The organism is Neorhizobium galegae bv. orientalis str. HAMBI 540 (genome assembly GCF_000731315.1).
GTDB lineage: Bacteria > Pseudomonadota > Alphaproteobacteria > Rhizobiales > Rhizobiaceae > Neorhizobium > Neorhizobium galegae.
The window spans coordinates 2,641,328-2,698,998 of record NZ_HG938353.1 but is presented as its reverse complement, the minus strand read 5'-3'; the positions used below and the strand labels follow the sequence as shown (position 1 = coordinate 2,698,998).

Sequence of the window (57,671 nt, the reverse complement as noted above, 5' to 3'; positions counted from 1 at the left end):
GCTGGGCGTTCGGCTGACGGTGACTGCCATTCCGTTCGGGAAGCAGGTTTCGCTGGTGGAAGAATGCCGGATGGCCGTCGAAAGGGCACTGGACGACAGCTTTCAGCCGCATCGAAGCATCCGTGACGACCTGGCCCTCAATCTCACGCTCGGCGCAACCTTGTTGCACACCCGCGGCCCTTTGCTTCAGGTGAAATCGTCCCTGACCAAGGCGCTGGCGATCGCGGCGCAATTGGGCGACACGGATATGCAATTGGCGTGCTTGCGCGGACTATCGGAATACGAATTGTGGACCGGTGACTCCCACTCCGCGATAGCCGTCGCCAGGAAGATCCGTGCGCTAGAGACCAACGGGCAGGATGCGCACCCAAGCGACGCCAATGCACAGGCCGGATCGGCATTGTCCTGGCTGGGTGCGCTCGCGGCGTCGCGGCAGCAACTCGAGAACATCGTCCAACGACCGATAAGCCACACGGCACAATTGGATGTTGCCCGCTTCGAATTCGATCAACGATTGACGGCGCAAGGCTCGCTGGCAACAGTGCTTTGGCTGCAGGGCTTTCCAGATCAGGCAATTGCGGTCGCGCGACGACAGCTAGAGGAGGCCGAAGCTTCCAATTACGCGGTCTCCCTCTGCTCCGCCCTGCTGCACGGCTCGTTGATCATCGCCATGTATATCCGCGACTACGAGGCAGCCTGGAGCTATCTCAACAGTGGACTGGAGCACGCCACCAAGCATGGGCTCTCGATCTGGCGGAACATGGGTATGTGTACGCGTGGCCGACTTTGCCTTTATACCGACCGTCCCGTTGACCTCGCCGCCTATCGCGTCCTGCTTGCCGAGGTCCGCGATGGCGGCTTCCGGATGCGCTATCCCAACTATCTCACCAACTACGCTGAGGCGGTTGCACGCCAGGGCGACCTACCCGGTGGGCTGGCTGCCATCAACGAGGCGATCGCCTTGTGCGAAAGCCGCGGACAGGTGGTCGGCATACCGGAGATTTTGCGTATCAAGGGCAACATGATCCGCTTCCACGAACCGGCCAACCCGGACAAGGCGGTGGAGTGCTATCAAAGATCGATCGAACTCGCTCGCCAAGGTGAGGCGCTGTCCTGGGAACTGCGCTCCGCAACAAGCCTCGTCAAGCTCATGCGGAGGCATGGAGGAGATAATGAAGCCGAGGATATGCTCGCCTCGGCTTATAACCGTTTTCAGGAGGGCTTTTCTACGGGCGATCTCCTGCGAGCACGGACACTGATCGCCACGCGGCCGGGCGCCCCGGGCGAGAGATAACCGCCTCTGGTTAGCCCTCCTGGCCCATTGCATTCGGCCGCGTTCTCAAGACCGTGAGGCCGACCCTGATCGGCGGCCAGATGACGACGAAGGCAAGGAGGGCCGCAACCAGGCTGACTGTGCCCATGGCCGGCTGAAGCGCTGCTTCACCGCCAAACCCGTGCAATGCCACCAGCGGCACCAGCGTCGGCCCAAGACCGATCCCGATCAGCCCGATGAAGGTCAGGGACAGCGCGATCGTCGTTGCCCTCATCTCGCTCGGAACGCTCTCCTGCATCACGACATGGCCGATGACGTATCCGCCGATCGACCCGAAGGCCCATACCCCCAATGCAAGCGCGGCCTGATGGCCCGTTTCCGCGAAAAAAACCATCGTGGCGCCCACGATGGTCATCAGGTAGCATCCCAGCAATAGGACCACTCGGGTGGGCACGCCCCAGCGCCGTGCAAACCAGTCGGACAGCGCGCCTCCCAGCACCGATGCGCTCGCCCCGCTGACCGACACGGCAAGGACGAGAAGGCCGCCGACCTCCATGGCACTCATGCCGTATACGCGCTGCAACAGCGTCGGCATCCAGGCGAACAGGCCGTGGTCGCCGATGGCCAGCACACCCTTCACCATGCATACGCGCAACACCGTTCCATTGTTCGCCATCAGCCGCCGAAAAACCTCGGAAAGCGGGAGGAGGCCGGACCTGTTTTGCCGGACCGGTTCCGGGATCGACAAAAGCAGCGGCAGCAACGCGAAGCCGGGAAGCGCAACGAGAATCATGACCTGCCGCCACGGTGCCAGATCTGACATCAGCGGTAGCGAGGCAAAGCGTCCGGCCTCGATCCCCCGCAGAAGCATTCCGCCGATCAGAAGTGCACCGCCGGCGCCGAAGGTCGCGCCAAGGGAGAAAACACCCAGCGCCGCTCCTCTCCGACGCGGCGAGAAGAAATCGATGATCAGCGAAGAAGCAGCCGGCACCAGGGCCGCTTCACCCATTCCCACCGCAAGCCGGGCGCCAAAGAAACTCCAGAAATCGCCGGCGAGTCCGCAGGCGACCGTCGCGATAGACCACAACAGCACGCCGGCGACAATCAGGTTGCGGCGACTGACGGCATCTGCCAGCCGCCCGCTGGGAAGACCGGCAAGGGCAAATATGATGGCGAAGCCCGCGCCCTGGAGCAAGCTGACTTCCACGTCCGTCAAACTGAGATCGGCCCTGATCGGATCGACGACGAGATTGATGATCAGCCGGTCGGTATAGGAAACCAAAAGAGCGATGCAGAGCACCGTCACCGCGTACCACCCCGTCATGGTGGAAGGCGGGAGTTCGGAGCGAATGCCGCTCGGGGACGTCGGTGAGTTTACCAAACCATTGGTCCTACCTACCAGGAACCGATACAACCTGCCTCGAGATTTGCATTCTTGCTTGCGGCAAGCAAGATCGCGATCGGCAATGGAACGACGCGCGGCCCGCAAACAGCAAGCCCGGTCAAAAAAACAGCAATACATGCAACGGGCGAACGCGATATCTTAGCCCGGCGGCCTTGGAGGTCAGAACCAAGGTAAACGATCTTGAGCGGCCGAGCCGGCGTTTTGCCACGGCATGGTCCCACCCTGCCTTTCTGAACGACGGAGGCCTCACCGATGTCCCGACACATTCTGCTTGCCGGCAGCACCGGGCTGATTGGCAGGGTCGTTCGCCTGCAACTCGTCGACCGGTCCGACATTGATCTTGTTAGCCTCGTTCGCGCCGGATCGGCCGCGTCGGGCCACCCCATCGATTTCGAACAGTTGTGTGGCGCGCCGGAGGCTACCTTGATGCCGATTGCGCCCGAGGGCATCGATGTCGCCATCTCCTGCCTTGGCACCACCATCCGCACGGCTGGATCGCAAACTGCCATGTTCCGCGTCGATCATGACTACGTGCTGGCTCTCGGCAAGGGTGCACGGGCGCTGGGCGCCCGCCAGTTTATCCTTGTGAGTTCCATCGGCGCGGGTGGGCCTGGCTTCTACCTTGAGACCAAGGGCGCCATTGAACAGGCGGTCACCGATCTTGGCTTCGAGCGGGTGGACCTTATCCGTCCGGGCTTTCTGGTCGGCCACCGCGACGACACGCGGATTTGGGAAGCGGTCGCGCAGCGCGCGCTCACCGCGCTCTCGCCCATCCTGCCCCGCCGCTTCTCCCGATATGGCGTCATACCCGCCATGCTCGTTTCCGACGCCATCGTCAAGCTTGTCGGAAGACGGGAGCCAGGCCGCTATGTGCACGAGAACGCCGATTTGCAGCGGCTTTCAGGACATGCCGATTGAAATGTTGCCGATCTGTTGTCCTTCTTCCGAAACACCAATAAGGAGTGGGAACGGAGATTGGACCCAGGCCCCTTGCGGCTCTTGGGCACGCGGAAGGACTGCTTTGAAGAGATAGAGCCGGTGGCTCAAATGGCCGAACTGGGGCGCGCGTGGCAGCCGTTCCCTAACGCGAATTTTGATATCCGCTTAGGGTCGAGTGTTGTGTGCTCAGCGCAGCAGCCCGTCAATGTCAAACTCCTCCCAGCCGCTTAGCGTTGACGTGGTATCGTCGAGGCCACGCTCTGCTTTCTTCGATCGCTTGTTGGCCTTCTTCGACCGCGTCAGCTTCGCCTGATACGCGGCCTTCCTTCGCTTCTCCGCTTTGGCCTCTGCGTCCTCCACCCGCCACTCTTCGACGGCTCCTTCATGATCGGCGTCCCGTTCACGGCGGTGGCCTCGTGCATCACTCCGACAGAGGCGTTCAATACGTGTCCATTCGCTATTCCGAACGATTGGCTGAGGCAGGCATCGAGCCGTCCGTCGGGAGTGTTGGCGACAGCTATGACAATGCTCTCGCCGAAACGATCAACGGTCTCTACAAAACAGAGGTCATCCATCGACAAGGGCCGTGGCGCAACGCCGAGGCGGTCGAATTCGCTACCCTGGAATGGGTCGATTGGTTCAACCACCGGCGAATTCTGGAGCCCATCGGAAACATTCCCCCAGCCGAAGCCGAGGAGCAGTATTACGCCATACTGGACGCACCAGCCATGGCCGCATAACTTAAACCAAATGGCCTCCGGCAAACCCGGTGCGGTTCACCCCTCACGTCCCCATCTGTCCTCTCAAGGGTTTCCCGCCCGATCGCCTGCAAGATCCCAGATTCTCTATCTCGGCCGGACTATCCAATGTCGCGCATGATATCACGTGGACCATACTCCTCATGTGTGACGCTCGGCAGGTTCCGTAGAGCGCTCTGCAGCAGTGCCGCTGCGGATTCATGCAGGCACGCGCCGTTCGTGCAGAACACGAGACGGTAGCGACAGATCACACCCCGGCGAAGCAGGTCATCATGACCGCCTACGCTCTGGGAAGGGGAACCGTTCGGGGATCGATCCTGGGAAGGGCGAGTGCTGCCCTGCTACGATGATCAGGTTCAACTAAACTTATCGCCCAGCAAGGGTTCCTGGCACACCGTCGAGGAAAATCCGCAGCTCCAGGTCGACAATGGAGTTTATGTTCTCGACTGGCATGTTGTAAATGAATTTTCGCACGCCCAGGTAGAAAATCGCTGCGTGTAGGCCCCAGACGGCCTCGATCTCCATCGTAGTGATCGGGACCTCGTCCGGGGGCTTCCGGGAATGCGCGAGCCTCAACTCATTGATGATCAGATCGAAGACTCGTTGACGCAGCAGGTCCAAATAACGGGTGTTAAAGTCCAGACCCTTCAAGCCCGAGAACATGAACAACCGGACCCATTCGTATGTGAGGATGACCTGCGAGTAATCCCGATAGAATTCAGTAAGCCGCCCCCCAAGCGGCTTGCTGCGGTCCTGGAGAAGCTCTTCCCAAAATGGGTTCCATCGTCTCAAGAAAACCTCCTGGTAGACGCGCTCGACCAGTGCGTCTTTTGTGGGGAAGTAGCGATAGAGCAGCGGTTGTGTGATCCCGAGACGCTTGGCGAGTTCGCGGGTCTGCCCTTCAAAACCGAACTCTGCAAAGAACTTGACGGCTTCTCGGACGATCTCCTGTTCGCGGAGATCCGGTGACAATCGCCTTCTGGCTTCTGGCGTTTTCATGTGCTCTCCCGCTTATTCATTTCCATTAATTTATCAACTGCATACGCTAAGCGCAAACTCAACCTGCGGCATCTACTGCAAAAAATCAAATGATGCACACTTGACCACACGAAAAATATCGATCAGTTTATCAATCGATAAATAACGGATCTGGGAGGATCAAATGCTTAATCGACGTCAGGTTTTGGCAGGTACAGCGGCTCTTGCTGGGTCTCAGCTCGCATTGCCCGCCCTCGCACAGAGTACGCCCATCCGTATCGGCATGCTCAGCGTGAAGTCGGGAGCGCTTGCGACAGGTGGGCGGCAAATGGAGGACGGCTTCCAGCTCTTTCTCAAGCAGCGCAACAATACGATTGCCGGCCGCGCCGTGGAATTCATCGTCGCCGACACCGGTGGTCAGCCTGCGCTTGCCAAAACCCGAGCCCAGGAACTGGTGCAGCGCTCGAACGTGCACATGGTCGTTGGCCCGGTCGCGGCCTTCGAGGCGCTCGCCATAAACGACTACCTTGCCGAAGCGCAGATACCATTCATCTGCTCGTCGGCTGCAGCCGAAGACCTTACTCAGCGCAAGCTCAATCCATGGTTCGTGCGGACGTCTTCGACATCCGCGCAACCCTGCCATCCGCTCGCAGACTATGCAGCCAAGGAACTCGGCTACAAGAAGATCATCACGATCGCCGACGATTTTGCCTTCGGTCAGGAGCAGACGGCCGGATTCCAGCGCGTGTTCGAGGCAAGCGGCGGCTCGATCACGAACAAGCTCTGGGCGCCTCTCAATGCTGCGGACTACGGGTCCTACATCTCGCAGATTTCCGGGGTTGACGCGGTCTTCGCGGCGTTCTCCGGTGCAAATGGTCTCCGCTTCCTCCGTCAGTATAACGAGTACGGACTGAAGGGCCAGATCCCGGTCATCTCAGCCATGACCACGGTTGATGAGGGCGTGCTCCACACGATGGGCGACGAAGCGCTCGGGATCATCTCCGCCGGCTGGTACTCCGCTGGCATTGACACACCACACAACAAGAGTTTCGTCGAGCAGCTTCGAAAGGTGACGGGTGTCGATCCGGGATTCTATTCCGTGGGAGCCTACTCGGCGGGGCTCGCCCTCGAGGCCGCCCTCAAGTCGATCGACGGCAAGGTGGAAAACAAGCAGGGCCTTATCGCGGCGCTGAAGAAGGCCGAGATCGCCAACGATCCCCGCGGTCCCTGGAAGTTCGACCAGTACGGCAACCCGATCGAGAACATCTATATCCGGAAGGTAGAGCGCAAGGACAATCGCCTCGTCAATACGGTGATCAAGACCTACGACCAAGTCTCCCAGTTCTGGACCTACCAGCCCGAGCGGTTTCTCGCGGAACCGGTCTACTCGCGGAACAATCCTACAAAGATCTGACTACCGACCACATCATCGAGAAGGAACAACGTCGCATGATTGTCGACGCGCATAATCACATCATTCCGGAAGGCATCGTGTCCATCTTCGAAGCAGATCCCGAGGCATTCGGAGTTCGCGTAGAAAGATTCGACGGCATCACGCGCCTTGTCCACCGGGAGGGATTTGCCTATCCGCTGTTTCCGGAATTCGCCGATCCTCAGATCAAGGTCAGCAAGCTCGACGAACGAGGATTCGATGCAGCGATCATTTCGCCATCGCCGACCCTCTTCTTCTATCGCGAGCCGGGCGAGAAGAACGCCGAGTTCGTCCGCTACTTGAACAACGAAGTGGCGGCGTTCGTCGCCACTGCCCCAAGCCGTCTGATCGGAATGGGCACGCTGCCGATGCAGTCGCCCGAGGCGTCGATCGCCGAGCTGGAATATCTCGTGTCCAAGCTCGGAATCCGGGCGGTGATGATCGGGACGCACATCGACGGGGTCCAGCTCGCAGCTCCGGAATATCGCCCGGTTCTGCAGAAGGCCGCCGATCTCGGCGTGTTCATCTTGACGCATCCCTATTATTTCGGGGCGAAGCCAGGGCTTGAGCCCTACTACCTCACGAACCTAATCGGCAATCCGCTCGATACGACCGTCATGGCCGCGCATCTCATCTTCGGGGGCGTGATGGAGGAGATCCCGCACCTCAGGATCTGCCTGTCCCATGGTGGCGGATTCGCCCCCTATCAGATCGGTCGGCTGGTCCATGGCCAGAATGTCCGGAAAGAGGCGCAGACCACGAAGATCTCGCCGAAGGATCTCCTCAAGCGCTTCTACTTCGACACCATCACGCACGACCCTGAAGCGCTACGCTTCCTCATATCGCTCGTCGGTGCCGATCACGTGCTTTTGGGAACAGACATCCCCTTCGACATGGCAGACCTCTCTCCCGTCGAGACCCTCAGGGCCGCCGGGATCGGGGCCGCAGAGTTCGAACTCATATCGGGCAGGAACGTGATCGACCTGGTCGGCACCGCCGCAGTGAAAGGACTTCTCAATGTCTGACAACACCATCCGTACCACAAGCAGTCGGACCGTCTCCGCTACGCCTCGTGGCCTCTTCATCGACGGCAAAACCGTTGCCGCCGGTCCTCGTGACCTCATGGAGATCCGCTCTCCGGGCACGGGCGATGTCGTCGAATCTGTCCTGCTCTGCTCGGCAGAGGATGTGGACGCTGCCGTGCAGAGCGCGGCACAGGCTTTCCGCTCTCCGGACTGGGCCGGGCTTTCCGTGCGGACCCGCGCTCGGTTTGTGAACAAGCTGGCGGATGTTATGGAGGCCCATCTCGAGGAACTGTATGAACTCGAGACCTTGAACAACGGGCGGCCGATCCGCGAGACCCGAGCCCAGCTTGCACGCGTTCCCGACCTCTTCCGCTACAATGCTGGTCTCGCGCTCGCCAAGCGTGACGATGTCATTCCGGTGGAGGGTGAGTATCTCACCTACACGAAGCGGCTGCCCGTCGGCGTCGTCGCCAACGTGACTCCTTTCAATCACCCTCTTCTTATTGCCTGCCGTAATCTCGCACCGACGTTCGCCTCGGGTTGCACGACCGTGGTCAAGCCGTCGGAATACACGCCCTTGACGACACTGCGGCTGGCGGAGCTCTTCTCCGAAGCTGGACTGCCACCCGGAGTCTTCAACGTGGTGACCGGAAACGGCGCCGTTACAGGGAGGGCGCTTTCAAGTCATCCGGGCATCCGCAAACTGGTTCTGACAGGTGGCACCGAAGCAGGACGGCTGGCAGGCGCGGCCGCAGCCTCCAACTTCGCTCGTCAGACGCTCGAACTCGGGGGCAAGACCCCGGTCGTTGTCTTCGACGACTTCGACGTGGATCAGGCGGTCAATTATGCTGCCTTCGGTGCCTTCGTCGGTGCCGGGCAGACCTGCGTCTGCGCCGCGCGTCACATCGTCCAGCGTACGGTCTACGACGAATTCGTCGAGAAGCTGGCGAAGAAGACAGCCGCCATCCGGATCGGCGACCCGTTCGACGTCGAGACCCAGATGGGGCCGGTCATTTCCGAGCGGCAGCGCCAGCGCGTGCTCGACTACGTAGCGATCGGCAAGAGCGAAGGCGCACGACTGGTCGCAGGCGGACGCATCCCGGAGAAGCTCTCGAACGGCGGGTACTTCGTCGAGCCGACCGTCTTTGCTGACGTCGATGCGGGCATGCGGATCGCCCAGGAGGAGGTATTCGGTCCCTTCACGGTCGTCATTCCTTTCGACGCCGAAGAGGACGCGGTCAGGATCGCGAACGACAGCCCATATGGCTTGGCTGCGGCGGTGCGCACGCGTGACGTAGCCCGTGCCCATCGCGTCGCTGACAGCATCGAGGCGGGCATCATCTGGATCAACGATCACCACCGCGTCGACGCCGCCTCGCCGTGGGGTGGGTTCAAGCTTTCCGGGATCGGACGCGAGTTCGGCAAAGAGGCTTTCGAAGCGTATTTCGATGTGAAGGCCGTCATGCTCAACGTCGGCGACCGTCCGTTCGACTGGTACGACATGGGCGCCGCAGACGTCCGGCTCAACTGAGCCGGACCACCCCCACGAACTCATTCGAGATGGAGGAGGCATTTCAATGTTTTGGATCACCGGGCTTTTCAACAGCCTCGCCTTCGCCGCGGTGCTGTTCCTGCTGGCGGCGGGCTTTTCGCTGATATTCGGCCTGATGAGGGTCGCCAACCTGACGCATGGCGCGTTCTTCATGCTGGGCGGCTATCTCGCCACCTCCGCGATCGGCGCCGGCTTCTGGATCGCCATCGTAGCCGCAGGAGCAGGTTGCGCGCTCCTCGGTGGGCTCGTCCAGCACCTTCTGGTGCAGAGGCTTGCCGGCCGCGAGCTGGCGCAGGTTCTCGGAACTCTTGGCCTCTCGTTCATCGTCGCCGATCAATGCCTTCTGATCTGGTCGGGAGATCCTATACCGCTGGCGGCCCCGGCATTCCTGCAGGGAGCGGCACGACTGGGGATGTTCGCCTTTCCGCTCTACCGCCTCTTCCTGATCGTGGTAGCAGCTCTCGTCGCCATTGCTCTATGGCTCGTCGTCGAGCGCACGACCCTCGGGGCCAAGATCCGCGCTGCAGTCGACGACAGGGAGATGGCCCGGGCGACGGGCATCCCCGTGTCGCGCCTGTTCACGGTCGTTTTCTGCCTCGGTTCGGCTCTTGCAGGCATCGGAGGAGCGCTCGCGGCTCCGGTCCTGTCGGTATACCCCGGCCTCGATACGGAAATGCTGCCGCTGGCGCTTCTCGTCGTCATCCTCGGGGGGATCGGCAGCCTTGCGGGCGCCCTGATCGGCAGCGTCCTGATCGGCATCATATACACGTTCGGACAAATTCTGCTGCCCGATCTCTCCTACGTCATCCTCTTCCTTCCGATGGTCATCGTGCTTGCGGTCCGTCCTGAAGGCCTGCTCGGGAGGCAAGCAGCATGAAGACCGTCGGAATCATCCTCGTCACGGCAATCGCCTGCATTCTGCCGTTCCTTCTTCCGGGAAACTTCTACCTCGGAATCGCGACCCAGATCCTGGTCTACGGCCTGTTCGCCGTGAGCGTGAACACTCTCGCCGGGTACGGCGGCATGGTGTCTCTCGGCCATGCCGGGTTCCTCGGCATCGCCGCCTACGCCTATGCGGTGACATCCGGCACCTACGGCTTCTCGCCATGGATCGCGGTTGGCGCGGCCCTTCTGATTGGCACGGCGGCTGCCGCCGTGTTCGGTCTGATCGCGCTCAGAACCAGTGGCCTCAGCTTCCTGATGATCACGCTGGCACTCGGGCAGATCGTTTGGGGCGTGGCTTTTCGCTACACCGACCTCACGAACGGCGACAACGGCATCAGCCTGGGACGCGCCAGCGTGATCTCAGCCGATCCTCTCACACTGTACTACGTTTGTCTGGCGGTGCTGGCCCTCGTCATGGTTCTCCTCGCAGCGTTCATCCGCTCACCGCTCGGCGCTGCGATTAAGGGCGTGCGCGACCAGCCGCGGCGGATGAGCACGCTCGGCTACAACACCTGGGCCATTCGTTACGTGGCGTACCTCGTTTCCGGCTTCGTGGCGACGGTCTCCGGCATTCTCTACGTCCAGATCTTCCAGTACATAAGCCCGCACGCGCTGTCACTGACCGTGTCCTCGGAAGCGGTTCTCATGGTCATCGCCGGAGGCATAGGTACCTTGTTCGGACCGCTGCTCGGAGCCGGCGTCGTCGTCCTGCTGAAGAACGTCGCCAGTGCCTACACTGACCGCTGGCCGACCCTGCTCGGATGCATATTCCTCTTCATCATCATCGCCATGCCCGAAGGGCTTCTTCCGGGAAGCAAACGGATCCTGGCCGGGATGATCGGCAGCTTCCGAAAGGGGGCCGCGCCCAGCGCCTCCCTGCAGCCAACTTCGAGGGCACGCTGATGTCGGCATTGGAACTCAACAACCTCAGCAAGAGCTTCGGCGGCCTGCATGTCATCAACGACGTCTCCTTCAAGGTCATGGAAGGCGAGAGGCGCCTCATCCTCGGGCCGAACGGCGCAGGAAAGACGACGCTGTTCAACCTGATTGCGGGGGATCTGGCTCCGAGTTTCGGAACAATATCGCTGGCAGGGGAGGATGTTTCGGCCCTGCCGACCAACAGGCGCGCGGCGCGCGGGATCGGCAGGACCTTCCAGATCCTGACGCTCTTTTCGGGCGAGACGGTCATCCGCAACGTCGTGCTTGCCAGTCTTGGGCGCACTTCCCGCCGCTGGAAGCCTTTCGGTTCGCTCGATGCAGATGAGGAGTTCCGCGCTTCGGCGATGGAGATCCTGCGGACGGTCATGCTCGACCATATCGCCGATAAGTGCGTCAGCGAGACTTCCTATGGCGAAAGACGGCGGCTCGAGATCGCGATGGCGCTGGCCCAGCAGCCACGGCTGCTGCTGCTCGACGAACCGCTTGCAGGTCTTTCCAAGGAGGAGCGAAAGGGCGTCGAAGGTCTGCTCAACGCGCTCCCTCGATCGCTGACCGTCATCATGATCGAACATGACATGGACGTCGCGCTCGGCTTTGCCGACCGCATCGCCCTTCTCCAGAACGGCAAACTCCTCGTTGACGGAAGTCGGGACGAGGTGATCGCCGACCCGCGGACAAAGGAGGCCTATCTTGCCGAATAACAACGCGCTGACCCTCAATGCCGTCAACAGCTTCTACGGCGACAGCCACATCCTGCAGGACGTTTCCTTCAATGTTACGGAAGGACGAGTCCTTGCTCTGCTTGGCCGGAACGGGGCGGGGAAGACGACCTGCATGAACACGATCGCGGGACTGATGAAGCCTCGCAGCGGCCACGTGTCTGTATTCGGCCGCAGCATCGAGGGCGCCACTCCAGAAGCGATCTGCCACTCGGGCATCGCATTGGTGCCCCAGGGTCGCCGCGTCTTCAAAAGCCTGAGCGTGACGGAGAACTTGGTTGTCGCGAAAAGGCGGCCGGCACCGTCCGGGCGCGTGGTGTGGGACGTTGAGGACATCTTCAAGGTCTTTCCAAGGCTGGAGGAGCGCCGATCTCATCCCGCCGGACGCCTGTCCGGAGGCGAGCAGCAGATGCTTGCGATCGGGCGGGCGCTGATGACCAATCCGCTGATCCTCCTGATGGACGAACCGACCGAAGGTCTTGCCCCTCAGATCGTCGCCGAGGTCGGGCGTATCATCGGTCAGCTCAGGGAGCTTGGTCTGTCGATCGTACTCGTGGAGCAGCATACCAATTTCGCCCTCCGGCTTGCCGACGACGTGGTCATCATCAGCACGGGCGAGATCGTCGCCCGCGGCACGGCGGCGGACCTCATCCAGGACAGCTCGCTTCTGAACAATCATCTCGGCGTTCATTGACTCGCCGACCGAACGTGGCCGCCACAGAGACACGTCGGCCACCGACCTCATCCTGAATGGAGGACCTGAAATGAAAGAGACTGGCCACGCATTGATCATCGGCGGTTCGATGGGCGGACTCTTCGCCGCCCGCCTGCTGCTTAGCAAGGGATGGACGGTGGACGTTTACGAGAGGATATCCTCAGAACTGGCTGGCCGTGGCGCAGGCATCGTCACTCATCCCGAGCTGTTCGACATCCTCGACGCATGCGGCATCGACAGCGAGAACGCCAAGGTCGGAGTGAGCGTCGAGGGCCGTCGTGTCTTCGACCGCAACGGCGAAATCATTGGCGAGAAGTCGCATCCGCAGATCCTGACCTCCTGGGGACGGCTCTATGCCATCCTGAAAGAAGGCCTGCCCGAGGGCTGTTATCATCACGGCTACAACCTGCAAAGCGTCGAGGTCGAAGCCGACGGCGTCGTGGCTCGTTTCGACAATGGCAGCGAGGCTAGGGGTGATCTCCTGGTGGCGGCGGACGGCATCTTCTCCGCTGTGCGTGCACAGTACATGCCGGACGTGATGCCAAACTATGTCGGCTATGTAGCCTGGCGCGGTCTGGTCGATGAGGCCGATCTGTCGGCCGACACCAGGAGCGCGCTGTGCGACCATTTTGCGTTCTCGCTCCCGACGGGAGAACAGATGCTCGGATACCCAGTAGCCGGCGCCGACGAGTCCATCGAACCCGGCCACCGCCGTTTCAATTTCGTCTGGTACCGCCCTGCGGCTCAGGAGGGCGGGCTGAAGGAGCTGCTCACCGACGTCGACGGCGTGACCCATGCGCTGTCCATCCCCCCGAACAGGATCCGACCGGCCGTGATCGACGACATGCGCAGTGCCGCCCAGGACCTCCTGTCGCCCCAGTTCGCGGAGGTCGTCGCGAAGACCGCACAGCCGTTCATCCAGGCAATCCAGGATCTCGAGACGCCACGAATGTCAATCGGCGGGCGGATCGCCCTGCTCGGGGATGCCGCCTTCGTCGCGAGGCCACATGTCGGGATGGGCGTCACGAAGGCGGCTGCGGACGCGTTCGCGCTTGCCGAGGCGGTCGAGGCCCAGCCCGACGTCGCATCGGCACTTGGGGAATTCGAGCGCCAGCGCCTGGCCTACGGACAGGCGGTCATCCGCAGGGCGCGGCACCTCGGAGCATACATGCAGGCACAGATCCTGACCGATGAAGAGCGGGCAATGGCGGAGCGACATCGCCACCCCGACGCGATCATGAGCGAGACCGCCGTGTCGACCGGCATCGCGGCCTGAACAAGAGAAAGGACGAAATCATGGGAATCCACGTAATCGACACCTGGCCGAAGGCCCCGGAAGGATTGAGCGAGGAACTGGCCGAGGAGTTTGCCCGCAACGCCGGGAACGGCAGGGTAGGGAGTGCGCTCGTCTCGGAGACTGACAGGGTTCGCGTCTGGTCACTGACCTTGAAGCCATCGGAGCGCATCGGCTTTCACACCCACGTGCTCGACTATTTCTGGACCGCTGTCACCGGGGGAAGGGCACGTTCGAATTACGGCGACGGCCGCGTCGCGGAAGTCTCGTACAAGCCCGGTGACACGCAGCATCATCACTATGGACTTGGAGAGTTCATGACGCATGATCTCGAGAATATTGGTGACACGGATCTGACGTTCACTACCGTGGAATTTAAGGACAGCGCGAACGCGCCATTGGTTATTTAAAGTTCTCGGAATGCGGGGATGGTCGCGGTTCGTACGGCCATCCCGGCAACCCTGGATTGGAGGACAGGCAGCATGGATGCACAAGTCAAACCGGTGAATCTGGAGCAGATCCGAAAGCGGCCATTGTTCTCTCGGATCAGCCTCGAAAGGAACTGCCTCGGGGCGGTACTGGCGATAGTGATGGCGGCCTTGTACTTCACCTTCATCAGTGTCGTCGCCTTTTCCCCGGGGATCCTCGCCGCTCCCATATCTCCAGGCTCTTCCATAAGCACTGGCGTGGTCGCTGGCGTTTCCCTCATGGTCTTCGGACTTGTCCTGACAGCAATCTACGCTCTCTACGCAAGCATGCGCCTCGACAAGCTCGCGTCTGCGCTGCGCAAGGAAATCCCATGAACCGGAAAACAGCAGTATCAAGTGGACTCGCGCTCACAATATTTGCTTCCGGTGCACGAGCGGATGCATTGACGGGCGAGGTGGCTCGACAAGCACTCAATCCGCTGGCGATCGCCATGTTCCTGGTGTTCGTCATTGCAAGCCTCGGCGTGACGGTCTGGGCCGCACGGCGCGGAACCCGAACCGCCAGCGACTACTATGCCGCCGGCGGCGGACTTTCCGGCGTGCAGAACGGTCTTGCGATAGCCGGGGACTATACATCGGCCGCGACGTTCCTCGGCGTGACCGCATTGGTCTACGGATCCGGCTATGACGGGATGATCTACGCGATAGGCTTCCTTGTCGGGTTCCCAATGATCCTGTTCCTGATCGCCGAGCCTCTTCGGAATCTTGGGCGATACACCTTTGCGGATCTCGCCGCCTATCGCTTGTCCGAGCGGCCGATCAGGACAGTCGCGGGTGTGAACACCTTAGTTATCGTTCTCTTCTACCTCATCGCCCAGATGGTCGGTGCGGGAAAGCTCATCGAGCTTCTGTTCGGCCTGCCGTACTGGATTGCGGTCGTGCTCGTCGGTGTGCTGATGATGCTCTACGTCACGTTCGGCGGAATGCTGGCGACGACGTGGGTGCAGATCACGAAGGCCGTGCTCCTGCTCTTCGGGACGGTTCTTATGTCGACGCTCATCCTCGCGCATTTCGGATTCAGCCTGAATGGCCTCTTCGCATCTGCCGTGGCGATCCATCCCAAGGGAATAGCGATCATGGCTCCTGGCGGATTGGTCAAGGATCCGATTTCCGCGCTGTCACTGGGCGTAGCCCTGATATTCGGGACCGCCGGGCTGCCTCACATCCTGATGCGGTTCTTCACCGTGTCGGACGCGGTGCAGGCTCGGGTGTCCGTTCTCGTCGCCACGTGTTTCATCACGGTCTTCTATTCGCTGCTCTTCGTCCTCGGCTTCGGTGCGATCGCGCTGGTATCCGGCGATGGCAATTATCTGGATGCCGCAGGCAAGATCATCGGCGGGACGAACATGGTTGCGATCCACCTCGCCGACAAGCTTGGAGGATCTGTCCTGATGGGCTTCATCTCGGCGGTGGCCTTCGCCACGATCCTCGCCGTCGTGTCCGGGTTGACGATGGCAGGCGCTTCCGCAGCGGGACATGACCTATATGCGCGGGCCTTCCGGAAGGGCAGTGCCACGGAAGCCGAAGAAATCCGGATGTCGAAGCTGTCGGCCGTCCTCATCAGCGGCTTTGCGATCGTCCTCGGGATCTTGTTCGAGAACCAGAACATCGCCTTCATGGTGGGGCTCGTGTTCGCGATCGCGGCAAGCGCGAACTTCCCGGTGATTTTCCTCTCTGTGACCTGGCGGGGCCTCACCACACGTGGCGCGGTACTGGGATCGGCTGCAGGGCTTCTGAGCGCGCTCTTTCTCGTTTTGCTCAGTCCTGCCGTATGGTCGGGAACGTTGGGCTTCGGTGCGGCCATCTTTCCGTACGACAATCCGGCTCTCTTCTCCGTGCCGCTGGCCTTCGTCGTGACCTTCCTCGCCTCGGTCTCCGACCGGAGCAGAAGCGGTGCCGCCGCGCGCGAGGGTTTCGACGCTCAGTATGTCACGGCCCATACCGGGATAAGATCGTAATCCTCCCGAATGGCCTCGGGCGTAGCACCCGAGGCCATTCAGTCCTCGTCAGGCGCTTTCGAAGAGCGTGCGGAACTGGCGCGGCTGGCAACGCAGGTACTGCGGGGCTGCCTTCACACTTTCCCCGAAATGGGCGGCGGCATGCCATGGCCAGCGTGGATCGTACAGTATGGCGCGGGCGATTGCGATCATGTCGGCATCCCCTGTGCTGACGATCGCTTCCGCCTGTTCGAACTCCGTGATGAGACCGACCGCCACGACAGGCATGGAAGTCGCAGCCTTCACGGCCCGGGCGAATGGCACCTGATAGTTCGGCCCGATCGCGATCCTCTGCTCGGCGGCGAGACCACCGGAGGAGACGTGGATGGCGTCGCAACCCTTCGTCTCGAGGGCCTGCGCGAAAGCGATCGTCTCGTCCAACGACCAGCCGCCGTCCACCCAGTCTGAGGCTGACACCCGCATGGTTACGGGGCCGCTTGCCGAGAACTCTTCCTGGACGACTTCGAAGACCTCGAGTGGGAAGCGCATCCTGTTCTCCAGCGATCCTCCGTACTCGTCGCTGCGATGGTTCGACAGAGGCGAAAGGAACTGATGCAGCAGATAGCCATGCGCGCCGTGGATCTGGATCGCGGCCAATCCGAGTCGCGCCGCCCGCTTCGCTGCATCGCCAAATGCCTGCCGTATCCGCTTCAGATCCTCTCTGTCGAGGGCGCGCGGAGGGGTGTACGAAGCTTGAAAGGGCACGACGCTTGGGGCGACGGTTTGCCATCCGTTATCCTTCCCGGGCGCGATCTGGCTGCCTCCATTCCACGGAACATCCGTCGAGGCCTTCCGTCCGGCATGCCCTAGCTGAATACCGATCGCGATGTCGGACCAGCGCCGGATCGACTCGAGGGTCCGCCCCATCGCGGTTTCGCATCCGTCCGAATAGAGGCCGACGTCGCCGTAGGAAATCCGTCCTTCCGGAGAGACCGCGGTGGCTTCGATTGTGAGGAAGCCGGCGCCGGAATTGGCCAGGTTTCCAAGATGGATCAGATGCCAGTCGGTCATCATGCCTTCGTGCGCGGAGTACTGGCACATCGGAGCGATCACAATACGATTGGGTAATGTCAGTCGACCCACCAAAGTAGGCGTAAAGAGTTTGGTGCGGTTCATGGCTTCTCCATCTCAGGTTGTCCGAAGATCTTTTCGGTATCGGGAAAACTTCGATTTCCACAGCGTCCAACGCACAGAGGTGCATGAATGCATTGCGGTTTTCGTCATGCCTAAATTATCGCCAAAAACGAGTATTGTCATTCTATTTATCAAGTGATAACTAAATTTTCATCAACCAGCGGCGACCCGTGGCAACTGTCGAAAAGCCCATGAACGACAAATATAGAAGGCTTTGAAGGTGGAACAACTAGAGTCATTCATCGAAATCAAGAAGGCGTCGAAGAAATTCGTGACGAGGTCAGGAGATCACGTCACCGCGCTAACCGACGTTAATTTATCAATAGATAAGGGAAAGTTCATTACTCTTGTCGGGCCCAGCGGTTGCGGAAAGAGCACTCTTCTGAGGATGGTCGGGGGGCTGATCCGACGGTCCAGTGGAAGCGTCTCGATCGGTGGCGCGGAGATCGAAGCTCCGACCGCGGGGATCGGTATGGTGTTCCAGTCGCCAGTTCTACTGCCCTGGCGAACAGTGCGCCAGAACGTAACGGTGGCAGCGGACATCGGTGGGGCGAACCGCAGGGAAGTCGACGAGCGGGCGACGAAGTTTCTCGACATGGTTGGCCTGAACGGTTTCGAGGACAAGTATCCGAGCGAACTTTCCGGTGGCATGCAGCAGCGGGTCGGCATCACCCGTGCACTGGTTCACGATCCTGAAGTGCTGCTGATGGATGAGCCCTTCGCCGCACTCGACGCGATGACGAAGGACAAGCTCCAGGTCGAACTGCAGTCACTCTGGATGACAAGCCGGAAGACGGTGATCTTCGTCACGCACAGCATCCAGGAAGCGGTCTTCCTTGCCGACCGAGTCATTGTCCTCGCGCCGAGACCCGGTCGCGTGGTGGATGACATCACGATCGAACTCCCTCGGCCCCGGACGCTCGAGATGATCAATTCCAGGGAATTCGGTGACTATACCAGCGCCGTGCGAAAGCATTTCGAAGCAGAGGGGCTTGTCCAATGAGTGAGGTCATATCCGCTTCCGTTCACCGCAAGGTCAAATCCCCATCGCGGTTCCGTTTCCCGGCTCCGGACATCGTCACCCTGGCATCGGTGGTCGTCCTCGTGGCGTTCCTGTCCGCGTGGGAGTGGGTGTTGATACCTCTTCTCAACATAAGTCCGGCGCTCCTGCCGAAGCCTAGCGCCATCGCCATCGCACTTTGGTCCGGGTTGTTTGTCGGAGACCTTGGAGCCGACATACTAATCACGCTGCAAGAGGTCTTCCTCGGATACGTACTGGGATCGGCCATCGGATTCGCCTTGGCTATCCCGGTCGCCGGGTCCCGAGTCGCCGAACGAATCCTCTATCCCTATATCGTCGCCCTTCAAGCCATTCCCAAGGTGGCGATCGCTCCGCTCTTTGTCATCTGGTTTGGCTTCGGCATGACTTCAAAGGTGGTGATCGTAGCCTTGATCACCTTCTTCCCGGTCTTCGTGAACGCGGTCATCGGGCTACGAGCGACGCCCGCCGAGCAGGATGAGCTGTTCGACGTCTACAACGCGTCCGCATGGCGTCGCTTCCGTTATCTCAGGCTTCCCAATTCGGCGCCCTACATTTTCGGCGGCCTCAATGTCGGTGTGACGCTGAGCGTGATCGGGGCGATCGTCGCCGAATTCGTCGGCGCGCAGGAAGGTATCGGTTCGGCGATCATCCGCGCTGGCTTCGCGCTGGACACCGCAGGGGTCTTCGCGGCCATCGCGGTCTTGACGTTCATCGCCGCGACCGCCAGCGCTGCGATCCAGGCCATTGGCCGCAAACTCGTCTTCTGGATGGAAAATCCGAAGGGCTAATCTAAACCAAAAGGGAACATGTCATGAAGAATGCCTTGAAAGCGGCAACAGTCGTTGCCGCGATCGCTACAGCCATGCCCATCGCGTCCGGCACAGCAAACGCTCTGGAGTCCGTGAAGATCATCCACGGCAACCCGGTCATGATCACCGCCGTCTTCGAACTCTATGTGCCCCTGGCGCTCGGCTGGTGGAAGGACGATGGCTATGACGTGCAGGTCGTCTATTCCCAAGGCTCGGCCGCAGCGGTCCAGAGCATCATCGGCGGCAGCGGCACGATCGGGATGATGAACACGACCCCGTGGCTTGCCGCCGACGCCAAGGGTCTGACAGACATCCGGATGCTGGCGACGATGCGCAACACGTCCTGGCGCATTCTGACGATGGCCGACAAGGGCATCACGAAGGCCGCAGATCTCAGGGGCAAGACTGTCGGCCTTGCGGTCGCCGGCTCCGGCGGAGCGATGTATCTCAACAGCATGCTGGCCTCGCACGACATCAACCCGCAGCGTGAGGTCCGCCAGGCCGTGATCGGTCTCGGGGCGCAGTCATACGAAGCACTGAAGTCGGGTGCGGTTGACGCCAGCCTGACATTCATGTCCGAGATCGCCAATTTCAAGGCTCTCGGGAACAACGCATCATACTTCTACGACGACCAGTGGATGCAGTTCCCCGACTACGGTCTCGTCGCAACTAACGACACCCTCAAGGCGAAGCCTGAACTGGTCGAGGCTCTGGCGAGAGGGATCGCCAAGGCCCAGGTCTTCGCGGAGGCAAATCCCGAATGCGTTGCGAAGATCTATCGCAAGAACTACGGAGCCAACCGCACGACGACGCTCGAGCAGGATACCGAAATCGAAAAGTCGAACGTCGAGGAGGCGAACCTGGCGTTTGACAGGGCCGGCGGTGAGCTGCGCGCCAAGGTCTCGGTCGAGGGCCTCGACAAGCTTCAGGCGTTCCTGCTCGAGAACAAGCTCATTCCCCAGACGATCGACCCCAAGAAGCTCGTGCCGGATGACCAAGCCTTCTTCCGGAGGATCAACAACTTCGACCATGCTGCCGTCATCGCGCAGGCCAAGGCATGCTCGGGCTTCTGAGCGGGACCTCCCAGAACGATCCTCAAAGGGTGGCCGTCGTAGGCCGTCTCCAATGTCCAATGAAACAGGAACTGGAAAATGATTCACATCGATCACGTCTGCCTCGGCGTCCGCAATTTCTTCGATGGCGCACAGCGCCTGCGGGAAGAGACAGGCCTTGGCTGCTACGAGGGAGGCTGGTTTCCCAAGCTCGGCCTCGCCAACAAGATCTTCCCGACAGGGAACGACACCTACATCGAGGTCGAAAGTGTCGTCGACGTCTTCGAATACGAGAAGGGCAATGCCTCTGCCCGCTTCTTCAAGGAGAAATGCGAGGACGGCGACGTGTTCATCGGCTGGTGTGCCCGGGTCGACAGCCGGGATGAACTGGAGCAGCTTGCCAAGCGTCTCGGCACCGATGTGATCGAAAGCACGCTGCGTACCCGTCCCGACGGGATGATGGGCGTCGCGATCCGCGCTCCCGAGACTATCCCAAGCTGGCGTGCGGGCCTCCCGAACTTCTTCCTCGTCAGCGACATCACCAAGCATCCGTCGCGCGTCACTCCGCAGTTCGGCACTCGGACTGCCACGGGAATCAGTTGGCTGGAACTCGGCGGCTCCGAAGAGGAGATGAGCGATTACCTCGGCATCCCGGCGAATTCCCTGGGCCTGCGGTTCAATGGCGGCGCGCATGGGCTGCATGCGATGGGAGTGTCGACCAGTGACGGCGAGATCGTAATACGGCGCAATGTGATCAGCGGCACGACAGGCAAGCAGGCGGCTTAGCCCGACCATTCTGACAGGCGGTCGAATAAGCACCGCCTGTCTATTCCGGATCTATAAAGCCGTTGCTCCGAGACGGCGTCCATAGTCTACGATCTCTCTACCAACACCGATCCTGGCGGCCTCGTACCGTTCCAACGCAGCCTGAACCTGCCGTTCTCCGGCAAGGCAAGCCACCAGCGCCATGACATCTGCTGCGGCCTTTGATACTCCCATCGCCGTATGCGGTCGCGCCACGAACGCGGCGTCCCCTACCAACGCCACAGATCTTCCGATCATCCTTGGCGCCTCATAGTCAAAGATGCCCTGGATCGAGGGAGTGGGCTCTGCTTCGACGGCAAGCGCGAACTGCGGCGGCAGTATTTCATGGGCGTCCCGGCGAAGGGCATCGCGCCGTTCCATGGAAAGCCCACCTCGACGGAGCGAATATTGCGATGAATGACCGCGCTCGTCCGTTAAGGTCCGCTGCAGCTCGTCCTGTTCGGTGGGTTTGTACCAGACCCAGTTGTATCTGCGGCGGCCGACATCGATTTCGCCTCCGGATCCGGGAACGAGATAGCCGAGGATGTGCACGCCGCTGGTCACGTAGAAGGCGAAACGGTCGAGCAGTATGGATGCGCCATTGGGTAGTTGCGTTTCCGGGATCAGTCCACGCCAGGCGACATAGCCCGCGAACTGGTTGCCGTGGTCCGTCTGATTAACGGTGGCGCGCACCACGGAGCCGACGCCGTCGGCTCCGATAACGAGATCGGCGGTTTCCTTGGTGCCGTCCCCGAAGATGATCTCCGCGCTTTGTTCGCCATCCTCGACCCGGACCACCTCTCGGTCGAGCATGAATGCTTCCGAAGCGAAGTGCGACAGTACCGTATTGTAGAGGTAATCCCACGAAATCTGCTTCTGCGGAGCCCGCGTTGTCTGAAGGACGCGTCCGTCGCGGCCGAAGTAGATCCGTTCCCTCGCCACCACACCGACCTCTTCGGCGTCCTCGGCACCGATCATCCGGAGGAGGCTGAAGAGGTCCTCCTGGGGAACGAGGCCTGCGCCTCGCCCTCCCAGTCCGTGCGCGGAACGCTCATAGATCTTCACCTCGTGGCCGCTCCTCTGAAGCAGTATCCCTGCGAACACCCCTGCCAGGGAACCGCCGACAACTTTGATGCGGAGTTTCCTCATGATGGCTTCCCGCTGACGGTGGTGGAGGGGACTGCCCGATGATGCGCGGCCTTTATCGCAACTGCGATGATGCCGAGGGTGGCCCCAAGTACGCTGACGCCCAACCAGCCAGCTTGACTCCAGGCCGCGGTTGCGAGAGCCGAACCGGCTGAACCGCCTAGGAACATCCCGGTCATAAAGATCGTGTTGATGCGGCTGCGCGCATTCGGATCGAGCGCGTAGATGATGTGCTGGTTGGAAACCAGCGCGCCCTGGATCCCGAAGTCGAGCACGATGACACCTAAGACCAAGGCTACCAGCGACGGCCAGAATCCGAAGAGGATCCAGGCGGCCACGGTCAACAGCCCGCCGAGCCAGACTACGAAATGAGGTCCCCGGCGGTCGGCGATCCGACCTGCCAGCGGTGCGGCGAAGATGCCGACCGCGCCGACCACACCGAATAGTCCTGCGATGTCCGCACCGAGGTTGAACTGCGGGCCTTGGAGGTAAAGCGCCAGGATTGTCCAGAAGGCCGTGAAGGACGCGAACAGGAACGCCTGGATGAAGGTGGCCGCCCTCAGCGTCCGCTCACGCTTCCAGAGTCCGGCGAGGGAGGCGATGGCGTAATGGTAGGGCAGGCGTGTCGTAGGCTTGTGATGAGGCAGCGTCCAGAACATCAGCGCCATGGCGAAGAGCGCCAGAGGGACCCCGATCCAGAACATCTCCCTCCATCCGGCATGCTCGCCGACGAAGCCCGATAGCGTCCGACTGAATAGGATGCCGGACAGAACGCCCGCCATCACGGTGCCGATGGTCGCACCGCGCTTCTCGGGTGGAGCGAGGGATGCCGCGAACGGTACGATCTGCTGCGCGACCGTGGAACTGGCCCCCACGATCAGCGAGGCGGCGATGAGCAGCGTCGGTGTCGGTGCCACTGCGACAAGAGCGAGCGCACCCGCCAGGATGAAGAACTGGCCGATGATTAGCCAGCGCCGGTTGACGAGGTCCCCGAGGGGGAGCAACAGGAACAGTCCAACCGCGTACCCGAGCTGGGTTGCCGTCGGAACCATGCCGACGACGTGCTGGCCGGGAAACTCGGCCTCGATGATGCCGAGCATCGGCTGGTTGTAGTAGATGTTCGCGACGGCGATGCCGGCAGCGACAGCCATCGCCAGGAGACCTATCTGGGTCATCGGCTTCGTGCTCGGAATTTCTTCACTGATGGTAGTCATGGTCGTACCTTCCGGAATTCTGGTGGCGAATTATGCCGCGTTGCGCGTTGTCTCGAACAGGAACCATGCGCGGCGCTCGGCTTCATCGATCCAGACTTCCAGCAGGCTGGTCGTGGCGACATCGTTGTATTCGGCGCAGAGCTCGTGGGTCTGCCGCATGAAGGATACGAAGCGCTGGTTGTCGTCCTTCAGCTCGGCGAGCATGTCGCGAGGGGTTACGAAGTCTGCGTCGTTGTCGAGAATGCGCTGCAGCTTGCCGATATGCCAGATCGAGCGGAGCGTGGTGCCACCAATCTTCCGGGCGCGTTCGGCTATCGCGTCGGTCATCGCGAAGATCTGGTCGCCCTGGTCGTCAAGCATGAGGTGGTAGTCACGGAAGTGTGGGCCGCTCATGTGCCAGTGAAAGTTCTTGGTCTTCAGGTAGAGCGCGAACGCGTCGGCCAGCAGCGTCGTCAAGGCACCCGATATTTCGGTGACTGCGTTGGACTCGAAGTCCGAGGGGGTTGTCAGGGGTGCCTTGCGGCGTGTTTCGACGGCGATGCGGTCCATGGTCTCTCTCCTGAGCTAGAACGTTGACTTCAGCCGCGGATCCTCGCGGACGACCCGGTCAGGGATCTCTCTGGCGGCTGACGAAAGCTAGAACAGCCCGGAACCGCATGACATCCAATGCTGGTCTAAGGGGTCCTATACTTAGGGCTAGGGGGCCGACATCTCGCCGCAGGAACATCCCGATCGGTACCTTCGTATGGCTCGAGAACGGCGATCACCGCGTAGCCTCAACAAGTCTCTCGGAAATGATTTCCGCACGGAGGCAGGCAGCATCGATAATGCCGTCTATGGAGACCGGCGCCTCAACCCCGGGTGCCGAAGTCCCGTGGCATGCCGCGGCTCCGTATCCATGGCCACGTGGGCTTCAGAGCAGTATCGGCCGTTGCTGCTACGGCTGCCTGAGGGCCAGACCATTGTATAGGTCCTTCGACCCTTTCGATGGACTATTCTCAATCCGCTGACAAAATGCGTTCGGACAAAACGCAGGGGAACCGATGAGAATCAATCATTTGACCACACCCGCGGCGGTTCCGGCCACGCCAAGCCACCATTTCGCTGCTCGCTTTGCTGCGTTCATCCTTGCGGTGACGGTCTTCTACGTCGACACGTTCACATCGATCGAAAGCGCCATCGCCGTTCTGTACGTGATTGTGCTGCTCCTTGCGGCGGAGTCCCTAAGTCGAAAGGGTATCTGGGCAGTGTCCTTTGTTTGCGGCTCGCTCGCCATAGTCTCCTATTTCGGCACGCACAGCTTCAGCCCCGATTTTCCCTCATTACTGCGCCTAGCCGTGTCGCTTGCCGCGCTCCTGATCACCTGCTCCCTGATCCTTCGCAACGACCGGTCGCGAAGCGATCTGATCGCTTCCCATGCCGCCCTGAAGGATAGCGAGCGTCGTTACCGCTCGATCTTCGAGCAGAGCCGCGTGGCACTCTGGGAACGGGACTACTCGCAAGTGAGATCTTTCCTGATGGGGCTGAAAGCGACAGGCGTAATCGATCTGCGAGAGTACGCGGCGGCCCGGCCCGAGATCATATCCCACTGTGTTTCACTTATCCGGACGGTTGCCGCGAATGCTGCAGCCCGGGACCTGCTGGGGACGATCGGAGAGATAGCTCCCGACGGTTCGATGCGGAGGTATCTGGCGCCGAACGACGTGACATTCCTTGAGCTGATGGTCGCGATCTTCAACGAGGAGAATTCGTTCGAAGGGAAGGGCAACCTGATGGCCGCGGATGGCCAGACGAAGCTGGTGCTCATGAGCATGACCCTGCCTGACGATTCGTCCAAGTTTGATCGCATCATCGTTGGCATGGTCGACATCACTGAAGGGGAGATGACGCAGAAGGCGCTGCTCGAAGCTCAGGCCGAACTCACGCGCGCGTCCCGTGCCGCTACTGTCGGCGCGCTGTCGGCGTCGCTTGCGCACGAACTCAACCAGCCGCTGGGCGCCCTCGTCGTAAACGCACAGACGATGCTGCGGTGGATGGATCGAGACCCACCCGATCTTGCCGCGATCCGAAGGTCCGCCGAGCGGATGATCCGCGACAGCAAGAGGGCGAGTGAAATCATTCGAAATACCCGTTCGCTGCTTTCTCATGAGGTTCAGATTCTGGAACGGGTCGGTCTTCCCGAGCTGATCGCGGAGACGAGGGCGCTGATGGATCACGATCTTGGCAGGGAGGACGTGACCGTTGACGTCACTTACGGACCCGGGGCAAGAACGGTCGCAGCCGTCCGGATCGAGCTGCAACAGGTCCTGATCAACCTGATCTCGAACGCGATCCAGGTCATGGCAGAGAAGAATGTCCCGAGACGGAGGATCGTCATCGAAACGGAGCGCCGGGATAACAGGTCGACAGTGATATCGGTGCGGGATTTCGGGCCCGGAATAAGCGAGGAGGCGATGGCCCGTCTGTTCGTGCCGTTCTTCACGACCAAGGCTACCGGGATGGGGATGGGGCTCTCGATCTGCAAGAGCATGATGGAAGCGCGCGGAGGTGACCTGTCGGCGCGCAACCATACCGACGGCGGCGCAGTCTTTGAAGTCACAATACCGATGAGCGAGAACGATGACTGAGATGAATACCAGGAATAGAATGAAACAGATTCCGGCAGGGCCAGTCGTCCACATCCTCGACGACGACGAATCCATGCGTGAGGCACTTACGGACCTGCTTCAGTCGATGCAGATTTCGAGCCGCGCGTTCGCGACGACGCAGGCTTTCCTGGAATCATACCGCCGCGACCAACCCGGCTGCATCCTACTCGACGTACGCCTGCCCGGTGTGAGCGGTCTGGATTTCCAGGGTCACCTTGAGCGCCTAGGGAACCATATGCCTATCATCTTCATGACCGGATTTGGTGATATCCCGATGTCGGTGCGCGCCATGAAGGCGGGGGCGGTGGATTTCCTGACCAAGCCCTTCCGCGATCAGGATATCCTTGATGCTGTAACGGTCGCCCTCGACAAGGACGCACAGCGTCGCCGCGAGAGTGCGGCATCCGACGCAGTTGCCGCGCTTGCAGCCACGCTTACGCCGAGGGAGCGAGAGGTCATGGCCGCAGTCGTCCAAGGCCTGATGAACAAGCAGATCGCGTTCAACCTTGGCATCAGCGAGATCACCGTCAAACTTCACCGGGGCAACGTCATGCGCAAGATGGACGCGCGTTCGGTAGCGGATCTAGTGCGCAAGACCGAGCTGCTGGACGAAGCGGGGACCCAACCTACACCATAGTCTGATATCGAGGGCGAACCGACGAGCGCATAACAAGAACTACAAAAATAAACAGATTAGGCTGTCCCAGTGTCCCCAGTCCCCACCATCGCAATCGTTGACGATGACCAAGCCATGCGTGAGGCGCTGGACGACATGGTCAAGTCATGCGGTTACGAGAGCCGCCTGTTCTCCTCCGCCGAAGAATTTCTGTCCCTGGAGCAACGCGACTCGATCGATTGCATGCTTCTGGACGTGAAGATGCCCGGTCTGTCCGGGCTGGAACTCCAGGCCCAGCTTAACACGGAGCCGCCCAAGCCGCCCATCATCTTCATGACCTCCTATCACGACGAGCGGACCCGCTCCGCCGCGATGGAGGGAGGAGCATTGGCGTTTCTAGGCAAGCCCGTCGAATTCGACTGCCTTATTGCCGCTCTCGAGAAGGCGCTCGGCAAGGGTTGAGAACTACTTCCCGTCGAAACGGAAAGTCGATCCAAGATACTTTTGATGATGGAGAACGAGTATGAGCGGTTGCAGCCACGGAGCCACAATCCGGTCAGTCACTCCCAGGACGATCGGTTGCGAGGAATGTCTCGAAGAGGGCCAGGCGTGGTTCCATCTGAGGATCTGCCGTGAATGCGGACATGTCGGCTGCTGCGATCAATCGATCGGCAAACACGCGACGGCGCATTTCCACCAGACCGGGCATCCCATCATCGAAGGCTACGATCCTCCGGAAGGATGGGGGTGGTGCTACGTAGACGAGGTTTTCGTTGAATTACCGGATCAGACGACGCAGCGCGGCCCTATCCCGCGCTACTATTGAAGATTGGAAAACCGATGGGCACCGCTGGCTCGCGTGACTACCAGATGTTCCCGGCCCTCGATCCGCACCAGGTGGCGGCCGCGAGGCGTTTCGCCGATGGAGCCTCGCGCCACTTCGATCCGGGGGAGACCATCTTCGATATCGGCGACAAGCACGCTCCCGCATGGCTGGTGCTTGACGGATCGATCGACGTGTTTCGCCATGACGGCCTGACGGGCGAGGTCCCGGTGACGGGCCACACTATCGGGCAGTTCTCAGGGGAAGTCAGCCAGCTTTCCGGCCGCCCGTCCCTTGCGGGCGGGCGTGCCGGGACGAACGGGTGCGTGGCCGTCTCATTCGACGCCCCCCATCTCAGAGCTCTGATCATCGGTTCGGCGGATATCGGCGAGATCGTGATGCGCGCCTTTATCCTTCGCCGTGTCGCGCTGATCGACGAGGGCGGCGCTGGTTCGGTGCTGATTGGGAGGCCGGGCAGCCCGAACCTAGTCCGGCTTCAAGGTTTCCTGGCGCGAAGCGGATATCCGTATGTCGTCCTTGATGCCACTGCGGATGGCGAGGGCCGTGAGCTGATCGATCGCCTGGGCATCCTGTCCGACGAGCTACCTCTGATGGTGTGCCCCGGCGGAACAGTTTTGAAGGATCCGACTGACAGCGAGGCCGCCGTCTGCCTGGGGGTCACGCCTGATCTCGTGCCCGGTACGATCTATGACGTGGCAATCGTCGGCGCGGGTCCCGCAGGTCTTGCCACCGCCGTCTATGCCGCGTCCGAGGGGCTGAGCGTCCTGACGATCGACGAGCGGTCCGCTGGCGGCCAGGCTGGAGCGTCGGCCCGGATCGAAAACTACCTGGGCTTCCCGGCCGGAATATCGGGGCAGGCCCTTGCAGGGCGCGCTTTCAATCAGGCCTTGAAATTCGGGGCGGAAATCGCTTTCCCGATCCAAGTGCTCGATCTCTCGAGCGCTCCACAGTCAGGACAAGGAAACGCAGTCCTGAAGCTCGGGCTGGATGGAGAACGAAGCGTTGAGGCACGCACTGTGGTGATCGCATCCGGTGCGCGATATCGCCGCCCGCCCATCGCGAATATCTCCATCTTCGAAGGTGCCGGCGTCTCATATTGGGCGTCCCCGATCGAAGCGAAGCTCTGCGAGGGCGAAGAGGTTGTCCTCGTCGGAGGTGGGAATTCGGCCGGGCAGGCGATCGTCTTCCTCGCTCCAAGGGTCCGGCAGCTCCATGTCGTCGTCCGCAGGGCACTCGGGGAAACGATGTCGAGCTATCTGATCGAGCGTATCGCGGCACTTCCCAACGTCGAGATCCATGTCGACAGCGAGATCGTCGAGTTGGAAGGCGACCGCGCAATCGGTCTTACCGGGGCCGTCGTGCGCAGTCGCTCTTCCGGAAACGAGCGTCGGTTTGCAGTCCGACATCTTTTCTTGTTCATCGGTGCGGATCCGAACACGGCATGGGTCCGCTTCCAGGTGGACGTCGACGACAAGGGATTCGTATTGACGGGCGAGCCCGTTCCGGGAGGCCGCTCCGTGCTGCCGCTCGAGACCAACATCCCCAACGTGTTCGCCATCGGCGACGCGAGGTCGGGATCGACCAAGCGTGTGGCTGCCGCGGTCGGCGAAGGCGCCGCTGTCGTTTCGCAGATTCATGAATGCCTTCGGCGGTAGACTGGCGATTGGAAGATATCGGCTGATTAGGTCTTTCGCAGAGTTTCCTTTCGCGATTGCAAGCCGCCGCGCCAATCCACGCTGGCCAGGAAACGGAAGCTGGAAGTCATCGCAGAGTGTATGGAGAGCTAGGCCCAGACCGACGCGCTGCTCCGCCTGGGATGGACGCAAGGGCAGGGATATTTCTTCGCAAGACCGATCCCCTCGGGGGCAATTCGGGGAACTGATCCTTCGCGGGGATCGTCGCCCGGCCGTCGCGTGACGGCATCGACAGACCCATCCTACACCAAGGTCTAGGAAGACCAAACTCATAGTCGGATTCCGGACGGATCCCGATCGGCTAAAAATCGGCAATCGATTTCAAGCTGAGGAATGGATGCGTCTGAAACGCTCCAGGTCACGACCGCCGGATGATGTCTCGCGGGACCTGACAAGGGAGTCGTCGGCATTCGCAAAACAGGGGCATGTTCACGAATGGGCTCAACCAATCGAAAACTGATGGCCGGCGCCACCCTTCTCGGGCTTGCGACACTCGTTGGCGCCGGCATCGCCGGGTGGATCGTCTACGAAGCCGAAATCCCGAGGATCAAGCCGCCGGATCGGGCCTTGCTCTCACCTGCACTGATCCGGAGAGGCGAGCAGTTGGCCACCGTCGGGGACTGCATCGTCTGTCACACCGCGGACAATGAACCCGCTCTTGCGGGTTCGAGGGCCCTGGCCACGCCATTTGGAACCCTCTATTCCAACAACATTACTCCGGATCCCGACAGCGGGATTGGCAGTTGGTCGGCTGATGCTTTCAGAAGGGCGATGAAGCAGGGGGTCGCTCGCGACGGAAGCCATCTCTATCCGGCGCTTCCGTACGAACATTTCTCGCGCGTCACCGACGATGATCTCGATGCCGTCTACGCATTCCTGATGAGCCGGGACCCTGTGAAGAAGACCGCCCCGCCGAACGAACTCATGCCGGGACTGGGCTTCCGACCGCTGCTTGCAGGATGGAAGCTACTGTTCTTGAGAACCGCCGCGACGGCTTCCGATCCATCCGAGAGTCCGGAATGGAACCGGGGCAGATACCTCGTCGACGGGCTGGCCCATTGCGGCGGCTGCCATACGCCGCGAAACATCCTTGGCGGCGAGGAATGGGGCAAGCGCTTCGCTGGAGGCGTGGCCGAAGGGTGGAACGCGCCTCCGTTGGACGCAAGCAATGTTCCGTCCGAGCGGTGGAACGTCGAAACGCTCTACGGATATCTGAAGACGGGCACAGCACGCGGGCATAGCTCGGCAGCAGGCCCCATGGGGCCGGTTACGGAAGGTCTTTCCAGACTGAACGACGACGACGTGCGTTCGATCGCTACCTACATCGATTCGACTATGCATGCCGGGGCCGTAACTCGTCCCGCCGGCCGGCGGGTCGCTGGCGGCGGCGCTGACGTCGCCGTTCAGTCACATCCCGCAACCGTCACCTTGTTCGAAGGCGCATGCGGTGGCTGTCACGAGCCAGCCGCACCTATGGCATCGAGAGGGCGGCCCCTGCTTTCGGATACTTCGGACATGAACGCGCCGGACCCGCGGAACGCCATTCAGGCAGTGCTGCAGGGCATCAAGGATCCGACCAGCGACGCTCCGTTCATGCCGCCGTTTACTGACAATCTCACCGACGACCAGGTCGCCGACCTTCTGGCCTACGCAAGGTCGCGGTTCACGTCCCAGTCGCCTTGGCCGCGCCTCGGGAACGCGGTTCGCGATATCCGGAAAGAGAACGCAAGATGACCATATCCATCACAGTCAATGGCGCGAAGCACGAGATCGGAAGTGATCCTGATACGCCGCTGCTCTACGTGCTTCGGGATGACCTCGAACTCAACGGTGCAAAATTCGGGTGCGGGCTCGGACAATGCGGTGCCTGCACGGTGCACATAGACGGGAAGGCGGTCTTTTCCTGTCTGACCCCGGTCGGGGTCATCGGTGACAGATCGGTCAGGACCCTGGAAGGTCTCGGCTCGGTCGATGCGCCCGGAATCGTGCAGAAGGCCTTTCAGGATGAGCAGGCGGCACAGTGCGGATACTGCATAGCGGGCATGATCATGCGCGCGCAGGCTCTCCTCGAAAAGATCCCGGATCCGACCGACGAACAGATCCGGGAGCACATGCAGCCCAATCTCTGCCGCTGCGGAACCCATGCGCGAATCCTTCATGCGGTCCGGCGTGCCAGCGATGTAATGGCCGGAGTGGTCCGATGAACCCGATCACGAGACGTTCCTTCCTCGCTGCCAGCGGCATCGCTGTAGCATTCGCCATGACGAGACCGGCTCGCGCCCAGCTCGCCGGCGGCGGCGAGGGAGGGGCTGGGCCGATCGCTCTCGCTCCCGCTCTTCCGGGCAGCCTGAAATCATCCCCCTACCTCGATTCCTGGATCCTGCTCGATCAGAGCGGAAGGGCCACCGTCTTTTCAGGGAAGGCCGAACTCGGCCAGGGCATCAGGACGGCCCTGACGCAGGTGGCGGCCGAGGAACTGGACCTACCCCCAGCGGACGTCGATCTCGTCACGGTGGATACCCTGCGCACGCCTGACGAAGGGCTGACGGCGGGTAGCCACTCGATGCAGGACAGTGGCACCGCGATCCGGAATGCTGCGGCGAACGTCCGGATGCTCCTGCTCAAACAGGCGGCCGCGATCCTCAGGGTCAAGGAAGGCGACGTGACTTCGATGGGCGATGGGACCATCAGAGCCGGCGATGGCCGCCGCATCGGATACGGCGAGACCGCATCCGCCCTGTCGATGCATGTCGAGGCGGTACCCGACGCGCCGCTTCGCCAGAAGAGCCAGTTCCGGACAATGGGCACCAATCTTCCACGGCTGGACATCCCGGCGAAAACCACGGGCGGAGCCGCTTTCATTCACGACATGCGCCTGCCCGGGATGCTGCATGCAAGGGTCATCAGGGGACCGAGCGAAGGTACGAGGCTGGCATTGCCGTCGGACAGCGAGATCGAGTCCATGGACGGTGTCGTGAAGTTCGTGCGGAACGGAAACTTCGCGGCGGTGGTGGCCGAACGTGAATGGAACGCCGTAAAGCTCATGCGGAGGCTCCAGGCCTCGCCTTACGAGCTTGCGAGATCGCCGTTCCCGACGGGTGGGGTCGCCGAGACGCTGAAGGCGCTGCCTGCGAGGGACATCGTCATACTGGATGCCAGCAAGCCGACTGCGGATCCCAAGCGCTCGGTCAGGAAAAGCTTCACCAGGCATTGGATAAGTCATGGTTCGATTGGTCCGTCGTGCGCTCTGGCCTGGCTGCAGGATGACATTCTGACGATCTGGACTCACAGCCAGGGCACATTCGATGTCCGGCGCGTCGCCGCGGATCTCCTGAAGCGCCCTATCGAGACCATCCGCGCGATCCATGTCGAGGGAGCGGGCTGCTATGGCCAGAACGGTGCCGACGATGTCGCCGCCGAGGCTGCGTTGATCGCCGCATCGCTGCCGGGTCGACCCGTGCGACTGCAATGGATGCGGGAGCAGGAGTTCGGCTGGGAACCGCTGGGTCCCGGAATGGCGACCGAGGTGGATGCTGCCCTCGATGGCGACAACCGGATCGTCAGATGGAACTACGATGTGTGGAGCAATCCACACAACAATCGTCCCGTGGGGGCGGGTGGCGTCCTGGTAGGGAACGAGGTCGTCCCTTCGTTTCCGGTACCGGAAGGCAAACCCATTCCGATGCCTGAAGGCGATGGCAGCCGCAATTCCAATCCTCTGTACGACCTGCCAAACATGAACGTCGTCTATCATTTCATCAAGGACATGCCGATCCGGGTTTCCGCGCTGCGATCACTAGGCGCCCACCTCAATGTCTTCTCGATAGAGAGCATGTTTGACGAACTTGCTCTGACGGCGGGAATCGACCCGCTCGACCTTCGACTGAACCACATGGCGGATGACCGCGCGCGACAGGTTATGCTGACCGCGGCCGACGCCTTCGGCTGGAGGAAGCGCAAGAAGGCGGCACCCTTGCAGGGATTCGGGATGGGGTTCGCGCGTTACAAGAACCTCGGCGCTTACTGCGCGATCTTCATGGAGGTCCGCGTCGAGCGGGACACCGGGCGGGTCACCGTCCGAAGGGTCCAGGCGGCCGTGGATTGCGGCGAGGTCGTTTCGCCCAATGGTATCGAAAACCAGGTCGAAGGGGCCATCATACAATCCTTGAGCTGGTGTACTCGCGAAGCCGCGGCAACCGATGGAACTCTGAGAAAAAACTTCGACTGGAGCACTTATCCAATTCTCCGCTTCCGCGATGTCCCTGAACATATCGATGTTATAGTGGAAGCCCAGCCGGGGAAGCCGTTCTTGGGGGTAGCCGAATGCGGCCAGGGACCAGCCTCGGCTGCGCTCGCCAATGCTCTTGTCGACGCGACCGGCGTCCGGTTCTCCGATATGCCGATCACTGCAGAGGTGGTTAGATCTGCAATTGTCACGCTCTGACTTCGATCCTCGGGCATGGTAGGCCATACTTCCAGTCTTGTCCCGCCGCACGGGGGGTGGAACTTGGACCGGGACAGGAGAAACCGCGGTGAGCGGACGGCGCCCCTGGGGCACGCACTCGCGCGGTGAGCATCCGAAGCCTCGACTTCGGCGGCGGAATGTGGCTCGTCCAGCAACATCCTGATCGCACCGGTGAAGACAGGCGAACGTGGGTGAGGGGCCAGACATCCTCCCCATACCGAAAATCCTCACCGGACTGACCTAAGGCATGCAACGACGGCGAAGGACGGCTGGCAAGAGCCAGCCGTCCTGAAACAGCGAACAAATCCAATCAGGGCGAACGAGGCTGCCGCTCATTCCTTGACGAATGCGAGCAGGTCCAGATTGATGACATCCGCATGCGTGGTGAGCATGCCGTGAGGATAGCCCGGATAGACCTTCAGCGTGCCGTTCTTGACGAGCTTGACCGACAGCCGGCCGGCATCGTCGATCGGCACGATCTGGTCGTCGTCGCCATGCATGACGAGAACCGGAACGGTGATCTTCTTCAGGTCTTCGGTCTGATCTGTTTCGGAAAACGCCTTGATGCCGTCATAATGAGCCTTAGCGCCACCGATCATGCCCTGACGCCACCAATTCTGGATGACACCCTGGGAAATCTCCGCGCCTGGACGGTTGAAGCCGTAAAACGGGCCGGTCGGCAGGTCGAGGTAGAACTGGGCGCGGTTGTCGGCGAGTGCCTTGCGTAAGCCGTCGAACACCTCGATCGGCAGGCCGCCGGGATTGCTCGCGGTCTTCACCATGATCGGCGGAACGGCGGAAACCAGAACGGCCTTGGCGACGCGGCCCTGCGGCTGGCCGAACTTGGCGACGTAGCGGGCAACTTCGCCGCCACCGGTCGAATGACCGATATGGACGGCATTCTTGAGGTTCAGGTGCTCGTAGACGGCCGAGGCGTCGGCTGCGTAATGGTCCATGTCATGGCCTTCGCTCACCTGCTGCGAGCGGCCGTGGCCCCGGCGGTCATGGGCGACGACGCGGTAGCCGCTGGCAAGGAAAAACAACATCTGGTTGTCCCAGTCGTCCGACGACAGCGGCCAGCCGTGATGGAAGACAATCGGCTGGGCATCCTTCGGACCCCAGTCCTTGTAGAAGATATCGACGCCGTCCTTGGTCTTGATGAAAGATTGGGTCATTTACCTGTTTCCAGTTCCTGGTTGCTGTGAGTGTTGCGTCGCGGCGATGGCCGGTGACGTTTGCAGCGAGATTGCTGCCGCCAGCGCGGCGCCTGTGCGTAGCGCGTCGCGTCGTGAGAGCTTCAGATCGGAATTCGCGGTCTGCATGGTGGCGTATCTCTCCGTCATCCGAGGTTGGTCATTCAGTGCCGTCGGTGGCCCTAATGAAGGACGCGAAACCCTCACTGGGCTCGGTCGCTCGTTCTCGGCTGCTGACGTGAAGAGACTACGGCAGCGTAGCAGCGCCCGCACCTATACCTAGGATCAGGATGGATAGGCTGTTCGGGTGGCGTGCGAGGGACCTGCGTATTGAGCATCAGGCTTTACTGGCTTCAGGCTTGAAACGGCAGGAGACAGGGATGAATCCTACGCGATCGTCAGAGGTGATGGGAGTAGTGCGCGCATTACGCTGAGTGAAGGAGAGCGGAGCTTCATCTCGTTCCCGTATTTCTAGCATCTCATCCGTGGCAGTACGACCTCCGCAGAGGTCAGCGGGAACAGGGTGGTGGTCTTCGACGATCCGGTGTCAGTCTCGACAGCGACGTCCTGTTGATCGTGAGCGCGCTCATAAAGCGGGTGCTCTCCGAGGCGTGTTCAGGCAAGGTCGCCATCAAGCAGGTCTTCGCGCTGACCCACAACATCTATTTCCACAAGGAAGTGACGTTCGACCCTGACCGGAAAGCCGACAAGCGTGCCCACGACACATTCTGGATCGTTCGAAAGACGAACGAGGGAAGTCAGGTCGAGGGCTTCGCCCGCAATCCCATCCGCACGTCATACGAGCTGCTGTGGGAGGAAATCCGTAAACCCAGCCGTCCAGCGTTGACGATACAGAACGTGATGCGTCGTATCCTGGAGTGTCTGCGGCTGTCAGGCATGACTTTCATGCCCTAAACCACAGCACGCATTCAGCGGCCCTCGACGGCACCGCGGATATGAGATCGGGCTACTCCGATGTCGTGAAGGGTTCGATCATCGAGACCCTCGAGTTCTCGGACTGCGCGTCGTAGCTCTACATACCTTCTCAGTCTTTCGCCGAGCTTCATTCTATCTCTCCATGGTTGCTGATGCCTATACTATAGGCTCGTCGCCGCTCACAATGTATGCATTTGCCATCAATGCAGGCATGTCGCCCGGTCATGGCTATCTGGGCCAAGGTCTCTCGAGCGCGCCCCCGCCATAAGGAAACCCTATAGCGGCAGAAAGGAGTTGTGTTGGCCAAACCCGGCCGCATGAACCTACTGTGACACCTGGCTCAGCATGAGGCTGCCCAATAAGAACCGCCAAAGCGGCAAATGCCGGCATAAAGCCGGACGAGATCATCCGAAACACGGAGCGGGAACATGACACATCAATTCAATCGCAGAATGCTTTGCATCTCCACGGCGATCCTCGCGATCGCCGGATCGGTTCCTTTCACTGCCACGGCGCAGGCAGCCGACACGATCAAGCTCGGGATCGTCGCGCCGATGAGCGGACCGAATGCCCGCTACGGCGGTTTCTCAATGCACGGCGCTGAGCTTGCGGTGAAGGACATCAATGATGCCGGCGGCGTCAACGGCATCAAGATCCAGCTCTTCAACGCGGACAGCCAGGGCACGCCGGTCGAAGGGGTCTCGGCGACCCGCCGCCTGATCGACCAGGAAGGTGTCGACTTCATCATCGGCGACGTTTCGAGCTCGGTGACCCTCGCCATGCAGCCTGTCGCGGAAGACGCTGAGGTGCTCCTCCTGAACGCCGCATCTTCGAACCCAAAGATCACCTACCAGGCAGGTGTCGGCGGCTTCAAATGGACCTACCGCAACTACCCGACGGACGAAAACCGTGCGCTCGTCGTCGCCAAATATGCCGCCGAGCAGCGAGGCTTCACAAAGTTCGCGGTTCTTTCGGTAGACAGCGACTACGGCCGCTCGGCCATTACTTTCACCAAGAAATACCTTCCGGAATTCAAGGGGCAGATCCTCAGCGAGGATTACTACAAGGAAGGCGAAGTCGATTTCCGCAGCGTTCTCGCCAAGATCCGCGACAACGGTGCGCAGGCGATCATCTACTACGGTCTTGCCGACACGACGCCGATCCTCGCCCGCCAGATGGTCGAGCTCGGCATCGCGGGCAAGGTGACGCTGATCGGCAACGGCGAGTTCAATACCGAAAAGACCATCAAGTCGGCTCCGACCGCTCTCGAAGGTGCGGTCGAAGCCGCGGCATGGCTTCCGCAGTTCGACTCCCCGGCCAGCAAGGCCTTCGTCGAGAAGTTCACGACGACCTACAAGGAAGCGCCTAACAACCACGCCTATGTCCACTGGGACACGGTCAACCTGCTCGCCGCCGCAATCAAGCAGGCTGGCAGCGCCGACAAGAGTAAGGTCCGCGACGCCCTTTCGAAGATCAAGTACAAGAGCCCCGTCGGCGACGTCACCTTCGACGATCACAATCAAGCTCGCCTGCCGATGATCCTTCTGCAGATCGAGAAGGGTGTTCCGAGCATCAAGGGTGCATACTCGGCAGACATCCAGTACCCTGCCAAGTAATTCCCGGGAGGAGTACGTCCATGCTCTCGACCGTTCTCGAACAAGTCGTCAATGGGATCGTGACGGGTTCCGTCTACGCGATCGTCGCCGTGGGAATGACGATGATTTTTGGCGTGCTGCGAGCCATCAACTTCGCTCACGGCGAATACTACATGCTCGGGACGTTCGGCGCCTGGTTCGCCATCGACTATCTCGGCCTTTCCTATGAGGCTTCGATCGTCGTGGGCGTTCTCGCGACGATCGTGGTCGCCTACGTCGTCGGCCAGCTCGTCATGCGTCGGATGGTCGGCGCTCCGGCGGAGTCGGGGGTGCTCGCCACCCTTGGCATCGCCCTCATCCTGCAGAACACCGTGATCTTCGTCTTCGGGGGAGGCTACAAGTTCTTCTCCGGAGGCTATATCGAGCCTATCTCGATCTTCGGCTTCAGCCTGGCACAGCAGCGCATTCTCATCCTCGTGGTCTGCCTGGTCGTCTTCGTCGGCCTCGAACTGATGGTCACCTACAGCCGTCTCGGCATGGCCATGCGCGCGGTTTCCCAGAACGTGGAATGCTGCGAGGTCGTTGGCATCGACGTGCCGCAGGTCGTGCTCCGGACATTCATTCTCGGTGCCGCCCTGGCCGCTCTCTCGGGTGTCCTGACCGCGCCCGTCAACGTCAGCGTCTATGGCGGAATGGGCGAGCTGATCACGTTCAAGACCCTGCCCATCATCATCATGGGCGGACTTGGCAACGTGCGCGGGACGTTCTTCGCCGCCATGATCCTGGGGATCGCCGAGAGCCTCGTCGCCACCTATGTTGGGCTGCAGTTCCGCGACACCGTCGGCTTCGCGACCCTCATCCTCGTGCTGATGTGGCGTCCGCATGGCCTCTTTTCGACGCAGGCGCGCTTCTAAAGCAGCTCCAGCCGAACCTTCTCGAACGTCTGAGGACTCGACATGTCTCTCACAGAAACCGTCCCGCAGTCCCGGAGACGAGATCTCCGAATCCCGCTCGCCGTCGTCCTGATCGTCGTAGCACTTGCTGCTCCCTACATCGGAAGCCGCTATGTGACCCACTCCCTGATCATTGCCCTCATATTCATGCTGCCGGCCCATGGGCTCAATCTTCTCGTCGGCTACACGGGCCTCCTGTCGCTCGCGCAGGCCGCATTCTTCGGGATCGGCGCCTATACGGCGGGCCTGCTAGCCGTCACCTACGGGACCCCGTTCTACGTCAATCTCATCGCCGCCGCCCTGGTATCCGGTGCCGCCGCACTTCCACTCGGAATTCCGGCCCTGCGTCTCCGCTCGACATCATTCGTCATGTGCACGCTGGGGTTTGTCATCATCGGCCAGGCGATCGCGAAGAACTGGGTCTCGGTCACCCGGGGAGACATGGGGCTTTCGAGCATTCCGAAACCGTATTTCGAACTCGGACCGCTTTCCTTCACCGTTTCCGGCACGACCAATTTCTACTATCTCGCCTTAGCGGTCGGCGTGCTGGCCACCCTGGCGGTGTGGGCGATCGTCAGATCTCCTGCGGGGCGGAACATGGTGGCGATCCGCGAAAACGAGACCCTTGCCGAATCCCTCGGTGTTCCCACCTGGCATTATAAGCTGATCGTGTTCATGATCAGCGCGATGTTCGCAGGCGTCGGCGGCTGCCTCTACGCCCACTATCTCACGGTCGTCAGCCCACTGACCTTCCAGATGTACTACTCCACAACGATGCTGATCATCGTGCTGGGTGGCGGCGCTGGAATGATCTCAGGCACTGTCTTCGGCAGCCTGTTGTTCGTCGGTTTGACAGAGGCGTTGCGTGTCGCCCCAGAGGTCCGGATGATCGCTTACGGCGCTTGCCTTCTCGTTCTGGTCTTCTGGTTCAGACAAGGCTTCGCCCCCCTCATCAATCGCTTCTGGAACGCGATCGGAGGTGTGAAATGAATGCTCATCTTCCGCTCCTGGAGATCCGGAACCTCAGCAAGTCCTACGGTGCGGTCAAAGCCGTGAACGATGTCAGCATCCATATCGACAGAGGTGAGATCGCCGGACTGATCGGGCCGAACGGGTCCGGCAAGTCGACGTTCTTCGACTGCAGCACAGGGCTTGCACGTCCGGACACCGGCACTGTCATTCTCGACGGACAGGATATCACCGGGTGGTCCCTGAACCGGATCGCCCGGGAAGGCCGCATGTTGCGGTCGTTTCAGAAGACCGTGACGTTCAAATCCCTCGACGCCGAAGAGAACCTGGTCATCGCAGGCCAGATGTTCACATTTCCCTCCATCGCCGCGACGTTCGGTCTCGGAAAGCTTTCCAGGAGCCGCATCGAGGGGTTGCGCGAGAGGGCGCGCGAACTGATCAAGATGGCAGGCCTCTGGGATGTCCGGCATCAGCCAGCAGGCAACCTTTCCGGCGGACAGCAAAAGCTGATCCAGTTCGCCTCCATGCTGATGCCCGAGCCGAAGCTCATCCTGCTGGACGAGCCGATGGCGGGCATCAATCCGAAGATCATTGAGCGGGTGGTGGACACGATCCTTTATGCGAACAAGTCGCTGGGCGTCAGCTTCCTGGTGATCGAGCACAACATCGATGTGGTGACCAGCATCTGCCAGCGCGTCGTCGTTCTCGATCAGGGAGCTAAGCTCGTCGAGGGCCTGCCGCAAGACATCATCCAGGACCAGCGTGTGAGGGAGGCCTATCTTGGAGGCTAAGACAAACCTTTTGGTCCGCGACCTGCGGGCAGGCTACGGCAATCTGGACATCCTCAACGGCGTCGATCTCGACGTGCCCGGGGGCCAGTTCGTGGCTCTCATGGGCCCGAACGGCGCAGGCAAGTCGACACTGCTGAAGACGCTCTACGGCATGACCTCCATCAAGGGCGGCAACATCGACTGGCGCGGCAAGAACATCGCCGGACAAAAGTCGAGGGCGATCCTGGGCGAGGGGATCTCGTTCGTACCGCAGGGCCGTTGTAACTTCCCCGTCATGAGCGTCGACGAGAATCTTCAGATGGCGGCCTATACGCTCCGCGATGCGAAGGTCAAAGCCGACCGCGACTATGTCTACGACCTTTTCCCGATCCTGAAGAAACGACGCGCCACGCTGGCTGGCAACATGTCCGGCGGCGAGCAGCAACTGCTCGAGGTCGCCATGGCCGTCCTGCAGCGACCGAAGGTCCTGCTGGTCGACGAGCCGTCGGTCGGGTTGTCGCCCGCAGCGATCGGCATCGTGTTCGACGAGCTTCTGAGGCTTCACGCCGATGGAATGACAATCCTTCTCGTCGAGCAGAATACCAAGAAGGCGATGGAAGTCGCACAGCGTGCGGTGATCCTGAGGCTTGGCCAGGTCATCTGGGACGGGTTGCCGAAGGACATCACTCATGACGAACTCGGCGAGCTCTTCCTGACCGGGAAGATGCGTGGCGAGGCCGATGCCGTCCACTGACGGTCGAATATCACTCCATATAAACGAGGAAGTCCAATGAGCACTTTCGTGCCCGCATCACGCGTGTCCAGGATCAAGGTCTCTCCGAGCACTGCGGCTTCCGCCCGTGCACGGGAACTGAAAGCGGCAGGCCACGACATCGTCGACCTCACGGTAGGCGAGCCGGACTTCGACACGCCCGAGAACGTCAAGGGAGCTGCGCATGCCGCGATCGACCGGGGCGAAACGAAGTACACGGCAGTCAACGGCACGCCTGCGCTCCGAAATGCGATCATCGGCGACTTCCAGCGCCGCCTCGGCCTCACCTATTCCGACAACGAAATGTGCGTCGGCGGCGGCGCGAAGCAGATTCTGTTCCTTGCACTGATGGCAAGCGTCGAGAACGACGCAGAAGTCATCATCCCGGCACCCTACTGGGTCTCGTATCCAGATATGGTCATCGCCAATGAAGGCAAGCCTGTCATCGTGCAGTGCCCTCAGGAGACCGGGTTCAAGCTCACGCCGGAAGCCCTAGAGAAGGCGATCACGCCCAAGACGCTGTGGCTCATTCTCAATTCGCCTTCCAATCCAACGGGAGCGGCATACAGCAGGAGCGAGCTCGATGCGCTTGGTAAGGTGCTGCTGCGTCATCCGCAGGTCTTCGTTCTTTCCGACGACATCTACGACCAGGTCTGGTTCAAGGACGAACCGATGACCACTCTGGCCGCTGTCGTCCCGGAGCTGAAGGATCGCGTACTTCTGACCAATGGCGTGTCGAAGTCCTACGCGATGACCGGATGGCGCATCGGTTACGCTGCCGGTCCCGCACCTCTGATCGCCGCGATCAACAAGCTTCAGTCGCAGATGTCGTCCTGCCCGTCCTCGGTCAGCCAGGCGGCTGCCGCCTTCGCGCTTGCCAATGACCAGACCTTCATCATCGACAGCGTCAAGGTCTACAAGGACCGCCGGGACTACGCCTGCGCCAGGCTGAACGCGATACCGGGCCTCTCGTGCCTCGTCCCCGACGGTGCGTTCTACCTCTATCCGAACTGCGGCGGCGTGATCGGCAAGAAGACGCCGGACGGGAAGGTCATCGAGAACGACCTCGACTTCGTTCTCTATCTTCTGGACGGCGTCGGCGTGGCTGCACTCCAGGGAGCTGCATATGGATTGTCTCCCTACTTCCGTCTTTCATTCGCAACGTCCATGGAGGCCATCACGGAAGCTTGCGACAGGATCGAGAAGGCGGTGAAGGCGCTGATCTAAAAAGAAGCTTCCGGCGGGAGGGGTTGCTAAGCCGTTCCCGCTGGCCTTAGGTTTCGGCCAAAGGCATTGGAACCACGGGCATGAGCGTCGATTTCAAGAAACTCAAGAGTTTCGTCAAGATCATCGACACGGGAAGCGTCTCCCGTGCTGCAAGCATTCTCCGCGTCGCCCAGCCAGCACTCTCGCAGCAGATCGCTTCTCTCGAGCAGCACTTCAAGCACCAGCTCCTCATTCGCAGCAATGTCGGCATAACCCCGACGGAAGCCGGGCTCATCCTCTATCGCCACGCGCAGATCATGCTGAAGCAGATCGACCAGGCATCGGTCGAGATCGACCAGTCCGCGAAATCCGTCGCTGGGCGCGTGTCCATCGGACTTGCAACCTACTCCTCCTCGAGCTCGCTCTCGCTGCCATTGCTCAAGGAGATGAGAGCCAGATATCCGCAGATCATCGTCCATATCAACGACAGTTTCGGTCATATCCTGAGCGAGCTGATCATGACGGGCAAGATGGATATGGCGCTGATCTACACGTCGAATCCCATCAAGGGCGTGTCGCTCCAGCCGTTGTTTCGTGAGGAGATGTTTTTGGTTTCACCGGCGGATCTGGCGTTGCCGGGCGAACCCGGTGAACCGCTGCCGCTCTCGGCTCTTGATGGTGTTCCTCTTCTCCTTCCGAGCAAAACCCATTTCCTCCGACGCCTCATCGACGAGGGTCTGAGCCGCGCCAGATCCGAACCTGACGTGGTTGCAGAGATCGAGTCGGTGCCTGCACTCGGCGCCGCCGTGCTCGACGGACTCGGATCGACGATCCTGCCAGGATCGGTCGTGACCGACGCGCCGACCTTTGCGGGAGCCCAGATCCGCCGTTTGACGACACCCGTGATCGACGCCACCGTTTCGCTGTGTGTCTCGGATCACCTACCGCTCTCCGAGCCCGCACTCGCGGCACGTTCCGTGTTGCTGGACATCGTGGGGAAGTTGATCAGCAGCAGCCAGCCGGGCATCCGCCCTACCTGATTTTGCCATAAGCAAACTCTATGGCGGCAGACCGTAGTTGTGTTGGCCAACACGAACCACCGTCGCCTAACCTCATGACAGATAAAGGGGTCGAACCAGTCGGCCTCGGCCATGGCGCTTAGCCGCCGTGCAAGTCGCATCGAGGGAAATATGACAAAACTGGCTTTCGACACTGGCGGTACGTTCACCGACTTCGCGCTTCTCGACGACAAAGGTGATCTGCATCTCCACAAGGTCCTCAGCACTCCCAGGAATCCGGCCGAAGCTGTTGTCCAGGGCGTGTCCGAACTTCTCGAGAAGTTTGCCGATGTGATCTCGATCGAAAACCTCCAGGTACTCGGTGCGACCACGGTGGTCACCAACGCCGTGCTGGAGCGCAAGGGCGTCGAGACCGGCTTCGTCACCACGGACGGTTTTCAGGACATGCTCCGGATCCGGAACGAGGGACGCTACGACCTCTATGATCTGAATATCAAGTATCCAGATCCGCTCGTCACGCGTTCGAACAGCTACGGTGCACGGGAACGCATCGCCGCCGATGGCTCCGTCATGACCGAACTCAAGGAAGAGACCGTCCGCGAGATCGCCGGGCGCCTGAAAGAAAAGGGCATCCGTTCCGTCGCTGTCTGCCTTCTGCATGCATACAAGTATCCGCAGCACGAGCAGCGCGTCGCCGCTCTCATCCGCGAAGAAGATCCGGACATCTTCGTCTCGCTCTCTTCCGAAGTCTGCCCGGAGATGCGCGAGTTCGATCGCGCTTCGACGACTGTGGTCAACGCCTATACCCGCCCACAAATGGCCGGGCACGTTGCTCATCTTCAGCGCGAATTCGCGGCCAGAGGTATCGACCGCCAGGTTCTCTGGATGACATCGTCCGGCGGTCTCGTGCCGAGCCGCCGCGCCGCGGAGCTTCCTGTCCGTCTCATCGAATCCGGCCCGGCCGCTGGCGCTGTCGCTGCTGCTGAGTTCGGACGGACCGCGGGCGAGGATAGCGTCCTCTCCTTCGACATGGGTGGCACGACCGCCAAGCTCTGCCTGATCCCGAACGGCGAGCCGAACGTCGGTACCGATCTCGAGGTCGCGCACTACCAGCGCTTCCGCAAGGGTTCCGGCTTTCCGCTCAAGATACAGTCGATCCAGATGATCGAGATCGGTGCCGGCGGTGGGTCGATCGCCGCCAAGAACCCGCTGGGCCTTCTCGACGTCGGCCCGCATTCGGCAGGAGCCATGCCGGGTCCGGCCGCGTACCAGCGCGGCGGGACGCAGCCGACCGTGACGGACGCCGACATCCTGCTCGGCTACATGGGCACGGAATCCTTCGTCGGCGGTTCGTTCAAGGTGTCGAAGGACGCGGCCCGCGAGGCGATGACCAAGCTTGCCGACTCGCTCGATGTCTCCGTCGAACGCTGCGCATGGGGGATCCACGATCTCGTCAACGAATCCATGAGCAAGGCGGCCGCGATGCATGCGACCGACCTTGGGGTCGATCCCCGGTCTCTGCCCATGGTGGCCTTCGGCGGCGCCGGTCCCGTTCATGCCTATGGTATTGCCCGCAAGCTCGGAATCTCGCGAATCATCTGCCCGACAGGTGCCGGGGTGAGTTCGGCGATCGGCCTGCTCATTGCTCCGGTGGCCGTCGACCTATCGGCAAGCCATCCGATGCCGCTGGAAGCCTGGGATGTCGATGCCATGAACCGCCTGCTCGACGACTTGGCCGCACAGGGCGCGGAGGTTGTGTCGGCCGCCGGCGTGCCGAAGGAAACGATCGCCAACCGCTACACCGTCGACATGCGCCATGTTGGTCAGGGTCATGAGATCACGATCGTTCTTCCGGACCGGAGCCTTCCCGAGGAGGCGTTCCTGACGGAATTGCGGAACGCATTCTTCAAGCTATACCGCGAGCTGTTTGGCCGGACGGTCGCCGCTCCGGTCGAAGTCATCACCTGGAGACTGAGAGCCAGCGGCGAGAAGGACCAGGTCACCCGGCCGCACGAGACCGTCACCGCAGATGCCAGGAAGGGAAGCCGCCAGGTCTACTTCCAGGAGCTCGGCACCTTCACCGACACCGCCGTCTACGATCATTACAAGCTGCCCGTCGGCCACGAGGTCAAGGGACCGGCGATCGTCGAGCAGCGCGAGTCGACCGCCGTCGTCGGTCCGAGCGGCGTCTTCCACGTGGATGCCCATGGCAACCTCGTGGTCAACATTCACTAAGGGGTACCCAGATGTCGAAACCCGCCACCGATTTCAATGACCCGATCAACCTGCAGGTCATGTGGAACCGCCTTATCTTCATCGCGGACCAGGCCGACAACGTACTCGGAAAGACGGCCTTTTCGCCGATCGTCCGCGAGAACCACGACTACGTCACTGTTCTCCTCGACGCGAAGGGCAGGGCACTTGCCCAGTGCACCTGGTCGATCCCCGTCTTCATCACTTCCCTTCCGGCTGCGGCACAGGGCTACTTCCTGCCGAAGTTTCCGGCCGATAAGCTCGTGGAGGGTGACGTCCTCGCCACGAACGACCCGGAGATCGGCACGGGCCACCTTCCGGACGTGACGATGATCACGCCGATCTTCAAGAACGGCAAGGTCGTCGCCTATGCGGGGTCCATCGCCCATCTGCCGGACATCGGCGGCGCGCCGCTTCACTCTGAAGCAAGCGACATCTTCGCCGAAGGCATTCGCTTCCCGATCGTGAAGCTGCTGAAGGCTGGCGTCCCGAACGAGGATGTGTTCGACATCATCGCAGCCTCCGTGCGCCTTCCCACCGAAGTGCGCGGCGACCTCGAGTCGATGATCGCAGCCAACAACGTCATGGGCCGGGAGCTGGTGAAGTTCCTCGACGAATACGGCCTCGACGATGTCGAAGGTCTGGCCACGGCTATCCATTCCCGTTCCGAGGCGCAGACGCGTAAGGCGATCAGGGAATGGCCGAACGGCACCTACAGCGCGGAGGTATTGCTGGACGGCTATGATGTCGACGTCACGCTGAAGGCATCGGTAGTAGTCAGGGATGACTCGATCCATGTCGACTATACCGGCACCTCAGATCAGGTCCTGCATTCGATCAACTGCCGGACGAACTATCGCTACGCCCATTCCGTCTACGCGCTGAAGTGCCTGCTCGATCCGGACACCCCGAACAACGAAGGTTGCATCGTGCCGATCACGGACGAGGCTCCGCTGGGCTCCATCCTCAATCCGCAGCAGTGGACGGCGGGCAACTCGCGCAATCTCATAGGGCACGTTATTCCGTCGTTGATCTTCAAGGCGCTCGAAAGGGTCGTTCCGGACAAGGTCATGGGCGACAGCGGCGGTGCTCCGATCTGGGCTGCCAACTGCGTCGGTCAGCGCAATGACGGCTCACAATACGGCTCCGTTCAGAACTTTCATGGCGGGCAGGGTGCTCGTGCCGAATTCGACGGTCTCGATACGCTCAGCTTCCCGTCGAACTGCAAGGTAACGGCCATCGAGATGTTCGAAGTCGCCGTTCCTGTCCTGACCGAGTGCAAGGAACTGATCGCGGATTCGGGCGGCGCGGGAAAGCATCGCGGCGGTCTCGGGCAGCGGGTTACCCTGCGCAATCTCGGCAAGAACCCGATGAGCATCTACCTTGCATCCGAACGCGTCCGCCACCCGTGCTTCGGCGTGGTAGAGGGCCAGAACGGCACGGCTGGCAAGGTCATGAAGGAGGGCAAACCGCATTTCCCGAAGGGTAAGGTCACGCTGAAGACTGGCGAGCGCCTCGAGGTCGAGACCCCCGGTGGCGGCGGGTGGGGCCGGGCAGCCGAACGCTCCCGCGAACTCATCGAGCAGGATCTTCAGGAGAGCCTGATTTCGCCGAAGGCAGCCAAGGACGTTTACGGCTATTCTGGCCCGGTCGCAGTGGCCGCGGAATAGGGGGGACGACATGGGACTTCTGGATGGAAAGATCGCGCTTGTAACCGGTGCCGGATCGGGGATCGGTCGTGAGACCGCTCTCCTGCTGGCGAAGGACGGCGCAACCGTCGTCCTCACCGGCCGCCGCCTCGAACCGCTGCGCGGGGTCGCGTCACTGATCGAGAAGGCGAAGGGCAGGGCGTTCGCCCGGGTTCTCGACATCGAATCCCGCGCCTCGATCTTCGAGACCGTGAAATGGATCAACGATGGCATCGGCGCGGTCGACATCCTCGTGAACAATGCGGGAAGCGCCAGCAAGGTACTGAACGCGCGCTTCCTTAGCGAAGAGGAATGGAACTCGACCATCAACGTCAACCTGACGGCCGTGTTCAATCTCACCCAGGCCGTGCTTCCGGAGATGATAGCAAGAGGCGAGGGCACGATCATCACGGTGTCGTCGCTCGCCGTCGTCAATCCGAACCTTCTCGGGGGCGCCGCCTATGGTGCCGCGAAGGCGGGCGTGAAGAACTTCATGACCTTCGTCCACAACACCTACCGCAACCAGGGCATCCGGGCGACGACGATCCTGCCCGGCGAGACGAACACGCCGATCATGGATAACCGTGCGAGACCACCCCTGGATTCAGAGCGTGCGGTCATGATGGATCCGCATGATGTTGCTCGGGCGATCCACCTTTGCGCTAGCCTGAACAAGAGCGCGGTCATTCCCGAGCTCCACATCTGCCCGACGTTCATGCGCGACACATCCGCCGACATCGAAGTTGCACGCTGGGTCGGCGCGCCGGCCGACACGCCGGACATGCCAAAGAAGTAAACTGGGAGGTCATCATGAACGGAGCGAAGTTGCGCTCGCGGCTTTTGGCTGGCGAAGCGATCACCATGTACAACACCCACCATGCGTCCTCCGGTCTGGCGGGACGCCTGATCGAACTTGGCGCGGACTCGGTCTTCGTCGACTGCGAGCACGGCACCTGGAGCTTCGAGGACGTGCGCAGCACCGGGCAGATCGTCCGCTCGGTCGGCGGCGCGGAGATCGTCCGACCCCACTCCCACGAGCGGCCGCTGATCATCCGCTATCTCAATGCTGGAGCCGACGGCATCATGGTTCCCATGATCGACACGGCCGAACAGGCCCGCGCCGTCGTGGATGCGGTCCGATACGCGCTCCCCTCCGACTACGATAAACGCCTCGTCGTTGCCATGATCGAGACGATGGATGCGATCGACAGTCTCGACGAGATGCTGACAGTCGAAGGCATCGACGTGTTCTTCATCGGTCCTGGCGACCTGTCGCAAAACATGGGCTACCCGCCTGCGCCACCGTTCGGCGAGCCGCGCCCCGCCGCCGTCATGGAGAAGGTCGCCGTAGCCGTCGACAAGATCCGTGCGGCAGGTAGGGTATCGGGGACTCTCGCCACTGCCGAAGAGCTGCCACACTGGCTGGAGAAGGGCGTCCAGTTCTTCTACATCCACACGGATCCTTTCCTGCGCCGCGGTATCGCGGGCATCAAACAGACGCTGGCGCGGTAGGGGTCTCGTATGGCTTATCTTTTCGATCTGACAGGATACAGAGCCCTGGTAACGGGATCGTCGCAGGGTATCGGCTTTGCGCTTGCCAGAGGCCTCGCGGAACACGGAGCTTCCATCGTTCTGAACGGCCGTGACAGGGCCAAGCTCGAGACCGCTGCAGGACAGCTCAAGGAAACTGGTGCGACGGTTTCGGTATCTGACTTCGACGTGACGGACGCCGAGGCCGTGAAGCGCGGGGTCGATGCGATCGAGGCCGAAGTCGGTGCGATCGACATCCTGGTCAACAATGCCGGGATGCAGTTCCGCAGCCCGCTCGAGGATTTCCCCATCGACCGCTGGGAGCAGTTGCTGAAGACCAACGTCTCCAGCGTCTTCTACGTTGGCCAGGCGGTGGCCCGACACATGATCGGCCGCGGACGGGGCAAGATCATCAACATCGCCTCGGTGCAGAGCGAGCTCGCGCGCCCCGGCATCGCTCCCTATACGGCGACGAAAGGGGCGGTGAAGAACCTGACGCGCGGCATGTGCACCGACTGGGCCAAGCACGGCCTGCAGATCAATGCGCTCGCGCCCGGCTACTTTAAGACACCGTTGAACCAGGCCTTGGTCGACAGCCAGGAATTCTCGTCCTGGCTGGAGAAGCGCACGCCCGCCGGACGCTGGGGCGACGTCGAGGAACTGGTCGGTGCGGCCGTCTTCCTGTCGAGCAAGGCCTCCTCCTTTGTGAACGGACACACGCTCTATGTTGATGGCGGCATCACCACCAGCCTCTGAGGCCGGAGGCTTCGGGCCGATCGTCGTGATGGGCGTCTCGGGCTGCGGCAAGTCGTCGGTTGGAGAGAGGTTGGCGGACTATCTTGGCTGCGGCTTCATCGAGGGCGACGGCCTGCATCCGCCCTCCAATGTCCGCAAGATGCGGATGGGAACGCCGCTGGAGGACGAAGACCGCTGGCCCTGGCTCGATGCGTTCGGCCATCGTCTCGCGGGGACGGGCGATATCGTCGTCTCCTGCTCGGCACTGAAGCGCACGTATCGGGATCGATTGAGGTCGTTGTCCGGGCGGCCGATGACCTTCGTCTTCCTGCAGGGAGACCGGATGCTGCTGGCTGCACGCATGGCCGCCCGCAAGCACGAATACATGCCGCTGTCGCTTCTCGACAGCCAACTTGCGACGCTCGAGCTTCCGACTACGGAGCCGGACGTTGCGACCGTCGACATCAACCAGTCGCTTGAATCCATCGTCTCGATGGCAATGACGCTGCTGGCGGCCCGCCAGAGGCGCTCGAACTGAAACTTGGAGGAAACATGAGCAAGCCCGATATCCTTCTGATCGGCCCATATCCGGAATGGGATCTGGTCGAACTGGAAGCGCAGTACAATGTCCTGAAGCTCTACGAGGCCGCCGACCGTGATGCCTTCGTAAGCCAGCACGCCGCCGGTATCCGCGCCATCGCCACGCGCGGGGAGCTAGGCGCTTCCGCCGAACTGATCGGTAAGCTGCCGAAGCTCGAGCTCGTCTCGGTCTATGGGGTCGGTTACGATGCGGTCAACCTGGACGCCTGCCGGCAACGGGGCATAAATGTCACCAATACGCCCGATGTGCTGACCAACGACGTGGCCGATCTCGGCGTGGCGATGATGCTGGTCCAGTCCCGCGGCATGATCGGCGCCGAGGCCTGGGTCCGGGACGGAAGCTGGGAGACACAAGGCCTCTATCCCCTGAAGCGCCGGGTCTGGGGCCGCAAGGCGGGGGTTCTCGGCCTTGGCCGTATCGGTTTCGAAGTCGCCAAGCGCCTTAGCCATGGCCTTTCCTTCTGAGACTTCACAGCTCCTGAGCTGTTCGTTGAAGCGGTCATACGAAGGCACCTCGATCCCAGGCGTTTCGACAATTTCGAGCTCCGCGTTTATCTCGCGGAAGGTTGTCACTGCAGCGCGCCAACATTCTCGCGGATGGTCCCGGTGCTTAAGGGCGACACGGAGAACGCAGTCCACTGCATCCTGCTTGAACTGTTCGAAGTAGACCCCCTTGCGAAAGAGCGGATCCTTCAGGTGGTATCCACCGACCGCAATGAGGTCCCAGAGCAGCTCCACACCTGGGGAGACAATCATCTGCGCTCGCAAGCGAACGTTCGTTTCGGACTCTTCAATCTTCTCCGCGGCTTTCGTCATAGTTCCCTCGCCGACCTAGCTGTCGATGGCATTTCATAACGGGAGGGATTTTAAGGTCGCGGGAACATCAATGCTCAAATGCCACCTAGTTTGGCAGAAGGCCTGAAACGGTGAGCTGGCTTATTCGATGGCCCATCGCTTCGCAACGGAGAGGATCAAGCTCACTTCGTGCTGCTGGCGCCGAGGCGATACACAAACGATGCCTTATAGCGTCTGTGGAGACCGGCACCGGGAAGCCGCTTTACCGTCACGCCAATCGAATTTTTGAAGCCGGACGTCGCAGAGACGATGTGAACGAGCTCTATGTGTCGGTGGCGCGGAATCGCGAGGTTTTTAGAACCATGACGTTTCAGAGCGGTCAATAATGACACGCGTTCTGGGATTCGTGACTTTTCTGAGCGGCCTTCTCACTCAGTCGTCAGAACGGCATGTTGGCGAGGATGTTGCGGTCGATATGCTGGATATCCCGCTTGCCGCAGAGTGCCATGGTGATGTCGAGTTCCTTGCGGATGATCTCGAGCGTCGTCGTGACGCCCTCCTTGCCCAGGGCGCCGAGGCCGTAGAGGAAAGGCCGGCCGATATAGGTGCCGCGGGCGCCGAGCGCCACGGCCTTCAGCACGTCCTGGCCCGAGCGGATGCCGCCGTCCACATGCACTTCGATCCGGTCGCCCACCGCTTCGACGATTTTCGGCAGCATGCTGATCGAGGACGGTGCGCCATCGAGCTGGCGGCCGCCGTGGTTGGAGACGATGATCGCGTCCGCGCCGGTGTCGGCGGCAGCGCGCGCATCCTCTTCGTCGAGTATGCCCTTGATGATCATCTTGCCGCCCCAGAGGTCCTTGATCCAGCGGATGTCGTCCCAGGACAGCCGTGGGTCGAACTGTTCGGCGGTCCAGGCGCCAAGCGAGGAGAGGTCGGAAACATTGCTCGCATGGCCGACGATATTGCCGAAACCGCGGCGCTTGGTCTGAAGCATTTCCAGGCACCATCTCGGGCGCGTCACGAGTTGCAGGGCCGCGTTGAGCGTCGGCTTCGGCGGAGCGGCAAGGCCATTGCGAAGGTCCTTGTGGCGCTGGCCTAGGATCTGCAGGTCGGCGGTGACGACGAGCGCCGAGCATTTCGCCGCCTTGGCGCGGCCGATCAGCCGTTCGACGAAGCCGCGGTCCTTCATCACGTAGAGCTGGAACCAGAAAGGTTTCGTGGTCACCGAGGCAACGTCTTCGATCGAGCAGATGCTCATGGTCGAGAGCGTGAAGGGCACGCCGAATTCTTCCGCCGCCTTGGCGGCCAGCATCTCGCCGTCGGCATGCTGCATGCCGGTCATGCCGGTCGGCGCCAGCGCCACGGGCATCGCGGCCTTTTCGCCGATCATCGTGGTTTCGAGCGTGCGGTTGGTCATGTCGACCAGGACGCGCTGGCGCAGCTTGATCCTGGAATAGTCTTCCTCGTTCGCCCGATAAGTTCCCTCGGTCCAGGCGCCGCTGTCGGCATAGTCGAAGAACATCTTTGGCACCCGACGGCGGGCAAGGATTTTCAGGTCTGCGATGGTCAGCGGTTTGGACATCAGTCGAGTTGCTTTCGAAGGCGGGAATACAAGACGGGCAAGGAACTAGCATAAATTTTCGGCGCCGGTCACCGAAAATGATCAGGTTTTCCCCGCGGTGCGTATAGGCTTGCGCAGGGCAGGTGTACCCGGCTCTTCCGCCGGCTTCTGGACGGTCCATTTCAACAGCGCGTCGCGCGCCGGGCTGAGCGACTGGTCCCGGTGGCCAAAGAAGGCTGGCGGCCGCCGAGATCGGCGGGTCACCCACTCATGGAGCGGCTTTTTCTTTTCCTGTGTCCTACGCTGCAGCCGAGCTACAAAGAAAGCGGGCGGCAATTGCCGCCCGCTTTCTTGCCTGTTGCCGTGCGCTGGAAGGGCCCGATCAGAACTCTTCCCAGCTATCCTGCGCAACCGCTGCGCTCGCCGCACCGCCGCCGAATGCACTGGCAACCTTGCGGCCGAGCGCCCGTGCGGGAGAGGGGGCAGGCGTTGATCTGTCGGCGGCGGCGTGAACGGGCGATGTCTTGGAAGCCGGTGTTCGCCCTGCGGCCGATACGGTCCGTCCCTCGGACCGGCCGACGTCGAAGCGTGACAGCAGCTGGTTGAGGGCTGCCGCTTCCTTGGCGAGGCTATGGCTCGCGGCCGTCGACTGTTCGACCATCGCGGCGTTCTGCTGGGTGCTCTGGTCCATCGTGTTGATGGCCGTGTTGATTTCCTGCAGGCCGAGCGACTGTTCGCGCGAGGAGTCGACGATCGCGCTGACGTGCCGGTTGATCTCCTGGACCTCGACGACGATCACCCCCAGCGCCTTGCCGGTTTCGCCGACGAGGCTGACGCCCGAACGGACGTGCTCGCCCGACTTGGTGATCAATTCCTTGATCTCCTTGGCGGCCTTGGCGGAGCGTTGGGCCAGTTCGCGCACTTCCTGGGCGACGACGGCAAAACCCTTGCCGGCCTCGCCTGCGCGTGCCGCTTCGACGCCCGCGTTGAGCGCGAGCAGGTTGGTCTGGAAGGCGATCTCGTCGATGACGCCGATGATATTGGTGATCTCGGCCGAAGAACGTTCGATCTCCTGCATGGCGGTGACGGCATTGCGCACAACGGCGCCGGACTTTTCCGCACCCTCGCGCGCCTTGGCGACCAGGCCTCCGACTTCTTCGGCGCGCTTGCTGGAATCCTTCACCGTGGTGGTGATTTCTTCCAGTGCTGCGGCTGTTTCCTCGACGGAGGCAGCCTGCTGCTCGGTGCGCTTGGAGAGGTCGTCGGCCGCGGACCGGATCTCGTTGGCGCCGGCGTCGATGCCGCGGGCATTCTGGCCGACGGCCTGCAGCGCGTCCTGCAGGTTGGCGACCGAGCCGTTGAAGTTGGAGCGAAGCGCATCGAGATGGGCGACGAAAGGCGTCTCGATCCGGTAGACGACGTCACCATCGGCGAGATGGCCGAGAGCGGCTGCAAGCTGGTCCACGGCGAACTGGGTATCGGCCGCTTCCTTGGCCTTCTGGGCTTCGCGCTCGATGCGCTCGCGTTCCGAGAGGCTGCGATTGCTGTCGGCTTCCCGCTCCAGGCGGAGGCGCTCGATCGCATTGTCGCAGAACACGGCGACGGCTGCCGCCATCTGGCCGAGTTCGTCGCGGCGGTCCTGGCCTTCGACCGGCGCCTCGGTATTGCCAGCGGCAAGCGATGTCATCCGTTCGCGCAGTCGTGCGACCGGCGTGGTAATGCCTTTTGCGGCAATCAGCAGGGCGGCGATGATGCCGAACGCGAAGACGACCACAAGGGTCGAGAGGGCGGTCAGGATCGTCGAGTCGGTCTGATCCGTGAGAGCGCCGCTGGTCTTGACGATCTCGTTGCTGAAGGTGTCGAGGAAGCCTGCAATATCCGTGGTCAGGGGCGCGACCAGCTTGTCGGCTTTCATCAGGGCCGCTCTGGCCTCGTCTTTGCGATCCTCTGAGCCGTATTGAACGGCCTGATCGGTCAGTGCGAGGACCTGCTTGACCTTGGCGATCAACGCATCGATGTCCGCAGCCTTGCGTGGCAGGGCCGTTTTGATGTTGTCGAGCCGCTTCAAAAGGCTGGCGGTGCTCTGCTTGTAGGAATCGATCACCGCCTTAAGCTCGGGATCGGCGACATGGTAGGATAGAGTCTGATAGGCTGCGTAGGCCGAGACCGACAGGCTTCGGTTGGCGCGGGCGATCTCGACGGCCGTGGCGTTGTCGGTCGAGATGAAGTTGCTATAGCTGGTGTCGGCAGCCTTGTATCGGCTCGCAACGAACCCGGTAGCCCCCAGCCCGACCACGCAGAGCGGAATGATTACCGACAGGATTTTGGTGCGAATGCTCGCATTCTTCAGAAATGACATCGTCCCCTCACAATCTGAAATGCAGTCGCGAACCCGGCGGATCTGGCGCGCAGACAGCCGTTGGCTGGCGCTGCAATTCAGTTTTGCGAAGGTTCAACGATGAATGGCAAGGCATGACGAAAGTGCTGCGCCGTCATGGCCACCGGATCGTGTCGTCATGACTATTCTTAATATTGTATAGTTTATATATGCTTAAATGCTGAAACTCTTATATTTGATGGACCGCAAGTATGGGGCCGGCGACGTCTTGTTTACGCGTATTATCGGTATCCTGGAGCCTTTCTATCTCGCGCTTCATGGCCTTTCCCGCCACATAGGTCTCGACCACGGCGCGGTCGTCGCCCATGGTCTGGAGTAGGAATAGTTCCTCCCCGAGCGTCTTCACTGTTTCCATCCGCAGCCGCATGGCCGGCGTCGAAGCGGCGTTCAGCACCACGAGGTCGGCATCTGTGCCGGGCTCCAGCGTGCCGATACGTTCCGCCATCGACAGCGCCTCGGCATTGCCTCTGGTCATCAGGTAGAAGCTTTCGAGCGGGTTCAGACGCTCGCCGAGGAGCTGCTGGATCTTGTAGGCCTCGTCCATCGTCCGCAGCATCGAATAGCTCGATCCGCCGCCGATATCGGTGGCGACCGCCACCCTGACCGGCTTTTCCCGCCGCATCAGCGATTTCATCGGAAACAGGCCGGAGCCGAGGAAGAGGTTGGAGGTCGGGCAGTGGACGGCGACGGCGCCGGCCTCCGACAACACATCGGCTTCGCGGTCGGAAAGATGGATCGCATGGCCGAGCAGGGTCTTGGGGCCTAGAAGGCCGTAATGGACGTAGATGTCGGTATAGTCCCTGGCGTCCGGATAAAGCTCGCCCGTATAGCGGATCTCCTCGTGGTTTTCGGAAAGGTGCGTCTGGATATGCAGGTCGGGAAACTCCTGCGCCAGCGCCTGGGCGGCCTTCATCTGGGCGGGCGTCGAGGTGATCGCGAAGCGCGGGGTGATGGCGACGTGGCAGCGGCCCTTGCCGTGCCAGTCGGCAATTACCGCGCGGGTTTCGTCATAACCCATCTGTGGCGTATCGAGCAGGCCCTGCGGGGCGTTGCGGTCCATCATCACCTTGCCACCGACCATGCACATGTCGCGCTTTAGCGCTTCGGCAAAGAAGGCGTCGGCAGAGGTCTTGTGAACGGAGCAGTAGGCGACCGCCGTGGTGGTGCCGTGGCGCAGCAACTCGTCATAGAAATGCGTGGCGATGCGGGCCGCATGCTCGCTCTCGACGAACCGGCATTCCTCCGGGAAAGTATAAGTGTTCAGCCATTCGAGCAGATTGGCGGCGTAGGAGGCGATTACCTGCATCTGCGGGAAATGCAGATGCATGTCGATGAAGCCGGGCAGGATCAGATGCGGGCGGTGGTCGATCTCCTCTATCCCTTCGGGCGCAATCGCCTTGACCGTTCCGTAGCTGCCGGCAACCGAAATCGTGTTCCCGTCGATCAGCAGCGCGCCGTCGCTCTCATAGGCGTAACTGTCCGTGTCGGTCAGCGAGTGCGGAGCGCGCTTGAAGGAGAGCAGCCGTCCGCGGATCAGCATCTGGGTCATTGGGATATCGTGCTTTCGTACCAGGCCGTCAGCAGCCGGCGTTCGTCCGGCGAGATGGCGGTGACATTGCCGGGCGGCATGGCGTGACTGCGGCCCGCCTGGATATAGATCTCCCGCGCGTGGGCGGCAATCTCTGCGTCAGTCTCCAGTCTGACGGATTTCGGGGTGAAATTGACGCCTTCATAAACGGGTTCAGCCGCATGGCACATGGAACAGCGCGCCTGCACGACGTCCCTCGCTGCACCGAAATGGGCATTGGCCGCGAATTTCTGGGCGACCGGGGTCATCGAGGTCTCGGTCTCGCCGGTCAGTACTTTCGGCACGGTCGAAAGCCACATGATGACGATGAAGAGCAGAACCGTCACCAGCCAGGTCCAGGTCGGCTTGCCCTTGCGGGCGTGGGTGGTGTTGAACCAGTGCCTGATCGTCACGCCCATCAGGAAGACGAGTGCGGCGATCACCCAGTTGAAATGGGTCGCAAACGCCAGCGGATAGTGGTTGGAGAGCATGAAGAAGATGACGGGCAGCGTCAGGTAGTTGTTGTGCAGCGAACGCTGCTTGGCAATCATGCCGTATTTCGGGTCGGGCGTGCGGCCCGCGATCAGGTCGGCGACGACGATCTTCTGATTGGGGATGATGATGAAGAAGACGTTGGCGGACATGATCGTCGCGGTGAACGCGCCGAGATGCAGGAAGGCGGCGCGGCCGGAGAATATCTGCGTATAACCCCAGGCCATGGCGATCAGCACCAGGAAGAGCAGCCCCATCAGCCCCCAGGTATTCTTTCCGAGTGGTGACTTGCAGAGCAGGTCGTAGATGATCCAGCCGATCGACAGCGATGCGAGCGACAACAGGATTGCCTGCCAGGGCGCGAGAGCCATCACCGTGCGATCGATCAGGAACAGGTCGGCGCCGCCGTAATAGACGATGCAGAGCATCAGGAAACCGGAGAGCCAGGTGAAATAGCTCTCGTATTTGAACCAGGTCAGGTGTTCGGGCATCTGTGCCGGCGCCACCAGGTATTTCTGGACGTGGTAGAAACCGCCGCCATGCACCTGCCATTCCTCGCCATAGACGCCGGCGGGCATGTTCGGGCGCTTCGTCAGCCCCAGATCGAGCGCGATGAAATAGAACGACGAGCCGATCCAGGCGATCGCCGTGATGACATGGAACCAGCGGGCGGCGAAACTCAGCCATTCCCAAGCGACGGCATATTCAT

Annotated in this window: 52 protein-coding genes and 3 pseudogenes (2 of these 55 running past the window's edge); 42 read left to right on the top strand and 13 right to left on the bottom strand. The window is 61.3% G+C overall.

Annotated features, from left to right (window positions below; translation table 11 throughout):
• Positions 1-1,294: the 3' end of an ATP-binding protein gene (locus RG540_RS13360; RefSeq protein WP_038588693.1), read on the top strand. 1,580 nt of this gene lie to the left of the window's left edge; 1,294 of the gene's 2,874 nt are visible here — the last part of the coding sequence; the start codon falls outside the window, past its left edge; the stop codon is at positions 1,292-1,294.
• A 10-nt stretch (positions 1,295-1,304) separates the two neighbouring features.
• On the opposite strand, the gene RG540_RS13355 is transcribed toward RG540_RS13360, so the two are convergent.
• Positions 1,305-2,762 carry an MFS transporter gene (locus RG540_RS13355; RefSeq protein ID WP_244446563.1) on the bottom strand — a complete coding sequence of 486 codons (1,458 nt, stop codon included), beginning with the start codon at positions 2,760-2,762 and terminating at the stop codon, positions 1,305-1,307.
• Between the two features lie 168 nt (positions 2,763-2,930).
• Between RG540_RS13355 and RG540_RS13350 the strand changes: the two genes are divergently transcribed.
• Entirely contained in the window at positions 2,931-3,596 is a 666-nt protein-coding gene (locus RG540_RS13350; RefSeq protein WP_038588687.1) for a Rossmann-fold NAD(P)-binding domain-containing protein, read from the top strand.
• Positions 3,597-3,803: 207 nt separating this feature from the next.
• On the opposite strand, the pseudogene RG540_RS31680 reads toward RG540_RS13350, so the two are convergent.
• A pseudogene (locus tag RG540_RS31680) lies at positions 3,804-3,998 on the bottom strand (hypothetical protein); the annotation flags it as partial.
• Between RG540_RS31680 and RG540_RS13340 the strand changes: the two are divergent.
• Positions 3,986-4,357, top strand: a pseudogene (locus RG540_RS13340) (integrase core domain-containing protein); the annotation flags it as partial. The pseudogenes RG540_RS31680 and RG540_RS13340 sit on opposite strands and share 13 nt — an antisense overlap.
• 384 nt (positions 4,358-4,741) lie before the next feature.
• Here the strand turns inward: RG540_RS13340 and RG540_RS13335 are convergent.
• Positions 4,742-5,374: a TetR/AcrR family transcriptional regulator gene (locus RG540_RS13335; RefSeq protein ID WP_038588685.1), complete on the bottom strand. Its 633-nt coding sequence runs from the start codon at positions 5,372-5,374 to the stop codon at positions 4,742-4,744.
• Between the two features lie 307 nt (positions 5,375-5,681).
• Here RG540_RS13335 and RG540_RS13330 point away from each other — a divergent pair, with 307 nt between their 5' ends.
• The 11 genes from RG540_RS13330 (at position 5,682) to actP (ending at position 16,420) form a co-directional block, all read left to right on the top strand.
• A complete protein-coding gene (locus RG540_RS13330; protein ID WP_244446562.1) occupies positions 5,682-6,767 on the top strand; it encodes an ABC transporter substrate-binding protein in 1,086 nt (361 codons plus the stop codon).
• Positions 6,768-6,802: 35 nt separating this feature from the next.
• A complete protein-coding gene (locus tag RG540_RS13325) occupies positions 6,803-7,810 on the top strand; it encodes an amidohydrolase family protein (protein WP_038588677.1) in 1,008 nt (335 codons plus the stop codon).
• Positions 7,803-9,341, top strand: a complete 1,539-nt coding sequence (locus RG540_RS13320) for an aldehyde dehydrogenase (protein WP_051909393.1) — start codon at positions 7,803-7,805, stop codon at positions 9,339-9,341. Before RG540_RS13325 ends, RG540_RS13320 begins: the two co-directional genes overlap by 8 nt.
• Before the next feature lie 46 nt (positions 9,342-9,387).
• On the top strand, positions 9,388-10,239 hold the full coding sequence (locus RG540_RS13315; RefSeq protein ID WP_007755907.1) for a branched-chain amino acid ABC transporter permease: 852 nt from the start codon (positions 9,388-9,390) through the stop codon (positions 10,237-10,239).
• Positions 10,236-11,210, top strand: a complete 975-nt coding sequence (locus RG540_RS13310) for a branched-chain amino acid ABC transporter permease (RefSeq protein ID WP_038588672.1) — start codon at positions 10,236-10,238, stop codon at positions 11,208-11,210. Before RG540_RS13315 ends, RG540_RS13310 begins: the two co-directional genes overlap by 4 nt.
• Entirely contained in the window at positions 11,210-11,947 is a 738-nt protein-coding gene (locus RG540_RS13305) for an ABC transporter ATP-binding protein (RefSeq protein WP_038588669.1), read from the top strand. Before RG540_RS13310 ends, RG540_RS13305 begins: the two co-directional genes overlap by 1 nt.
• Positions 11,937-12,659 carry an ABC transporter ATP-binding protein gene (locus RG540_RS13300; protein WP_038588666.1) on the top strand — a complete coding sequence of 241 codons (723 nt, stop codon included), beginning with the start codon at positions 11,937-11,939 and terminating at the stop codon, positions 12,657-12,659. The genes RG540_RS13305 and RG540_RS13300 overlap by 11 nt, the downstream gene beginning before the upstream one ends.
• 70 nt (positions 12,660-12,729) lie before the next feature.
• Positions 12,730-13,956 carry an FAD binding domain-containing protein gene (locus tag RG540_RS13295; protein WP_038588663.1) on the top strand — a complete coding sequence of 409 codons (1,227 nt, stop codon included), beginning with the start codon at positions 12,730-12,732 and terminating at the stop codon, positions 13,954-13,956.
• Positions 13,957-13,976: 20 nt separating this feature from the next.
• Positions 13,977-14,384 (top strand): cupin domain-containing protein, encoded by a 408-nt coding sequence (locus tag RG540_RS13290; RefSeq protein WP_007753627.1) that lies wholly within the window; start codon positions 13,977-13,979, stop codon positions 14,382-14,384.
• 72 nt (positions 14,385-14,456) lie between these two features.
• Entirely contained in the window at positions 14,457-14,777 is a 321-nt protein-coding gene (locus tag RG540_RS13285; RefSeq protein ID WP_038593743.1) for a DUF485 domain-containing protein, read from the top strand.
• Positions 14,774-16,420, top strand: a complete 1,647-nt coding sequence (gene actP / locus RG540_RS13280) for a cation/acetate symporter ActP (RefSeq protein ID WP_038588660.1) — start codon at positions 14,774-14,776, stop codon at positions 16,418-16,420. Before RG540_RS13285 ends, actP begins: the two co-directional genes overlap by 4 nt.
• A gap of 48 nt (positions 16,421-16,468) precedes the next feature.
• Here actP and RG540_RS13275 read toward each other — a convergent pair whose 3' ends face one another.
• Positions 16,469-17,575 (bottom strand): NADH:flavin oxidoreductase/NADH oxidase, encoded by a 1,107-nt coding sequence (locus RG540_RS13275; RefSeq protein ID WP_038588657.1) that lies wholly within the window; start codon positions 17,573-17,575, stop codon positions 16,469-16,471.
• 238 nt (positions 17,576-17,813) lie between these two features.
• Here RG540_RS13275 and RG540_RS13270 point away from each other — a divergent pair, with 238 nt between their 5' ends.
• The 4 genes from RG540_RS13270 to RG540_RS13255 all read left to right on the top strand — a co-directional run bounded on the left by RG540_RS13270 (position 17,814) and on the right by RG540_RS13255 (position 21,282).
• Positions 17,814-18,596: an ABC transporter ATP-binding protein gene (locus tag RG540_RS13270; RefSeq protein ID WP_038593740.1), complete on the top strand. Its 783-nt coding sequence runs from the start codon at positions 17,814-17,816 to the stop codon at positions 18,594-18,596.
• Positions 18,597-18,697: 101 nt separating this feature from the next.
• A complete protein-coding gene (locus tag RG540_RS13265; RefSeq protein ID WP_244446561.1) occupies positions 18,698-19,423 on the top strand; it encodes an ABC transporter permease in 726 nt (241 codons plus the stop codon).
• Between the two features lie 23 nt (positions 19,424-19,446).
• On the top strand, positions 19,447-20,517 hold the full coding sequence (locus tag RG540_RS13260) for an ABC transporter substrate-binding protein (protein ID WP_038588654.1): 1,071 nt from the start codon (positions 19,447-19,449) through the stop codon (positions 20,515-20,517).
• 78 nt (positions 20,518-20,595) lie between these two features.
• A complete protein-coding gene (locus tag RG540_RS13255; protein WP_038588651.1) occupies positions 20,596-21,282 on the top strand; it encodes a VOC family protein in 687 nt (228 codons plus the stop codon).
• Between the two features lie 51 nt (positions 21,283-21,333).
• Here RG540_RS13255 and RG540_RS13250 read toward each other — a convergent pair whose 3' ends face one another.
• The 3 genes from RG540_RS13250 to RG540_RS13240 are packed head-to-tail and all read right to left on the bottom strand — an operon-like array spanning position 21,334 to position 24,209.
• Entirely contained in the window at positions 21,334-22,449 is a 1,116-nt protein-coding gene (locus RG540_RS13250; protein ID WP_038588648.1) for an FAD binding domain-containing protein, read from the bottom strand.
• Positions 22,446-23,660 carry an MFS transporter gene (locus tag RG540_RS13245; RefSeq protein ID WP_051909391.1) on the bottom strand — a complete coding sequence of 405 codons (1,215 nt, stop codon included), beginning with the start codon at positions 23,658-23,660 and terminating at the stop codon, positions 22,446-22,448. The genes RG540_RS13250 and RG540_RS13245 overlap by 4 nt, the downstream gene beginning before the upstream one ends.
• Before the next feature lie 30 nt (positions 23,661-23,690).
• A complete protein-coding gene (locus RG540_RS13240; RefSeq protein WP_038588646.1) occupies positions 23,691-24,209 on the bottom strand; it encodes a Dps family protein in 519 nt (172 codons plus the stop codon).
• Positions 24,210-24,703: 494 nt separating this feature from the next.
• Here RG540_RS13240 and RG540_RS13235 point away from each other — a divergent pair, with 494 nt between their 5' ends.
• From RG540_RS13235 to RG540_RS13205, 8 genes are all read left to right on the top strand, one after another.
• On the top strand, positions 24,704-26,287 hold the full coding sequence (locus tag RG540_RS13235) for a PAS domain-containing sensor histidine kinase (protein WP_038588644.1): 1,584 nt from the start codon (positions 24,704-24,706) through the stop codon (positions 26,285-26,287).
• Between the two features lie 19 nt (positions 26,288-26,306).
• Positions 26,307-26,945 carry a response regulator transcription factor gene (locus tag RG540_RS13230; protein WP_007753590.1) on the top strand — a complete coding sequence of 213 codons (639 nt, stop codon included), beginning with the start codon at positions 26,307-26,309 and terminating at the stop codon, positions 26,943-26,945.
• Positions 26,946-27,014: 69 nt separating this feature from the next.
• Entirely contained in the window at positions 27,015-27,386 is a 372-nt protein-coding gene (locus RG540_RS13225; protein ID WP_007753588.1) for a response regulator transcription factor, read from the top strand.
• Between the two features lie 61 nt (positions 27,387-27,447).
• A complete protein-coding gene (locus tag RG540_RS31670) occupies positions 27,448-27,750 on the top strand; it encodes a UBP-type zinc finger domain-containing protein (protein ID WP_080724936.1) in 303 nt (100 codons plus the stop codon).
• Between the two features lie 14 nt (positions 27,751-27,764).
• Positions 27,765-29,423, top strand: a complete 1,659-nt coding sequence (locus RG540_RS13220; RefSeq protein WP_038588640.1) for an FAD-dependent oxidoreductase — start codon at positions 27,765-27,767, stop codon at positions 29,421-29,423.
• A gap of 474 nt (positions 29,424-29,897) precedes the next feature.
• A complete protein-coding gene (locus RG540_RS13215) occupies positions 29,898-31,196 on the top strand; it encodes a cytochrome c (RefSeq protein WP_038588637.1) in 1,299 nt (432 codons plus the stop codon).
• Positions 31,193-31,666: a (2Fe-2S)-binding protein gene (locus tag RG540_RS13210; protein ID WP_038588634.1), complete on the top strand. Its 474-nt coding sequence runs from the start codon at positions 31,193-31,195 to the stop codon at positions 31,664-31,666. The genes RG540_RS13215 and RG540_RS13210 overlap by 4 nt, the downstream gene beginning before the upstream one ends.
• Positions 31,663-33,906 (top strand): xanthine dehydrogenase family protein molybdopterin-binding subunit, encoded by a 2,244-nt coding sequence (locus RG540_RS13205; RefSeq protein WP_038588631.1) that lies wholly within the window; start codon positions 31,663-31,665, stop codon positions 33,904-33,906. The genes RG540_RS13210 and RG540_RS13205 overlap by 4 nt, the downstream gene beginning before the upstream one ends.
• A gap of 353 nt (positions 33,907-34,259) precedes the next feature.
• Here the strand turns inward: RG540_RS13205 and RG540_RS13200 are convergent, their stop codons facing one another.
• Positions 34,260-35,102, bottom strand: a complete 843-nt coding sequence (locus RG540_RS13200; protein ID WP_038588628.1) for an alpha/beta fold hydrolase — start codon at positions 35,100-35,102, stop codon at positions 34,260-34,262.
• A 412-nt stretch (positions 35,103-35,514) separates the two neighbouring features.
• Between RG540_RS13200 and RG540_RS33595 the strand changes: the two genes are divergently transcribed.
• Together RG540_RS33595 and RG540_RS13195 are read left to right on the top strand one after the other, a co-directional pair.
• Positions 35,515-35,595 (top strand): hypothetical protein, encoded by an 81-nt coding sequence (locus RG540_RS33595; RefSeq protein WP_407668906.1) that lies wholly within the window; start codon positions 35,515-35,517, stop codon positions 35,593-35,595.
• A 101-nt stretch (positions 35,596-35,696) separates the two neighbouring features.
• Positions 35,697-36,035: an AAA family ATPase gene (locus tag RG540_RS13195; protein ID WP_244446679.1), complete on the top strand. Its 339-nt coding sequence runs from the start codon at positions 35,697-35,699 to the stop codon at positions 36,033-36,035.
• 14 nt (positions 36,036-36,049) lie between these two features.
• Here the strand turns inward: RG540_RS13195 and RG540_RS31665 are convergent, their stop codons facing one another.
• Positions 36,050-36,187 carry a DUF1127 domain-containing protein gene (locus tag RG540_RS31665; RefSeq protein WP_080724934.1) on the bottom strand — a complete coding sequence of 46 codons (138 nt, stop codon included), beginning with the start codon at positions 36,185-36,187 and terminating at the stop codon, positions 36,050-36,052.
• 297 nt (positions 36,188-36,484) lie between these two features.
• Here RG540_RS31665 and RG540_RS13190 point away from each other — a divergent pair, with 297 nt between their 5' ends.
• From RG540_RS13190 to RG540_RS13125, 14 genes and pseudogenes are all read left to right on the top strand, one after another.
• Complete coding sequence (locus RG540_RS13190; RefSeq protein WP_038588622.1) at positions 36,485-37,672, top strand: ABC transporter substrate-binding protein; 1,188 nt, start codon at positions 36,485-36,487, stop codon at positions 37,670-37,672.
• Between the two features lie 20 nt (positions 37,673-37,692).
• The gene (locus tag RG540_RS13185) at positions 37,693-38,565 is read left to right on the top strand and encodes a branched-chain amino acid ABC transporter permease (RefSeq protein WP_007753248.1); all 873 of its coding nucleotides are present in this window, start codon (positions 37,693-37,695) and stop codon (positions 38,563-38,565) included.
• A 42-nt stretch (positions 38,566-38,607) separates the two neighbouring features.
• Positions 38,608-39,594, top strand: a complete 987-nt coding sequence (locus tag RG540_RS13180) for a branched-chain amino acid ABC transporter permease (protein ID WP_038588618.1) — start codon at positions 38,608-38,610, stop codon at positions 39,592-39,594.
• A complete protein-coding gene (locus RG540_RS13175; protein WP_038588616.1) occupies positions 39,591-40,364 on the top strand; it encodes an ABC transporter ATP-binding protein in 774 nt (257 codons plus the stop codon). Before RG540_RS13180 ends, RG540_RS13175 begins: the two co-directional genes overlap by 4 nt.
• Entirely contained in the window at positions 40,354-41,097 is a 744-nt protein-coding gene (locus RG540_RS13170) for a branched-chain amino acid ABC transporter ATP-binding protein (RefSeq protein WP_038588613.1), read from the top strand. Before RG540_RS13175 ends, RG540_RS13170 begins: the two co-directional genes overlap by 11 nt.
• Positions 41,098-41,133: 36 nt before the next feature.
• Positions 41,134-42,342 carry an aspartate transaminase gene (locus tag RG540_RS13165; RefSeq protein WP_038588610.1) on the top strand — a complete coding sequence of 403 codons (1,209 nt, stop codon included), beginning with the start codon at positions 41,134-41,136 and terminating at the stop codon, positions 42,340-42,342.
• An 80-nt stretch (positions 42,343-42,422) separates the two neighbouring features.
• On the top strand, positions 42,423-43,361 hold the full coding sequence (nac, locus tag RG540_RS13160) for a nitrogen assimilation transcriptional regulator NAC (RefSeq protein ID WP_038588607.1): 939 nt from the start codon (positions 42,423-42,425) through the stop codon (positions 43,359-43,361).
• A gap of 150 nt (positions 43,362-43,511) precedes the next feature.
• Positions 43,512-45,575: a hydantoinase/oxoprolinase family protein gene (locus RG540_RS13155; protein ID WP_038588605.1), complete on the top strand. Its 2,064-nt coding sequence runs from the start codon at positions 43,512-43,514 to the stop codon at positions 45,573-45,575.
• 11 nt (positions 45,576-45,586) lie between these two features.
• Positions 45,587-47,263 carry a hydantoinase B/oxoprolinase family protein gene (locus RG540_RS13150; RefSeq protein WP_038588603.1) on the top strand — a complete coding sequence of 559 codons (1,677 nt, stop codon included), beginning with the start codon at positions 45,587-45,589 and terminating at the stop codon, positions 47,261-47,263.
• Positions 47,264-47,273: 10 nt separating this feature from the next.
• Positions 47,274-48,077: an SDR family oxidoreductase gene (locus tag RG540_RS13145; RefSeq protein ID WP_038588600.1), complete on the top strand. Its 804-nt coding sequence runs from the start codon at positions 47,274-47,276 to the stop codon at positions 48,075-48,077.
• Between the two features lie 14 nt (positions 48,078-48,091).
• Positions 48,092-48,793: an HpcH/HpaI aldolase family protein gene (locus RG540_RS13140; RefSeq protein WP_038588598.1), complete on the top strand. Its 702-nt coding sequence runs from the start codon at positions 48,092-48,094 to the stop codon at positions 48,791-48,793.
• 9 nt (positions 48,794-48,802) lie between these two features.
• On the top strand, positions 48,803-49,567 hold the full coding sequence (locus RG540_RS13135) for an SDR family oxidoreductase (protein ID WP_038588595.1): 765 nt from the start codon (positions 48,803-48,805) through the stop codon (positions 49,565-49,567).
• Complete coding sequence (locus RG540_RS13130; protein WP_244446560.1) at positions 49,536-50,084, top strand: gluconokinase; 549 nt, start codon at positions 49,536-49,538, stop codon at positions 50,082-50,084. The genes RG540_RS13135 and RG540_RS13130 overlap by 32 nt, the downstream gene beginning before the upstream one ends.
• A gap of 14 nt (positions 50,085-50,098) precedes the next feature.
• A pseudogene (locus RG540_RS13125) lies at positions 50,099-50,590 on the top strand (NAD(P)-dependent oxidoreductase); the annotation flags it as partial.
• Between the two features lie 790 nt (positions 50,591-51,380).
• On the opposite strand, the gene RG540_RS13115 reads toward RG540_RS13125, so the two are convergent.
• The 4 genes from RG540_RS13115 to puuD form a co-directional block, all read right to left on the bottom strand.
• A complete protein-coding gene (locus RG540_RS13115) occupies positions 51,381-52,526 on the bottom strand; it encodes an alpha-hydroxy acid oxidase (protein ID WP_038588586.1) in 1,146 nt (381 codons plus the stop codon).
• Positions 52,527-52,887: 361 nt separating this feature from the next.
• The gene (locus tag RG540_RS13110) at positions 52,888-54,864 is read right to left on the bottom strand and encodes a methyl-accepting chemotaxis protein (RefSeq protein ID WP_038588583.1); all 1,977 of its coding nucleotides are present in this window, start codon (positions 54,862-54,864) and stop codon (positions 52,888-52,890) included.
• A gap of 208 nt (positions 54,865-55,072) precedes the next feature.
• A complete protein-coding gene (gene guaD, locus RG540_RS13105; RefSeq protein ID WP_244446559.1) occupies positions 55,073-56,452 on the bottom strand; it encodes a guanine deaminase in 1,380 nt (459 codons plus the stop codon).
• Positions 56,449-57,671, bottom strand: partial view of a urate hydroxylase PuuD gene (puuD, locus tag RG540_RS13100; RefSeq protein WP_038588580.1) — the 3' portion only. Its footprint extends 4 nt past the window's final position; 1,223 of the gene's 1,227 nt are visible here — the last part of the coding sequence; the start codon falls outside the window, past its right edge; the stop codon is at positions 56,449-56,451. The genes guaD and puuD overlap by 4 nt, the downstream gene beginning before the upstream one ends.

Bases quoted from the DNA above. Each gene is read 5' to 3' on its own strand.
- RG540_RS13350 (WP_038588687.1), top strand. From the start codon at position 2,931: ATGTCCCGACACATTCTGCTTGCCGGCAGCACCGGGCTGATTGGCAGG.
- RG540_RS13335 (WP_038588685.1), bottom strand. From the start codon at position 5,374: ATGAAAACGCCAGAAGCCAGAAGGCGATTGTCACCGGATCTCCGCGAA.
- RG540_RS13330 (WP_244446562.1), top strand. From the start codon at position 5,682: ATGGAGGACGGCTTCCAGCTCTTTCTCAAGCAGCGCAACAATACGATT.
- RG540_RS13325 (WP_038588677.1), top strand. From the start codon at position 6,803: ATGATTGTCGACGCGCATAATCACATCATTCCGGAAGGCATCGTGTCC.
- RG540_RS13320 (WP_051909393.1), top strand. From the start codon at position 7,803: ATGTCTGACAACACCATCCGTACCACAAGCAGTCGGACCGTCTCCGCT.
- RG540_RS13315 (WP_007755907.1), top strand. From the start codon at position 9,388: ATGTTTTGGATCACCGGGCTTTTCAACAGCCTCGCCTTCGCCGCGGTG.
- RG540_RS13310 (WP_038588672.1), top strand. From the start codon at position 10,236: ATGAAGACCGTCGGAATCATCCTCGTCACGGCAATCGCCTGCATTCTG.
- RG540_RS13305 (WP_038588669.1), top strand. From the start codon at position 11,210: ATGTCGGCATTGGAACTCAACAACCTCAGCAAGAGCTTCGGCGGCCTG.
- RG540_RS13295 (WP_038588663.1), top strand. From the start codon at position 12,730: ATGAAAGAGACTGGCCACGCATTGATCATCGGCGGTTCGATGGGCGGA.
- RG540_RS13290 (WP_007753627.1), top strand. From the start codon at position 13,977: ATGGGAATCCACGTAATCGACACCTGGCCGAAGGCCCCGGAAGGATTG.
- RG540_RS13285 (WP_038593743.1), top strand. From the start codon at position 14,457: ATGGATGCACAAGTCAAACCGGTGAATCTGGAGCAGATCCGAAAGCGG.
- actP (WP_038588660.1), top strand. From the start codon at position 14,774: ATGAACCGGAAAACAGCAGTATCAAGTGGACTCGCGCTCACAATATTT.
- RG540_RS13275 (WP_038588657.1), bottom strand. From the start codon at position 17,575: ATGAACCGCACCAAACTCTTTACGCCTACTTTGGTGGGTCGACTGACA.
- RG540_RS13260 (WP_038588654.1), top strand. From the start codon at position 19,447: ATGAAGAATGCCTTGAAAGCGGCAACAGTCGTTGCCGCGATCGCTACA.
- RG540_RS13255 (WP_038588651.1), top strand. From the start codon at position 20,596: ATGATTCACATCGATCACGTCTGCCTCGGCGTCCGCAATTTCTTCGAT.
- RG540_RS13250 (WP_038588648.1), bottom strand. From the start codon at position 22,449: ATGAGGAAACTCCGCATCAAAGTTGTCGGCGGTTCCCTGGCAGGGGTG.
- RG540_RS13245 (WP_051909391.1), bottom strand. From the start codon at position 23,660: ATGACTACCATCAGTGAAGAAATTCCGAGCACGAAGCCGATGACCCAG.
- RG540_RS13240 (WP_038588646.1), bottom strand. From the start codon at position 24,209: ATGGACCGCATCGCCGTCGAAACACGCCGCAAGGCACCCCTGACAACC.
- RG540_RS13235 (WP_038588644.1), top strand. From the start codon at position 24,704: ATGAGAATCAATCATTTGACCACACCCGCGGCGGTTCCGGCCACGCCA.
- RG540_RS13230 (WP_007753590.1), top strand. From the start codon at position 26,307: ATGAAACAGATTCCGGCAGGGCCAGTCGTCCACATCCTCGACGACGAC.
- RG540_RS31670 (WP_080724936.1), top strand. From the start codon at position 27,448: ATGAGCGGTTGCAGCCACGGAGCCACAATCCGGTCAGTCACTCCCAGG.
- RG540_RS13220 (WP_038588640.1), top strand. From the start codon at position 27,765: ATGGGCACCGCTGGCTCGCGTGACTACCAGATGTTCCCGGCCCTCGAT.
- RG540_RS13215 (WP_038588637.1), top strand. From the start codon at position 29,898: ATGGGCTCAACCAATCGAAAACTGATGGCCGGCGCCACCCTTCTCGGG.
- RG540_RS13210 (WP_038588634.1), top strand. From the start codon at position 31,193: ATGACCATATCCATCACAGTCAATGGCGCGAAGCACGAGATCGGAAGT.
- RG540_RS13205 (WP_038588631.1), top strand. From the start codon at position 31,663: ATGAACCCGATCACGAGACGTTCCTTCCTCGCTGCCAGCGGCATCGCT.
- RG540_RS13200 (WP_038588628.1), bottom strand. From the start codon at position 35,102: ATGACCCAATCTTTCATCAAGACCAAGGACGGCGTCGATATCTTCTAC.
- RG540_RS31665 (WP_080724934.1), bottom strand. From the start codon at position 36,187: ATGAAGCTCGGCGAAAGACTGAGAAGGTATGTAGAGCTACGACGCGCA.
- RG540_RS13190 (WP_038588622.1), top strand. From the start codon at position 36,485: ATGACACATCAATTCAATCGCAGAATGCTTTGCATCTCCACGGCGATC.
- RG540_RS13185 (WP_007753248.1), top strand. From the start codon at position 37,693: ATGCTCTCGACCGTTCTCGAACAAGTCGTCAATGGGATCGTGACGGGT.
- RG540_RS13180 (WP_038588618.1), top strand. From the start codon at position 38,608: ATGTCTCTCACAGAAACCGTCCCGCAGTCCCGGAGACGAGATCTCCGA.
- RG540_RS13175 (WP_038588616.1), top strand. From the start codon at position 39,591: ATGAATGCTCATCTTCCGCTCCTGGAGATCCGGAACCTCAGCAAGTCC.
- RG540_RS13165 (WP_038588610.1), top strand. From the start codon at position 41,134: ATGAGCACTTTCGTGCCCGCATCACGCGTGTCCAGGATCAAGGTCTCT.
- nac (WP_038588607.1), top strand. From the start codon at position 42,423: ATGAGCGTCGATTTCAAGAAACTCAAGAGTTTCGTCAAGATCATCGAC.
- RG540_RS13155 (WP_038588605.1), top strand. From the start codon at position 43,512: ATGACAAAACTGGCTTTCGACACTGGCGGTACGTTCACCGACTTCGCG.
- RG540_RS13150 (WP_038588603.1), top strand. From the start codon at position 45,587: ATGTCGAAACCCGCCACCGATTTCAATGACCCGATCAACCTGCAGGTC.
- RG540_RS13145 (WP_038588600.1), top strand. From the start codon at position 47,274: ATGGGACTTCTGGATGGAAAGATCGCGCTTGTAACCGGTGCCGGATCG.
- RG540_RS13140 (WP_038588598.1), top strand. From the start codon at position 48,092: ATGAACGGAGCGAAGTTGCGCTCGCGGCTTTTGGCTGGCGAAGCGATC.
- RG540_RS13135 (WP_038588595.1), top strand. From the start codon at position 48,803: ATGGCTTATCTTTTCGATCTGACAGGATACAGAGCCCTGGTAACGGGA.
- RG540_RS13130 (WP_244446560.1), top strand. From the start codon at position 49,536: ATGTTGATGGCGGCATCACCACCAGCCTCTGAGGCCGGAGGCTTCGGG.
- RG540_RS13115 (WP_038588586.1), bottom strand. From the start codon at position 52,526: ATGTCCAAACCGCTGACCATCGCAGACCTGAAAATCCTTGCCCGCCGT.
- RG540_RS13110 (WP_038588583.1), bottom strand. From the start codon at position 54,864: ATGTCATTTCTGAAGAATGCGAGCATTCGCACCAAAATCCTGTCGGTA.
- guaD (WP_244446559.1), bottom strand. From the start codon at position 56,452: ATGACCCAGATGCTGATCCGCGGACGGCTGCTCTCCTTCAAGCGCGCT.